General features: G+C 71.3%; 52 protein-coding genes (2 of these 52 running past the window's edge). 26 read left to right on the forward strand and 26 right to left on the reverse strand.

The features are described 5' to 3' along the window. Positions 1-1605, forward strand: partial view of a M20/M25/M40 family metallo-hydrolase gene (locus tag ACWEEU_RS21000; protein WP_451734173.1) — the 3' portion only. Its footprint begins 693 nt before the window's first position; 1605 of the gene's 2298 nt are visible here — the last part of the coding sequence; its start codon lies beyond the left edge, outside the window; the stop codon is at positions 1603-1605. A 142-nt stretch (positions 1606-1747) separates the two neighbouring features. Here the strand turns inward: ACWEEU_RS21000 and ACWEEU_RS21005 are convergent, their stop codons facing one another. Next, complete coding sequence (locus ACWEEU_RS21005) at positions 1748-2887, reverse strand: aminotransferase class I/II-fold pyridoxal phosphate-dependent enzyme (RefSeq protein ID WP_385747442.1); 1140 nt, start codon at positions 2885-2887, stop codon at positions 1748-1750. Positions 2888-3139: 252 nt separating this feature from the next. Between ACWEEU_RS21005 and vioC the strand changes: the two genes are divergently transcribed. After that, positions 3140-4168, forward strand: a complete 1029-nt coding sequence (gene vioC / locus ACWEEU_RS21010) for an arginine beta-hydroxylase, Fe(II)/alpha-ketoglutarate-dependent (protein ID WP_385747440.1) — start codon at positions 3140-3142, stop codon at positions 4166-4168. A gap of 10 nt (positions 4169-4178) precedes the next feature. On the opposite strand, the gene ACWEEU_RS21015 is transcribed toward vioC, so the two are convergent. The 5 genes from ACWEEU_RS21015 to amaB all read right to left on the reverse strand — a co-directional run bounded on the left by ACWEEU_RS21015 (position 4179) and on the right by amaB (position 10623). Next, positions 4179-5342 carry an aminotransferase gene (locus tag ACWEEU_RS21015; RefSeq protein ID WP_451734176.1) on the reverse strand — a complete coding sequence of 388 codons (1164 nt, stop codon included), beginning with the start codon at positions 5340-5342 and terminating at the stop codon, positions 4179-4181. A 103-nt stretch (positions 5343-5445) separates the two neighbouring features. After that, the gene (locus ACWEEU_RS21020) at positions 5446-6687 is read right to left on the reverse strand and encodes a winged helix-turn-helix domain-containing protein (protein ID WP_385747437.1); all 1242 of its coding nucleotides are present in this window, start codon (positions 6685-6687) and stop codon (positions 5446-5448) included. Continuing rightward, positions 6684-7391, reverse strand: coding sequence for a DNA-binding response regulator (locus ACWEEU_RS21025; protein WP_385747435.1), 708 nt, complete (start codon positions 7389-7391; stop codon positions 6684-6686). The genes ACWEEU_RS21020 and ACWEEU_RS21025 overlap by 4 nt, the downstream gene beginning before the upstream one ends. Before the next feature lie 310 nt (positions 7392-7701). Further along, the gene (gene lat, locus ACWEEU_RS21030; RefSeq protein WP_451734179.1) at positions 7702-9051 is read right to left on the reverse strand and encodes an L-lysine 6-transaminase; all 1350 of its coding nucleotides are present in this window, start codon (positions 9049-9051) and stop codon (positions 7702-7704) included. Positions 9052-9093: 42 nt separating this feature from the next. Then, a complete protein-coding gene (gene amaB / locus ACWEEU_RS21035; RefSeq protein WP_451734181.1) occupies positions 9094-10623 on the reverse strand; it encodes an L-piperidine-6-carboxylate dehydrogenase in 1530 nt (509 codons plus the stop codon). Between the two features lie 192 nt (positions 10624-10815). Between amaB and ACWEEU_RS21040 the strand changes: the two genes are divergently transcribed. Next, the gene (locus tag ACWEEU_RS21040; protein ID WP_385747428.1) at positions 10816-12078 is read left to right on the forward strand and encodes a cytochrome P450; all 1263 of its coding nucleotides are present in this window, start codon (positions 10816-10818) and stop codon (positions 12076-12078) included. A 61-nt stretch (positions 12079-12139) separates the two neighbouring features. Here ACWEEU_RS21040 and ACWEEU_RS21045 read toward each other — a convergent pair whose 3' ends face one another. Genes ACWEEU_RS21045 through vioD form a run of 5 tightly spaced genes read right to left on the reverse strand, consistent with a single transcriptional unit; the run spans position 12140 to position 23285 of the window. Further along, entirely contained in the window at positions 12140-12793 is a 654-nt protein-coding gene (locus tag ACWEEU_RS21045) for a 4'-phosphopantetheinyl transferase family protein (protein ID WP_451734183.1), read from the reverse strand. 2 nt (positions 12794-12795) lie between these two features. Then, on the reverse strand, positions 12796-13626 hold the full coding sequence (locus tag ACWEEU_RS21050) for a metallophosphoesterase family protein (protein WP_385747424.1): 831 nt from the start codon (positions 13624-13626) through the stop codon (positions 12796-12798). Beyond that, positions 13598-17461: an amino acid adenylation domain-containing protein gene (locus ACWEEU_RS21055; RefSeq protein ID WP_451734186.1), complete on the reverse strand. Its 3864-nt coding sequence runs from the start codon at positions 17459-17461 to the stop codon at positions 13598-13600. The genes ACWEEU_RS21050 and ACWEEU_RS21055 overlap by 29 nt, the downstream gene beginning before the upstream one ends. Continuing rightward, positions 17458-22152, reverse strand: a complete 4695-nt coding sequence (locus ACWEEU_RS21060; protein WP_451734188.1) for an amino acid adenylation domain-containing protein — start codon at positions 22150-22152, stop codon at positions 17458-17460. The genes ACWEEU_RS21055 and ACWEEU_RS21060 overlap by 4 nt, the downstream gene beginning before the upstream one ends. Beyond that, positions 22149-23285, reverse strand: coding sequence for a capreomycidine synthase (gene vioD / locus ACWEEU_RS21065; RefSeq protein WP_385747418.1), 1137 nt, complete (start codon positions 23283-23285; stop codon positions 22149-22151). The genes ACWEEU_RS21060 and vioD overlap by 4 nt, the downstream gene beginning before the upstream one ends. A gap of 215 nt (positions 23286-23500) precedes the next feature. On the opposite strand from vioD, the gene ACWEEU_RS21070 reads away from it, so the two are divergent. The 10 genes from ACWEEU_RS21070 to ACWEEU_RS21115 all read left to right on the forward strand — a co-directional run bounded on the left by ACWEEU_RS21070 (position 23501) and on the right by ACWEEU_RS21115 (position 33970). Next, a complete protein-coding gene (locus tag ACWEEU_RS21070) occupies positions 23501-24607 on the forward strand; it encodes a branched-chain amino acid aminotransferase (protein ID WP_385747416.1) in 1107 nt (368 codons plus the stop codon). Between the two features lie 216 nt (positions 24608-24823). Next, positions 24824-25042: an MbtH family protein gene (locus tag ACWEEU_RS21075; RefSeq protein WP_385747414.1), complete on the forward strand. Its 219-nt coding sequence runs from the start codon at positions 24824-24826 to the stop codon at positions 25040-25042. Positions 25043-25101: 59 nt separating this feature from the next. Next, the gene (locus tag ACWEEU_RS21080; protein ID WP_451734191.1) at positions 25102-26940 is read left to right on the forward strand and encodes an amino acid adenylation domain-containing protein; all 1839 of its coding nucleotides are present in this window, start codon (positions 25102-25104) and stop codon (positions 26938-26940) included. Next, positions 26924-28216 carry a cytochrome P450 gene (locus tag ACWEEU_RS21085; protein ID WP_385747410.1) on the forward strand — a complete coding sequence of 431 codons (1293 nt, stop codon included), beginning with the start codon at positions 26924-26926 and terminating at the stop codon, positions 28214-28216. Before ACWEEU_RS21080 ends, ACWEEU_RS21085 begins: the two co-directional genes overlap by 17 nt. A 31-nt stretch (positions 28217-28247) precedes the next feature. Beyond that, a complete protein-coding gene (locus ACWEEU_RS21090) occupies positions 28248-28997 on the forward strand; it encodes a thioesterase II family protein (RefSeq protein WP_385747408.1) in 750 nt (249 codons plus the stop codon). Then, positions 28994-29755: a thioesterase II family protein gene (locus ACWEEU_RS21095; protein ID WP_385747406.1), complete on the forward strand. Its 762-nt coding sequence runs from the start codon at positions 28994-28996 to the stop codon at positions 29753-29755. The genes ACWEEU_RS21090 and ACWEEU_RS21095 overlap by 4 nt, the downstream gene beginning before the upstream one ends. Positions 29756-29836: 81 nt before the next feature. After that, positions 29837-30778: a terpene synthase family protein gene (locus tag ACWEEU_RS21100; RefSeq protein WP_451734193.1), complete on the forward strand. Its 942-nt coding sequence runs from the start codon at positions 29837-29839 to the stop codon at positions 30776-30778. Further along, a complete protein-coding gene (locus tag ACWEEU_RS21105) occupies positions 30775-31716 on the forward strand; it encodes a terpene synthase family protein (protein WP_451734195.1) in 942 nt (313 codons plus the stop codon). Before ACWEEU_RS21100 ends, ACWEEU_RS21105 begins: the two co-directional genes overlap by 4 nt. After that, on the forward strand, positions 31713-32612 hold the full coding sequence (locus ACWEEU_RS21110) for an SAM-dependent methyltransferase (protein ID WP_451734197.1): 900 nt from the start codon (positions 31713-31715) through the stop codon (positions 32610-32612). The genes ACWEEU_RS21105 and ACWEEU_RS21110 overlap by 4 nt, the downstream gene beginning before the upstream one ends. Before the next feature lie 23 nt (positions 32613-32635). Beyond that, a complete protein-coding gene (locus ACWEEU_RS21115) occupies positions 32636-33970 on the forward strand; it encodes a cytochrome P450 (protein WP_385747398.1) in 1335 nt (444 codons plus the stop codon). A 114-nt stretch (positions 33971-34084) separates the two neighbouring features. Here the strand turns inward: ACWEEU_RS21115 and ACWEEU_RS21120 are convergent, their stop codons facing one another. Then, a complete protein-coding gene (locus tag ACWEEU_RS21120; protein WP_451734199.1) occupies positions 34085-35029 on the reverse strand; it encodes a GlxA family transcriptional regulator in 945 nt (314 codons plus the stop codon). Positions 35030-35117: 88 nt separating this feature from the next. Here ACWEEU_RS21120 and ACWEEU_RS21125 point away from each other — a divergent pair, with 88 nt between their 5' ends. Further along, entirely contained in the window at positions 35118-36056 is a 939-nt protein-coding gene (locus ACWEEU_RS21125; RefSeq protein WP_451734297.1) for an NADP-dependent oxidoreductase, read from the forward strand. Between the two features lie 88 nt (positions 36057-36144). On the opposite strand, the gene ACWEEU_RS21130 is transcribed toward ACWEEU_RS21125, so the two are convergent. The 3 genes from ACWEEU_RS21130 to ACWEEU_RS21140 all read right to left on the reverse strand — a co-directional run bounded on the left by ACWEEU_RS21130 (position 36145) and on the right by ACWEEU_RS21140 (position 38504). Beyond that, positions 36145-37110: an SDR family NAD(P)-dependent oxidoreductase gene (locus tag ACWEEU_RS21130; RefSeq protein WP_451734201.1), complete on the reverse strand. Its 966-nt coding sequence runs from the start codon at positions 37108-37110 to the stop codon at positions 36145-36147. A 106-nt stretch (positions 37111-37216) separates the two neighbouring features. Then, a complete protein-coding gene (locus tag ACWEEU_RS21135) occupies positions 37217-37711 on the reverse strand; it encodes a hypothetical protein (protein ID WP_451734203.1) in 495 nt (164 codons plus the stop codon). 148 nt (positions 37712-37859) lie between these two features. Continuing rightward, positions 37860-38504 (reverse strand): dihydrofolate reductase family protein, encoded by a 645-nt coding sequence (locus tag ACWEEU_RS21140; RefSeq protein WP_451734207.1) that lies wholly within the window; start codon positions 38502-38504, stop codon positions 37860-37862. 212 nt (positions 38505-38716) lie between these two features. On the opposite strand from ACWEEU_RS21140, the gene gvpO reads away from it, so the two are divergent. From gvpO to ACWEEU_RS21195, 11 genes are all read left to right on the forward strand, one after another. Further along, positions 38717-39028 (forward strand): gas vesicle protein GvpO, encoded by a 312-nt coding sequence (gene gvpO, locus ACWEEU_RS21145; protein WP_385751139.1) that lies wholly within the window; start codon positions 38717-38719, stop codon positions 39026-39028. A gap of 25 nt (positions 39029-39053) precedes the next feature. Continuing rightward, entirely contained in the window at positions 39054-39488 is a 435-nt protein-coding gene (locus tag ACWEEU_RS21150) for a gas vesicle structural protein GvpA (protein WP_385751141.1), read from the forward strand. A 3-nt stretch (positions 39489-39491) separates the two neighbouring features. After that, positions 39492-40202: a GvpL/GvpF family gas vesicle protein gene (locus tag ACWEEU_RS21155; RefSeq protein ID WP_385751144.1), complete on the forward strand. Its 711-nt coding sequence runs from the start codon at positions 39492-39494 to the stop codon at positions 40200-40202. A 40-nt stretch (positions 40203-40242) separates the two neighbouring features. Beyond that, complete coding sequence (locus tag ACWEEU_RS21160) at positions 40243-40488, forward strand: gas vesicle protein GvpG (protein ID WP_385751147.1); 246 nt, start codon at positions 40243-40245, stop codon at positions 40486-40488. A 114-nt stretch (positions 40489-40602) separates the two neighbouring features. Continuing rightward, positions 40603-41202, forward strand: a complete 600-nt coding sequence (locus ACWEEU_RS21165; protein ID WP_451734210.1) for a hypothetical protein — start codon at positions 40603-40605, stop codon at positions 41200-41202. Continuing rightward, a complete protein-coding gene (locus ACWEEU_RS21170) occupies positions 41195-42349 on the forward strand; it encodes an SRPBCC family protein (protein WP_385751152.1) in 1155 nt (384 codons plus the stop codon). Before ACWEEU_RS21165 ends, ACWEEU_RS21170 begins: the two co-directional genes overlap by 8 nt. Before the next feature lie 33 nt (positions 42350-42382). Continuing rightward, positions 42383-42823 carry a gas vesicle protein gene (locus ACWEEU_RS21175; protein ID WP_451734212.1) on the forward strand — a complete coding sequence of 147 codons (441 nt, stop codon included), beginning with the start codon at positions 42383-42385 and terminating at the stop codon, positions 42821-42823. Next, positions 42816-43703 carry a GvpL/GvpF family gas vesicle protein gene (locus ACWEEU_RS21180; protein WP_451734214.1) on the forward strand — a complete coding sequence of 296 codons (888 nt, stop codon included), beginning with the start codon at positions 42816-42818 and terminating at the stop codon, positions 43701-43703. Before ACWEEU_RS21175 ends, ACWEEU_RS21180 begins: the two co-directional genes overlap by 8 nt. Next, positions 43700-43939, forward strand: coding sequence for a gas vesicle protein (locus ACWEEU_RS21185; RefSeq protein WP_385751161.1), 240 nt, complete (start codon positions 43700-43702; stop codon positions 43937-43939). Before ACWEEU_RS21180 ends, ACWEEU_RS21185 begins: the two co-directional genes overlap by 4 nt. A gap of 48 nt (positions 43940-43987) precedes the next feature. After that, entirely contained in the window at positions 43988-44293 is a 306-nt protein-coding gene (locus ACWEEU_RS21190; protein WP_385751166.1) for a gas vesicle protein K, read from the forward strand. Positions 44294-44356: 63 nt separating this feature from the next. Further along, positions 44357-44788 carry a hypothetical protein gene (locus tag ACWEEU_RS21195; protein ID WP_451734216.1) on the forward strand — a complete coding sequence of 144 codons (432 nt, stop codon included), beginning with the start codon at positions 44357-44359 and terminating at the stop codon, positions 44786-44788. 319 nt (positions 44789-45107) lie between these two features. Here ACWEEU_RS21195 and ACWEEU_RS21200 read toward each other — a convergent pair whose 3' ends face one another. From ACWEEU_RS21200 to ACWEEU_RS21230, 7 genes are all read right to left on the reverse strand, one after another. Then, entirely contained in the window at positions 45108-46361 is a 1254-nt protein-coding gene (locus ACWEEU_RS21200; protein WP_385745946.1) for a cytochrome P450 family protein, read from the reverse strand. Between the two features lie 10 nt (positions 46362-46371). Beyond that, complete coding sequence (locus ACWEEU_RS21205) at positions 46372-47577, reverse strand: cytochrome P450 (protein ID WP_451734218.1); 1206 nt, start codon at positions 47575-47577, stop codon at positions 46372-46374. Further along, positions 47574-48194, reverse strand: coding sequence for a GTP-binding protein (locus tag ACWEEU_RS21210; RefSeq protein WP_385745950.1), 621 nt, complete (start codon positions 48192-48194; stop codon positions 47574-47576). Before ACWEEU_RS21210 ends, ACWEEU_RS21205 begins: the two co-directional genes overlap by 4 nt. Next, complete coding sequence (locus tag ACWEEU_RS21215; protein ID WP_199584087.1) at positions 48172-48525, reverse strand: DUF742 domain-containing protein; 354 nt, start codon at positions 48523-48525, stop codon at positions 48172-48174. Before ACWEEU_RS21215 ends, ACWEEU_RS21210 begins: the two co-directional genes overlap by 23 nt. After that, the gene (locus ACWEEU_RS21220; RefSeq protein WP_018547271.1) at positions 48522-48950 is read right to left on the reverse strand and encodes a roadblock/LC7 domain-containing protein; all 429 of its coding nucleotides are present in this window, start codon (positions 48948-48950) and stop codon (positions 48522-48524) included. The genes ACWEEU_RS21215 and ACWEEU_RS21220 overlap by 4 nt, the downstream gene beginning before the upstream one ends. 5 nt (positions 48951-48955) lie before the next feature. Next, on the reverse strand, positions 48956-50347 hold the full coding sequence (locus ACWEEU_RS21225) for an ATP-binding protein (protein WP_385745951.1): 1392 nt from the start codon (positions 50345-50347) through the stop codon (positions 48956-48958). Positions 50348-51065: 718 nt separating this feature from the next. Next, entirely contained in the window at positions 51066-51773 is a 708-nt protein-coding gene (locus ACWEEU_RS21230; RefSeq protein ID WP_385745953.1) for an SDR family NAD(P)-dependent oxidoreductase, read from the reverse strand. Positions 51774-51874: 101 nt separating this feature from the next. On the opposite strand from ACWEEU_RS21230, the gene ACWEEU_RS21235 reads away from it, so the two are divergent. Continuing rightward, positions 51875-52732, forward strand: a complete 858-nt coding sequence (locus ACWEEU_RS21235) for a helix-turn-helix transcriptional regulator (protein ID WP_451734221.1) — start codon at positions 51875-51877, stop codon at positions 52730-52732. Here ACWEEU_RS21235 and ACWEEU_RS21240 read toward each other — a convergent pair. The 4 genes from ACWEEU_RS21240 to scpA all read right to left on the reverse strand — a co-directional run. Further along, complete coding sequence (locus ACWEEU_RS21240) at positions 52711-53205, reverse strand: nucleotide triphosphate diphosphatase NUDT15 (RefSeq protein ID WP_451734223.1); 495 nt, start codon at positions 53203-53205, stop codon at positions 52711-52713. The genes ACWEEU_RS21235 and ACWEEU_RS21240 overlap by 22 nt on opposite strands. 75 nt (positions 53206-53280) lie before the next feature. Continuing rightward, positions 53281-53430 carry a hypothetical protein gene (locus tag ACWEEU_RS21245; RefSeq protein ID WP_451734225.1) on the reverse strand — a complete coding sequence of 50 codons (150 nt, stop codon included), beginning with the start codon at positions 53428-53430 and terminating at the stop codon, positions 53281-53283. Positions 53431-53464: 34 nt separating this feature from the next. Continuing rightward, a complete protein-coding gene (gene meaB / locus ACWEEU_RS21250; protein WP_451734227.1) occupies positions 53465-54472 on the reverse strand; it encodes a methylmalonyl Co-A mutase-associated GTPase MeaB in 1008 nt (335 codons plus the stop codon). A 5-nt stretch (positions 54473-54477) separates the two neighbouring features. Next, a protein-coding gene (scpA, locus tag ACWEEU_RS21255) for a methylmalonyl-CoA mutase (RefSeq protein ID WP_451734229.1) crosses the window boundary here: on the reverse strand, positions 54478-56364 show its 3' portion. It continues 288 nt past the right edge of the window; 1887 of the gene's 2175 nt are visible here — the last part of the coding sequence; its start codon lies beyond the right edge, outside the window; the stop codon is at positions 54478-54480.

Genomic DNA, 56364 nt, shown 5'->3' on the forward strand with positions numbered 1-56364 from the left:
TTCACCACGTCACTCGCCGACGAGGTGTACCGGCTGCTGCCGCACGACACGGACCTGACGGTCTTCGACGAGGCCGGTATGCGGGGTCTCAACTTCGCCTTCATGGGCGGCTCCCCGCACTACCACACCGACCACGACGACATCGCCCGGCTCGACCCCACGTCCGTCCAGGACATGGGCGACAGCGCGCTCGGCGCGGTCCGGCGACTGGGCGGCGAGGACCTCGCCGGGAGCGGTTCGGCCGCCACGTACTTCTCCCTGTTCGGCACGCTCGTGTCCTACCCGGCGTGGCTGGTCCTGCCGCTCGCCCTGCTGGCACTGCTGGCCGTAGCGCCGCTCATGTGGTTCGGCCGCCGTACGGGACTCGCCCCGCGCCGGGTCGGACGGGCCGCCGCCACGTTCCCGCTGACGCTGATCGGCGCGGCGGCACTCGGGGTGGCCGCCTGGTGGGCGGTGGCACAGTTCCGTCCGGACTTCGTGCTCACCGCCGGCAGCGTCTACCACCTGGGCCGCTACGCCGCGGGGGAGACGCTCCTGCTCCTGGTCCTGCTCGTCGCCTGGTACCGGTGGGCCCGCCGGGAGGCGTCACCGCTCGACGTCACGGTGGCCGTGCTCGGCTGGTTCGCGCTTCTCGCCCTGGTGTGTGCCGTACTGCTGCCCGGAGCCGCCTACCTCTTCACCTGGCCGGCCCTGATCGGCCTCGCCGCCGTCGCCGCGATCCTGCGGTACACGTCCGGGAGTTCTCCCTGGCGGACCGTGGCCGGGGCACCGGCCGCGGTACCGGCCGTGGCCCTCGTGCTGCCGGTGGTCCTCATGCTGCTGCCCACCCTGGGTCTGTCGGCCGTGGCCGTCCCGCTGGTCCTGGCGGCGTTCGTGGGGGGCGCGCTCCTGTGGGCGGTGGAACCGCTGCCGCGGCGCCGGGTGGCCACCGCGGTGATGCTGACGGCGGCGGTGGCGGGCGTGGCCACGCTCGGCGTGAGCGCCGCTCTCGACGGCTACAGCGCCGACGAGCCCAAGGCGGTCAGCCTCGGGTACGTGCTCGAGTCCGACACGGGCAAGGCGACGTGGGTCGGCCTCGGCGACACCTCCGAGCGCACGGTCGGCCCGTTCCTCGGCAAGCACCCCGTCCGTTACGACGACCGGGTTCCACCGCTGTCCGGCGTCGCGCTGCCGAACGGCGTGGCCAAGGCCGCCCGGCTGGACCTTCCGCGCGCCGAGGACATCTCGGTGACCGAGGCGGGCGGTGTGCGCACGATTCGGATGCGCGTCAAGGCGCCCGCGGACAGCTACAGCCTCGCCGTGTACGCCGACACCGGCGACCACGAGATCCTCGGCGCCTCCGTCGAGGGAAGACGGATCTCCGGGGGCCGCAACCACCCGCACGGCAAGTGGGGCTGGGGTGTCACCTACGCGGCGCCGCCGGCGGACGGACTCGACATCGTCGTCCGCGCGCGGGGCGCGGGCCCGCTGCCGCTGCGCGTGGTGGCCGGCGAGGTCGGCCTCCCCGACGGGGTCGGCGCACCCGCACTGGGCGCGGACCGGAGCTGGGCGGGCTGGCCGTCGGTCGCGGGTCAGACCTTCGTCGTACGGACCTTCAAGGGCTGAGGCGGCCACCCCCTGCCCGCGGCACGGACTCGCCCGTGCCCGGCAGGCGGTCCGCCTCGTTCCCGTCCGCGGGACCACACGACGCGTAAGGCGGCACCACCCCGCTCAAGGGCTGTGCCGCCTTACGCGTCGTGTGGTCCCGTCAGCGTGCCGACGGGGCGGGGGCGAGGTCCCGGTAGGCCTCGGCCATCGTCTGCACGGCCTTCCGGACCGTCTCGAACGGCCGGGCCAGCGAGACCCGGATGAAGCGCAGACCGCTGTCCGGGTCGGCCCAGTGGAAGGGCGAGCACGGCAGCACGTGGACGCCGCGTACGAGCATCTCCTTGTGCAGGACAGCCGAGTCGGGCCCCTCCTCGGGGAGTTCGATGCGCGCCACGCTGATCTGGGAGTCCGGGTCGGCCAGCCGCAGGCCGACCTGGCCGATCGTCTCCTTGACCGTGGCGCGGTTGCGCTCGACCAGGTCGCGCGCCCGCTCGTAGCCGCCGTCGACCCAGTCCCCGGCCAGCTCCGTGATGAGCTGCAGAACGACCGGGGACGCCGCGAGCAGCGACTCGGAGAAGGCGTACTCGATCGGCAGGTCGGTGCGCTCGCTGTAGGCGAGCATTCCGATCTTCAGCTCGTGCGTCGGCCACAGCTTGCCGGTGTCCTCGATGGTGATCCAGGCGCAGCCCGCGGCGTCGAGCACCGCGTAGGTGTCGTACTGCGCGTCGCGGACCTGGCCGCGGAAGCTGGCGTCGATGATGACCGTCTGGCCGTTCCGCGCGGCGTGCTCCGCCAGGGACCGGAGGTGCCCCTCGGGGGTGATCAGCCCGGTCGGGTTGTTGGGCAGCGTCACCACGATGGCGTCGACCGGGGCGCCCGGCCACTTCTCGGCGAGGAGGTCCTCCTCGGACATCGGGACGAGGTGCAGACCGCGGGTCCTCAGCAGGTCGGCGATGTTGTCGAACGTCGGGTGGAGCACCGCGACCGTCGCCCCCGCCGGCAGCGCGCGGGCGACGATGTCCGTGGCGAGCGTCGACGAGTAGCAGCTGAGGATCCGACCGGTGCCGACCGGCGCGGTGTGCTGGCCGACCGCGCTGAAGAACGCCTTGTGGGCCGCGAGTTCGATCTCGGAGAACGGCCGGCGGGTGGCCTCCACAAACATTTCGGGAATGCGGGCGACAATGTCGGACTGCTGTGGTGTGAGAACGAGCCGGGCGTGTCCGTCGGTGAGGTTGAGCCCACCGTCGACGTCCATCAGCGCGTCAACTTCCATTGTCGTCAGATTGACAATTTCGGTCATCCTCAGCCCTTCAATAGGTCCCCGGATGCCTTCTGCTCGCCGTATTGATGAACCGATTCGGGCGTCACGAAAGCGCGATTGGGCTCCGCAGGAACTGTCACGTTGCCGAAAATATAGAGAGGGTCGCGCCCTGTGTGCCTGTCCCCTCTAAGGGGGACCGCGAGGCTTTCCCCTCCGTGCCTAGACTCCGATCCGTTCACGTCGGACCGCGGGTGCACAGCACCGGCGGCGGGAAGGTGGAGGACGGAAGCCATGCATCACCTGGCGCTCACACCCGAGGACAACGCGGCGCTCACGCCGATGCTCGCCGGGCTGGCGGCGACGTACGACACGATCGAGAACCCCGAGCTCCTCCGCCGGGCTCCCGTGCTCGCGAAGGGGCTGCCCACCCACCTCTTGTCGTTTCTCGAGGAATTCCGCTTCGCGGAGCCGTCGGCGCTCTGCCGGATCTCCGGTCTGGACGTGGACGAGGCGGAGCTGGGCCCGACGCCGGAGCACTGGCGCGACAGCCAGTTCGACTCGCCGGCCTTCCGCCAGGAGATCTTCTTCCTGCTGTGCGCCACCGCCCTCGGCGACGTCTTCGGATGGGCGACGCAGCAGGACGGCCGCATCATGCACGACGTCCTGCCGATCAAGGGCCACGAGAACTACGAGATCGGCTCCAACAGCCTTCAGCACCTCTCGTGGCACACGGAGGACGCCTTCCATCCCTGCCGGGGCGACTACGTGGCGCTGATGTGCCTCAAGAACCCGGACGCGGTGGAGACGGTCGTGTCGACCGTGCCGGACATGGACTGGTCGAACGTCGACGTGGACGCCCTGTTCGAGGCGGAGTTCACCGTCATGCCCGACAACTCGCACCAGCCGCAGCAGGGACTGGCGTCCTCCGGTGACCCGCGCATCGACGCGCTTCGCGAGCGCAGCTTCCGGCTCATCCAGGAGTGGAACGACAACCCGCAGAAGCGGCCCCTGCTCTACGGGGACCGCGACGACCCGTACATGGCCCTCGATCCGTACCACATGGATCCCTCGGGATGGACGGACCGCAGCCGGCAGGCGTTCAAGCAGCTGTGCGAGGAGATCGAGAGGGCGATGAAGGACGTCGTGCTGCGCCCCGGCGACCTGGTCTTCATCGACAACTTCCGCTCGGTGCACGGCCGCAAGTCGTTCCAGGCCCGCTACGACGGGTCGGACCGCTGGCTGAAGAGGCTCAACATCACCCGTAACCTGCGGGGTTCGCGGGCCTGGCGTCCCGCGACCGACGACCGCGTCATCTACTGATCGCGACCCCTCACCCGCCGGCTGCCGCGAGGCGGTCGGCGAAGTCGTGCAGAGCGGCCTGTGTCACGTTGCTGACGCTGACCCGCAGTGTGCGCTGGTCCTCGGGGTGGAAGGCCGTGCCCGGCAGCACCAGGACATCCTGCTTCAGCAGGAGTTCGCGCACCACGTCCTCGGTCGGCCGGTCGGTGAACGGATGGCGCAGCCAGCCGAAGAAGCCGCCGGCGGAGAGCAGTTCGAACCCTCCCGGACGCCGCGCCATGACCCGGGCGAACGCGTTCCGCTTCGCGACGATCTCCGCTGCCCGCTCCCGGCGCCACTGGCCTGCCCCGGTGAGTCCGGCCCAGGCGGCCTCCTGGCCGATGCGCGGCGGGCAGATCGTGACGCAGTCGAGGAGCTTCATGATCTCCTCGTTCAGGGCGGGCGACGCCACGATCGCGCCGACCCGGTAACCGGGGATCGCGAGGTCCTTGGAGAAGCTGTGCAGACTGACGACCGTCTCCTGCCAGCCGGGGTCGGCGAACAGGGGGTGCGGGGGTTCGTCCGTGCCGCGGAACGAGCGGTACGTCTCGTCGAGGATCAGGGCGATCCCGTGCCGCTCGGCGACCCGCGCGAACGCGACGATCTCCTCCGGCGGGATCGTGACCCCGGTGGGGTTGCCGGGCGTGACCAGGGCGATGGCCCGGGTGCGCGGGGTGATGAGGGCCTCGGCCGCCGCGGCGCGCGGCACGAGGTCGGCCCCGGGTTCCAGGTGGACGGGGGTGATGCCGTCCAGCCCCAGCCACATGTCGTGGTTGAAGTAGTACGGCAACGGCAGGATGATCTCGTCGCCCGGCTCGGCCAGAGCCGAGGTCACCAGGCAGAAGGCCTGGTTGCAGCCGGCGGTGACGACGACGTTCTCCGCCCCGACACGGCCCCGGTAGTCGCGGGACAGCTCCTCGGCGAAGGCCGTCCGCAGCTTCGGCAGCCCCGCCAGATCGACGTAGTCGGCGCCGTGGGCGTCCCGGGCCACGGAGACGATGTGCTCCACGACCGACGGGGCCGGCGGGTAAGCGGGGGCCGCCTGCGCGAGGTCGAGCAGGGCGGCGCTCCCGTTCCCGTCGCGCTCGTCGAGCAGCGCGTAAGTCGCCCCGATGGGCGAGGGGGTTCGCAGCAGGGTCCTGGAGGTGAGTCGCACGCCGGTTCTCCTTCGAAGAGAGCTCGTCGCACCGAGCTTCCCCGGACCCGTCGGGCGCCGCCAACCCCCTCTTCAGGGGACGTGCCATCGAGGAGTGGGCGGGTCAGGACGACAGGAGCGCGGGCCGCCAGCCGTCCGGGAGCACCTCCCCGTACTCGATGTCGCTCACGCCGCGGAAGGCGGCGAGGTCCTCCAGCTGACCGACGACCGCCCGGCGCAGCGCGGCCGTCGGCTGGACGCCCGGCTCCAGGTGAATTCCCTCGACCAGCAGACTGTCCCGCTTGCGCTCCACGCGCGGGGAGATCCGGCCGACGAGCTGGTCGTCGTGGACGATCGGCAACAGGTAGTAGCCGTACTCCCGCTTGGCCTTGGGTATGTACATCTCGTTGCGGAAGTCGAAGTCCCACAGCCGCTGGGTGAGCCGGCGGTCGCTGACGAGGTTGTCGAAGGGGGAGAGCAGGGCGGTGCGCCCGTGCCAGTCGCCGGAGCGGATCGCGGTCAGCTCGTCCTCCGCCTCCGCGTGCACGTACCAGGTCTCGTTCGGTTTGCCGCCTTCGACGCGGACCGGGATGACGCGGCCCTGTTCGGTGAGGGCGCGCAGCACGCCGGGCAGGCCGTCGTACTGGCCGCGCAGGAAGTACTGCCTGATGTCGAGCGGGCGGGCTACCCCGAGGGCCCGGAGCGTGTGCTCGGTGGCCGTCGTGACCTTCTGCTCGGCCGACATCGGCCGCCGGTCGGCGTCGGGCGGCAGGCAGGCGTCGGGCAGACCCCACAGACGCAGGCCGCCCTCGCGGCCCTGCACCATCACCTTGCCCTGGAGCCAGAGGAAGGTGAGCATCCGCTCGACGTTGCGGCCGGCCGTCCAGCCGGAGGACGGCCAGTCCATGGCCGCGCAGTCGTCGAACGCCTCCGTGGGCAGGGGGGTGCCCTCGGCGAGGCGGGACAGGACGTGCTTGGCCAGCACCACGTTGGCGTCCAGCCAGACCTGGGTGAAGGACCGGTTGGGCGGCGGGTAGGCGTCCATCGTCGCGCGGTGCAGCGGGTAGTCCTCGGTGAGCACGATGGCCGCCGCGTGGGCCCAGTACTCGAAGAGCCAGCGGTCCTGCCACCAGATCGTGGACAGGTGCGGCGCCGCCTCGGGACCCAGCCGGCTCCAGACCACCAGTTCGTGGCTGGGCGCCACCACGTTCACGGGGTCGAGCTGGAGATAGCGCAGGGAGCGCAGGACGGTACGCAGTCCGTCCGGCGTCGGATCGGGCCGGGACGCGGTCAAGTGCTGTCTGGACAGGGCGAGTCGGCGCGCCTCGGCCTTGCTGAGCGTGAGAGTCGCCTTGGGCGGGGTCATCGTGCTGCGGCTCCTTGCTGGGCGAGCTGTCCGAGGGAACGTCCCAGTCCCAGGAGGTGCTCGCTGTTGTGTGTCCGGCCGGTGGTGTAGGCGCCCGTTTGCTGTCCGAGTAACGCGACCCGGGTGAGTTCCGCCTTGTTTCCGACACCCAGTTTGGCTCGAATGCGTTTGACGTACGTGTCGACGGTGTGCGGGCTGATTCCGAGCCGGGTCGCTATCTGTCCGTGGGTGAGTCCGCGGGATATCTGACGGAGTACTTGAGTTTCCCGGTCGGAGAGGTTGCCGTCCGGGGCGCTCATTCCCTCCTGGGCGGCGGGGCCGGTGCTTTCGAGCGAGGGCTGGGTGGGGCCGCACAGGCACGGGGTGGGTCTGGAACCGGCGGCGAGAGCCTGAATAGCTCGTATGATGCAGGCGACCGAACCGTTCTTGTGGATGACGCCGGAGGCACCCGCCCGCAGGTAGGGGGCGGAGTCGGCCTCGGACGCGTGATTCACGACGAGGACTGGTGCCTGGGCGGCGAGTTCGGTGATCTGTTGCAGGGAGGCAACGCACAGAGCTTCGGCGTCGAGGAGGACGACATCGGTCCGTCTGGGCGGGTTCGCCTGGGACGACCGTGCGGTCACGTCGATTCCGGAACCGTCAAGAACCTGGACGAGTCCGGCCAAGAAGATGGGAGACGCCGTAATTGCTTCGGTCCTGATCATAAATCCCCGTACTTTGAGCTATAAATGCTTGACAGTACTGTGGCATTCAGATATGGAGCAACGGCCGTATGTGATCGTGTCGTTGCAGCCGCCGCTTGATCCGGCCAGGCCTGCGCATCCCCCCAATCGAGTAAACCGCTTCCCCAGGGCCGTACATCCCGATTCGAAATCGAATGTTATCAGTCGCGTCTCGCTTGACCTGTAGCTGTTTCGAGGGACAAGTGGACATGCCAGCTACCAGATTGAGCCAATTTTCTGAGCGGGCTCAGCGGACTCGACCCGGCCGGGGAGCCGGCGGGGAACGGCGTTCTCACGCGCCGTCGGCGCAGTGCTTGAGCGCCCGGCCGAACGCGTCGAGGGCGAGGGACAACTCCTCCTCGCTGACCGACAGCGCGGGCCGCAGCCGCACGGTGCGTTCACCGCCGGGGAGCACGAGGACCCCTTCCTCCCGCAGGATGTCGACGAACGCGTCGCGGATCGCGGCCGACGGCAGGTCGAAGGAGCACATCAGCCCCCGTCCCCGGGCGTTGGAGAGCAGACCCGGGAACCGGTCGGCAAGCGAACGGAACCCCTCCAGCAGATGGGCGCCCAACGACACGGCTCGCTCGATCAGCCGGTCGCGTTCGATGACCTCGAGCAGACGGCGCGAGCGGACCATGTCGGTGAGACCGCCCGCCCAGGTCGAGCCGACACGGGCGCTGACGCGGAAGACGTTGTCCGGCACCAGGTCCACCCGCCGGCCGGCCATGACCCCGCCGACCTGAGCCTTCTTGCCGAAGGCCACCACGTCCGGCTCGATCCCCAGCTGCTGGTACGCCCACGGCGTTCCGGTCAGACCCACCCCGGTCTGCACCTCGTCGAGCACGAACAGCGCGTCGTGCGCGTGGCACAGCCGCTGCATCGCCTGGAGGAACTCGGGACGCAGATGCTTGTCGCCGCCCTCGCTCAGGATGGGCTCGGCGATGAAGCACGCGATGTCGTGCGGGTGCGCCGCGAAACTCGCCTCGGCCTGGGCGAGCGCCGCCCGCTCGGCGTCCTCGACCAGCCGGGTGTTGCGCTCGTCCAGCGGGAAACGGATCGCGGGCGTGTCGATGCGGGGCCAGTCGAAGACCGGAAAGCGTTCGGTCTTGACCGGTTCGGTGTTGGTCAGGGACAGGGTGTATCCGCTGCGGCCGTGGAAGGCGTACTTCAGGTGCAGCACCTGCGTGCCGAGCGACGCGGACCGGCCGGCCGCCTCGTTCCGTCGGCTCTTCCAGTCGAACGCGCACTTCAGCGCGTTCTCCACGGCCAGTGCTCCGCCTTCGACGAAGAACAGGTGCGGCAGTTCGGGGTCGCCCAGCACCCGGGCGAACGTAGTGACGAACTCCGCGAGTTCCGGGGTGTAGGCGTCCGCGTTCGACGGCTTGTTGGCGGCGACTTTCGCCAGCAGCCTGGCGAACTCGGCGTCCTCCACGACCTCCGGCGGATTGAAGCCCAGCGGACTGGACGCGTAGAAGGTGAAGAGATCGAGGTAGGAACGCCCGGTGAGCGCGTCGACCAGCCAGCTGCCGTGGCTGCGCGCCAGGTCGAGGACGAACGGGTATCCGTCGACGAGCATGTGGGCCGACAGGCTCGGGTGGACCTGGGCAGGGGTGATCGAGGCGGTGGTGGGGAGAGACATCTGCGGGTCCTCGCGTCGGGGGCGGGTGGGCGTCCTGACCGGTCAGGAGAAGCTGATGTTCTGGGCGAGGGCCACCTCACCCGAGTAGTTGACGACGCCGGTCGACCGGCGCATGTACGCGTGCCACGCGTCCGAGCCGCACGCCCGGCCGCCCCCGGTCTCCTTCTCGCCACCGAAGGCGCCGCCGATCTCCGCCCCCGACGTGCCCAGGTTCACGTTCACCAGTCCGGTGTCCGCGCCGACGGCGGACATGAAGATCTCGGCCTCCTGCTGGTCCCGCGTGAAGATGCTGGCGGACAGGCCCTGCGGGACGTCGTTCTGCAGGGCGATGGCCTCGTCGAGCGTGTCGTACGTCAGCACGTACAGCAGCGGCGCGAACGTCTCCTCCCGCACCACGGGGGAGTGCGCGTCGATCCGCACGACCGCGGGCCGTACGTACGCGGCTTCGGACTCGGGGGTCGTCTCGACCCGGTCGCCGCCGACCAGCAGTTTTCCGCCGTCTTCCGTGACCCGGGCGATCGCCTTCCGCATCGTCTCGAGCGGAGCCCGGGAGATCAGGGGGCCGACGAGCGTGTCCTTGTCGAACGGGTCGCCGACGGGAAGCCGCTCGAAGGCGGCGGTCAGCCGCGGCAGCAGCTCGTCCACGACGTCCCGGTGCACGATGAGCCGCCGCAGCGAGGTGCAGCGCTGCCCCGCGGTGCCGGCCGCGGCGAAGAGGACCGCGGGCAGGGCGAGTTCGAGGTCGGCGCTGGGGGCGATGATGGCCGCGTTGTTGCCGCCGAGTTCCAGCAGGGAGCGCCCGAAGCGCGCGGCCACCCGGGGGCCGACGGCCCGGCCCATCGGCACCGAGCCGGTGGCGCTGACCAGCGCCACCCGCGGATCGTCGACGAGCGTCTCGCCGGTCTCCCGTCCGCCGAGCAGCAGGTGGTGGATGCCGGCCGGGGCGCCCGACTCCTCGGCGGCCCGGGCCAGCAGCCGGTCGCAGGCCAGCGCGATCAGTGACGCCTGCTCGGACGGCTTCCACACGACGGTGTCCCCGCAGACCAGCGCGACCGTGGTGTTCCAGGACCAGACGGCGGCCGGGAAGTTGAACGCGGAGATGACGCCGACGACACCCAGCGGGTGCCAGGACTCGACCATCCGGTGCCCGGCCCGCTCGGACGCGATGACCCGCCCGTACAGCTGCCGGGAGAGGCCGACCGCGTAGTCCGCGATGTCGATCATCTCCTGGACCTCGCCGTACGCCTCGGCCCCGATCTTGCCGACCTCCAGGGTGATCAGCTCGGCCAGGTCCTCGTGGTGCTCGCGCACCAGATCGCCGAAGCGGCGCACGACGTCACCGCGGCGCGGAGCCGGCGTGGAACGCCAGGCGAGGAACGTTTCGTGGGCGGCGGTCACGGCCGCTTCCGCCTCCGCCGCGCCACTGCCCTTCAGCCCGAACAGGTCCTCTCCCGTGATCGGCGTCCGGGCGTACAGGTCGTCGCCCTCCGGCACCACCACACCGATGCGGTCCAGGCACGCGAGGGCACGCACACGCAGGTCGTCCGTGGAGGGCAGGGCAACGGTGGTCATGCAGGGCTCCTGACAAGGTGAGGCGGGCCGCGGTCGGCGGAGTTCCTGACGTTCGGCAGCCCCTAGCACACGTCGGCACGGACGGTCCCGGCAGCCCCCGGTTCGCGTGACAGGACAGCTCGCCGTTCGCGTCGTAAGTTCCTGGCGCAGGGCGCAGGGGGCCCTGTTCGCACCGGCGATGGAGTCGTATAGATGCACACCGACAGCTCGGCCAGGCAGGACAGCGTGATCGATGCGGTGGATCGGCCTGTCTATGACCCGTTCTCCTGGGAATTGCACGAGGACCCCTACCCGGTCTATGCCTGGATGCGGGAGAACGAGCCGGTCTACCGGAACGAGGAACGCGATTTCTGGGCGCTGTCCCGGCACGAGGACGTGCTCGCGGCGCTGCGCAGCCCCAAGCTGTTCTCCAACCGCAACGGCATCTCCCTGGAGACCGAACTGTGGGGACCCGAGGCGTACAAGACCAGCTTCTTCCTCGCCATGGACCCGCCGGAGCACGGCAGGCTGCGCACCCTGGTGTCCAGCGGCTTCACCGCCCGGCACGTCACCGGGCAGGAGGCCCGCATCCGCAGGATGGCGCGTGACCGGCTGCTGCCGCTGCTGGAGCAGGGCGAGTTCGACTTCGCGAGCGACTACGCGGCGGCCCTGCCCAACGACATCGTGTGCGACATGGTCGGCATCCCCGCCGCCGACTGGGACCTCATCCGCGCCGACACCGACATGCTGAACATGCGGGGCGACGGTGAGGAGGACCGCCCGGCGGGCTCCGTCCAGGCCGCCCTGCGCCTCGCCGCGTACTTCGTCGCGCACGTCACCGAGTTGCGGCGCAAGCCCGGCCACGACCTCACCTCGCACCTTCTGGACGTGCGGGTCAAGGACCGGCCGCTGAGCGACTCGGAGATCGTCGCCTTCCTCTTCCTGCTGATCACCGCGGGGAACGAGTCGACGGGCAAGGTCATCGGGAACGCCTGGTACCACGGCTGGCTGCACCCCGACGTGAAACGGGCCGGCCTGGAACACCGTCCCGACGACTGGACGATGGAGACCCTGCGCTACGACTCGGCCAGCCAGATGGTCGCCCGGACCGTCACCGAGGACACGGTGCTGCACGACGTCCTGCTGCCGGAAGGCAGCCGCGTCGCCATCCTGCCCGCCTCCGGCAACCGCGACCGACGGGTCTTCTCCGACCCCGACCGCTTCGATCTGGACCGGGACACCAGCCAGCTCATCAGCTTCGGACACGGTCCGCACTACTGCCTGGGCGCCGCCCTCGCCAAGCTGGAGATCAAGATCGCCCTGGAGGAGATCGGGGCGCGTATCGCCGACTACGACATCGACATGACGTACGCCCGGCGCGTGCACTCTCCGCACCAGCGCGGCTATGCCGTGCTGCCCACCTCGGTGACCCTGCGCGACAAGCCGCGCCCCCTGCCGGACGTGCCCGCCCTGTAGGGGTGGAGACGCCCCCGAGGGCCGACCACCCGCCGGCGGCCGGCCCGCTCGGTGCCCGTCGCTAAGACCCGTCCGTGACGGCGGTCAGCAGAATGCCGTCACGGACGGTGAAGCGACCGCGCAGGGTGGACCACCGGACACCGTCCACGACCGGGCCGGGGACCAGCAGCCGGGCGCTGAAGGCGAAGGCGTCGGGGTCGACGGTCAGCTCCGCCTCCGAGAAGTCCAGCCACTCACCGGTGAGCGGGAACCATGCCTTGTAGACGGACTCCTTGGCGCTGAACAGCAGCCGGTCCCAGGCGATCCCGCTATGCGCGGGCAGCGCGGACAGCATGGTGTGTTCGCTCGGCAGGCCGATCGTGCGGAGCACCCCCTCGGGCAGGGGCTCGTTCGGTTCGGCGTCCACCCCGAGCGCGGGCACGTCCCCGCGCAGCGCCACGGCGGCGCCGCGGTAGCCGGCGCAGTGCGTGATGCTGCCCACCACCCCGTCGGGCCAGAGCGGCTCGCCGCGCTCGCCCTTGGGGATCGGCGCGAGTCCCACTCCGAGGACCTGCAGCGCCTGCCGGGCGCAGTGCCGTCCCGTGATGAACTCGGCCCGCCGTTGGGGCACGGCCGAGGCGACGTGCACCATCTCCTGCGGGTGGTACGGGACACCGGGCGGGTCCCCCCTGAACTCTCTCACCGCGACCTTCGGCGGCAGGATGTCCGCGAGCACGTTCAGTCCTCCTGGAGGGGCAGCACCTGGCGGGCCCCCGGATAGTCGCCGCGGGCGGTCCACTCGCGCGGATAGCCGACCGAGACCTCCATGAACGGCACGCCGTCGTGCCACGTGGTCCGGCGAATGTGCAGGTGGCCGTAGACGACGGCCGCGACGTTGAAGCGGGTGTGCCAGTGCGCCGTCCGGTCGGTGCCGCACCACAGGGCGAACTGCGGATGGCGCAGGACCAGGGTCGGCTCCCGGACGAGCGGGAAGTGGTTGACGAGCACCAGCCGGCGGTCCGGGTCCAGTGCGGCCAGGCGGCGCTCGGTCAGTTCGACGCGCGCGTGGCACCAGGCGACGCGGTCGGGATAGGGGTCCGAGTGCAGCAGCGCCTCGTCGGTGCAGACCACACCGGACTCCCACGCCTCGTCCAGCGCCTGTTCCCTGGTGACGCCCGCGGGGCGGAAGCTGTAGTCGTACAGCAGGAACAGCGGCGCGACGGTCACCGGCCCGCCGGGGCCCTCCCAGACGGGGAAGGGATCCTCCGGCGTGTCGACGCCCAACTCCCGCGCTGTCTCGACCAGTTGTTTGTAGCGGACGTCCCCGCGCTGGGCGTCGCCCTCGCCCCGGGTGGTCCACAGCTCGTGGTTGCCGGGGGTCCAGATCACCCGCGCGAAGCGGTCGCGGAGCAGACCGAGCGCCCATGCCAGGTCGTCGATGCGCTCGGCCACGTCGCCCGCGACGATCAGCCAGTCGTCGGGCGAGGTGGGCCGCACGCGCCGGAGCAGGTCACGGTTCCTGCCGTGGGAGACGTGCAGATCACTGATCGCGAGGAGTCTGCCGCTCATGGTTCCCTTCCCCCAACGCCGCCGCGACGACCGTGGCGAGGATCTCCGGCTGCTGCTGCAGGAAGTAGTGGCCGCCTCCCGGAATGGTCGCCAGGTCGACGGAGGAGCCGAAGCGCTCCCACACCCGGTGCCTGCGCTCGTAGCGGGGAGTCTCCGGGTCGTCCGTGCCGATGACCACGGTGATCGGGGCCGCCAGCGGCTCGGTACGGCGGCGGCGCGGCCAGTGCTCGCCGAAATAGGCCTGCGCGGCATCCGCGTCGTGCCGGAACGCCCGCATGACGAAGGCGAGTTCGTCATCCCGGACCACTCCGCCGAATCCGCCGAGCGACTGCAGATAGCGCAGTTCCGCCTGGTCGGCTTCGGGTCCCTCGCGGCGGCGCCGCGCGAACCGGCTCCCGTAGTACGGGTACGACGCGCCGAGGAAGAGCCGTTCGACGTCGCGTCCGGCCGTCTCCAGGCGACGCACCACCTCGACGGCGAGCGCCACCCCGACGCAGTGCCCGTAGACGGAGACCGGCCCCGCCACGTTCTTCAGGACCTCGTCCGCGACGCTCTGCGCCACCTCCTCCAGAGGCCGCAGCTCCGGGTCGCCGCCGAGTTCATGACCGGGCAGTGCCACGGCCAGCAGGTCGATCGCGGGATCGAGACTGCCCGACAGGGGCTGGTAGCCGATGGCGCTGCCGCCGCCGAACGGCACGCACACCAGGGTGTGCGCGGCCGTTCGGTTCCGCGGGCGCGGGGTCACCCGCAGCAGCGGTCCGGGCTCGTCGGTCGCTTCGAGGGCCGCCGCGAGCTCGCGGACGCTGGGACAGGCGGCGAGCAGCCCCACGCTGGCGCCCTCGATCCGGCGTACCGCGCGGACGGCGGTGAAGGAGTCGCCGCCCAGGTCGAAGAAGCTCGCGGTGACGTTCACGGCGGGCAGGCCCAGCAGGTCCCGGAAGACCTCGGCGATGCTCTCCTCCCGCGCTGACGCGGGCGCCTCGACGGCAGCCGCCTCCGCGGCCGGCGCGGGATCGGGCAGCGCCTGCCGGTCCAGCTTTCCGTTGTGGGTGAGCGGCATCGCCGACAGGACGGTGACCGTGCTCGGAACCATGTAGCGGGGCAGAGCCGCCCGCAGGGCGTCGTGCAGGACGGCCGGGTCCGGGCTGTCACCCGTGACGTACGCGGCCAGGCGCGTCCCGTCCCGGACGGTCACCACCGCTTCGCGGACCGAAGGCTGGTCGAGCAGCACCTGCTCCGCTTCGCCCAGCTCGATCCGGTAGCCGTGGATCTTGACCTGGTGGTCCATCCGGCCGAGGAACTCCAGCGTTCCGTCCCGCAGCCGGCGGACCTTGTCGCCGGTGCGGTACAGCCGTCCGCCGGGGCCCGCCAGGTCGTGCGCGATGAACCGTTCGGCGGTCAGCGCCGGACGGTTCACATAGCCGCGTGCCAACTGCACGCCGCCGAGGAAGAGTTCGCCCGGAACCCCGGGCTGGGCGGGCATCAGGCGCTCGTCCAGTACGTACGTCCCGGTGTTCGCGACGGCGTCGCCGATCGGGACCACGCCGGCCGGCGCGGGGCGCGCGCAGTCCCACCAGGTGACGTCGACGGCCGCCTCGGTCGGTCCGTACAGATTGTGCAGCTCCACGTGCGGGAGAGCGCCGCGGAAGCGTTCCACCAGAGGGTGGGGGAGCGCCTCGCCGCTGCACATCACCCGGCGCAGGGCAGGGGCGTCGACGGGCTCGTCGAGGAAGAGCTGGAGCATCGAGGGCACGAAGTGGGCGACGGTGACACGCTGTTCGGTGAGGACGCGGGCCAGATAGGCGCTGTCCTGATGCCCGCCGGGCCGGGCGAGAACCATGGTGGCCCCGTTCATGAGCGGCCAGAACAGCTCCCACACCGACACGTCGAAGCTCAGCGGAGTCTTCTGCAGCACCCGGTCGTCGGCGCCGAGCGGGAACGTCTCCTGCATCCACAGCAGTCGGTTGACGATCGCGCGGTGGGTGACGACCACGCCCTTGGGACGGCCGGTGGAGCCGGAGGTGAACAGCACGTAGGCGGCGTCGTCGGGGCCGCCCGGACCGGTCGCGCGCGGCACCTCGGCCCGGTCCGCCGAGGTCAGGACCTGTTCCGCCCCGGCCCGTACGGCCCTCTCCACGTGGTCCGGCGAGGCGAAGGCCACCGTCATGCCCGCTTCGGCCGCCACGAAGGCCAGGCGCGCGGGCGGCAGCGAGGGCTCCAGGGGCAGATAGGCGGCGCCCGTGAGCAGGGTGCCGAGCACGCCCGTGACCATGTCCAGGCCGCGTTCGGCGCAGACCCCGACGAACCGGCCGGGGCCCGCCCCGGCCGCGGCGAGCGCGTCCGCCGCCCGGCGGGAGCGTTCGAGCAACTGCGCGTAGGTGAGGGTGCCGTCGTCGGCGTGGACGGCGACCGCGTCGGGGGTGGCCGCCGCTTGCCGCTCGATCAGCGCGGCGAGGGTCTGCTCCGCGTCCGGGTACCGCACGCCGGCCGGCGGAGCGCTCTGCGCGGGTCCGGCGGCGGCCGTCATGACGCCGTCGACCGTCCCGGCGTCGGTGAGGGCCTCCAGGACGCGGTAGAAGTACCCCATCATGTCGTCGACCGCGCCCGGCTCGAACCGTTCGCGGTGGAAGACGAGCCGGATCACCGAGGCGGGTGCCGGTGTCACGATCAGGGTCAGCGCCTCGCTGGTCTTCTCGAAGTCGTTGACCGAGCGGACCGAGAACTGTTCGGCCAGCTTCCCGTCGCCGATGGCGAGCGGGTAGTTGTCGAGGACGACGACGCTCTCGAACAGCGGCTCGTTCCCGGGCAGGTTCGCCCAGGACCGGATCTGCGCCAGGGGCGCGTACTCGTACCGCCTGGCCGTGGAGTGCGCGGTCTGGACCTCCCGCAGCCAGTCGCCGAGCCCGCCACCGTCGGGCACGGTGATCCGGATCGGCAGGGTGTTGATGAACGATCCGACCATCTCGTCGACGCCCCGCAGTTCGGCGGGGCGTCCCGAACTGGTGCAGCCGTAGGTGACCTCCGCGTCCCCGCTGAAGCGCCGGAGGACCAGCGCCCAGGCAGCCTGCAGCAAGGTGCTGAGGGTGACTCGGTTGCGGGCGGCGACCCTGCGCAGCCGCTCGTCGAGGGCGGCCGGCAGCTCCCTGCGGACCTCCTCGACGGCGCCGGGACCGCGTCGCGGGTCGAGCCGCAGCAGTGGGCCGAGGCGACCGCTGCCGGCCGAACCCGCGAGGGCACCGGTCCACCAGTCCTGGGCCGCCCGCATGTCCTGGGACTGCAGCCAGGCGATGTAGTCCCGGTACGGGGCGGGCGCGGGCGGTGCCGGAACTCCCGCGAGCAGGGACTGGTACCGCCGGATGAAGTCGCCGAGGACGATCGGCACCGACCAGCCGTCGAGCAGCAGCATGTGGTGGGTCCAGACGAACCCGTGGCGTCCCTCGCCGAGCCGGATCAGGTGCAGCCGCTGAAGCGGCGGCCGCTCCGGGTCGAAGCCCACGGCCCGGTCCTCGGCGAGCAGTCGCTCGAACCTCTCCCGCTGCTCGTCGGCGTCAGCGGCCGACCAGTCGTGCCGCGTCAGCGCGCCGGGCGGTTTGCGGTGCACCACCTGGAGCGGCTTGTCGAGGCCTTCCCAGTGGAAGGAGGTCCGCAGCGCGGGATGCGCGACCACGACCTGCTGCCAGGCCAGCTCCAGCAGGTCGGCGTCGAGCGCGCCCGTGATCTCGAAGCTGCGCTGTGCGACGTAGGTGTCCGCGTCGCCGCCGTACAGGGTGTGCAGCAACATGCCCTGCTGCAGCGGCGACAGTTCGTAGACGTCCGTGACGTCGGCCTGGCTCACGGGGTCTCCTGGCCGCTCTGGAGACGGCTGAGCAGCCCGTCGAGCTGCGATCGGTCCACGCGGGCGAGCGGGAAGTCCGACGGGACGTGCGTGATGTCCCCGTCGGCCGTCAGAGCCCGCAGCTCCGCCAGGAACCGCTCCGAGAGTCGCTCCACGGTCTGCTGGTGGTGCAGCCTGGTGCTGTACTCCCAGGTGACGGTCAGCCGGCCGCCGCTGACCGAGGCGCGGACCGCGAGCGGGTACGGGCGCCGGCCCAGCGGACTCGTCGCGGGTCCGGCGGGTCCGAGCGCGGTGAAACCGTCCGTGGCCGGTGACGGCTCGTGGAGCTGGCCGGTGTACTCGAAGAGCAGCTGCGCCGGGGAGTCCGGCACCGGGTCGTTGCCCTGGCGCAGCAGCTCCCAGCCGAGCCCGCCCTCGGGGACGGCCCGCAGGGCTTCCTTGACCGACTTCAACGTGGTCTCGGGCGTGCCGTCGGGTTCGCTGACGAGACCGACCGGGTGGACGGTGTCCAGCCAGCCGACGGTGCGCGCCAGGTCGATGTCCCCGAAGATCCGGTCACGGGTGTGCCGCCGCAGGTCGACCAGGGTGCGCGGGGAGCCCGTCCAGTCGCCGAGGGTGCGGCTGAGGGCCGCCAGCAGAAGCTCGTCGATGCGGCAGTTGTGCGCCGCCGGGACGGCGTGCAGCAGCTCGGTCGTCTCCTCGGCTCCCAGTCGCGCGACGACCTCGCGCGCGTCGGCGGCGGTGTCGGCGTCCGGGAGCTCCGCCGTGTCGAAGGGCACCGTGCCGGACGCGTTGCCGACCAGGTCGGTCCAGTACGACCGCTGCGACCGCACCGGCTGGGTACCGGCGTACGAGGCGAGGCGGCGCGCCCAGGACTGCCAGGACGTCGTCTTGGCCGGCAGTGCGACGGTCTGGCCCGCCCCCAGCGCGAGCAGCGCGGTCCGCAGGTCCTCGACGAGGATGCGCAGGGAGGTGGGGTCGGCGACCAGGTGGTGGGCGATCACCGCCAGCTGGTCGGGGCGTCCCTCGCCGAGCCGGAAGAACTCGAACCGGACCAGCGGTCCCACGGTGGGCTTGAGACCCGCCGCCGCTTCGGCGGTCAGCTCCGTGATCCGGCGATCCTGTTCCTCGCGGTCCAGGCCGGACAGGTCGTGCGCCGTGAACGGCGTGCGCGAGTCGGGCAGGGCGATCCGGACGCGCGTCTGGACGCCGTTGAGCTGGAAGCGCTGGCGCAGGCCGTCGTGGTGGACGAGGAGCTGGACGACCGCCTGGCGCAGCATGTCCTGCGGGTAGGACTCACGCAGTTCGAGCAGCGTGGAGACGTTCCAGTGATGCGGGTCGGCGATGTCGGAGCCACAGAACCAGCGCTGCCGGGCGGTGAGCGGCGACGGTCCGCTGACGACGCCCTGCTCGGCGTCGATGACCGGGGCCGCCGTGGTCACCGCGGCGAGCATGGCGACCGTGGGGTGCTCGAAGAGGTCGAGCGGGGAGATCCGGATGCCGATGTCCTGCGCCTGCGCGACGACCTGAATGGCCAGGATCGAGTCGCCCCCCAGCTCGAAGAAGTTGTCGTGCACGCTGATGCTCTCGGTGCCGATGACACCGGCGACGATCTCGGCGAGCTGCTGCTCGACAGGGTTCTGCGGAGCGACGAAGTCCGCCGCCTCGGCGGGGCGTTCGTCGGTGGGGGCGGGCAGTTTCGCGTGGTCGACCTTGCCGTTCGGGGTCAGCGGCAGGGCCGGCAGCTCCACGAACGTCGCGGGCACCATGTACGGCGGCAGTTCCTTCTCCAGGAACTCGCGCAGGACGCTCGCCGCGGGCGCGGGTGAGGTGCGCGGCACGATGTAGGCCACGAGTCGCTTGTCCCCGGGCTCCGGCTCGTGCACGACGACCACCGACTCAGCGATCTCGGGGTGCAGGCTGAGGTTCGCCTCGATCTCCGCGGGCTCGACCCGGAAACCGCGGATCTTGACCTGCGTGTCGGCGCGGGACACGAACTCCAGGTTTCCGTCGGGCCGTTGGCGCACCAGGTCGCCGGTGCGGTACAGGCGGGCGCCCGGGTGCGCCGGGTCCGGGTCGGCGACGAACCGCGCGGCGGTCAGACCGGGGCGGCCGTAGTAGCCGCGGGCCAGGCTGATGCCGCCGATGTACAGGTCGCCGATGCTGCCGACGGGAACGGGGCGCAGCCGGTGGTCCAGGATGCGCAGATCGGCCGAGGGCAGAGGGGTGCCGATCGGCAGGTTGGGCCAGTCGCGGCTCTGGTCGACCGGGTCGACGCGGAAGAAGGTCGAGCTGACCGTCGTCTCCGTCAGGCCGTACACGTGCATCAGCGGCACGCCGAGCGGCTCCCACATCGTGATGCGGTCGGGCAGCACCCGCTCGCCGCCGATGATCACCAGGCGGAGCCACTCCGGGAGTTCGCGGTTCTCGCGCCGCAGCGACCGGGTCCACTCGTGCCAGTACGCGGTGGGCAGTTCCATCACCGTGACGCGCTCGCGCTCGGCGAGCTCCGCGAGGTCGGCGCCGCCGCCGAGCAGCCGCTCGGCCGGGATGACCACCGCGCCGCCGGCCAGCCAGACGGGGAACAGCTCCTCCACGAGGACGTCGAAGCTGGGCGACGCGAACTGCAGGAACCGGTCCCCGCTGCCGAGCCCGAAACGGTCCACGACGTCACGGGCGAAGGTCGCCAGGGAGCGGTGCTCGATCTGGGCGCCCTTGGGACGGCCGGTCGAACCCGACGTGTACACCATGTACGCCGTCGAGGCGGGGTCGGGCAGCGTGGGCAGATCGTGTGCGGGCCGGTCCAGGGGCGCGTCCACGAGGACGACTTCGCCCGACCACGCCTCGCCCGCGGCCGTCGGCGCGCCGTCCGCCTCCTTCTCGACGATCAGTACCCGCACGTCGGCGTCGGCCAGCATGAACGTCAGTCGCTCCGCCGGGTAGGACGGGTCGAGGGGGACGTAGTAGCCGCCGGCCTTGAGCACCGCGAGGATCGCCACGGCCATGCGGGGCGAGCGGTCGAGCAGGATGCCGACGGGCACCTCGCTTCCCACACCGCGTTCGCGCAGTTCGTGCGCGAGCCGGTTGGCGCTGCGGTTCAGCTCCGCGTAGCTGAGGGCGGTTCCGCCGTGGACGACCGCCGTGGTGTGCGGGGCGAGGGCCGCGCGCCGCTGGAAGAGCTCGACGAAGCCCGGGCCGTGGTCCGTCACCGCGGCGGGGACCGGGGCCGTCGCCGCGGCGACCGGGCTGACGATGAACTCGACGTCGCCGACCGTCGTCTCGGGCGCCGTCACCAGCTGACGCAGCACGTTGACGAACTGTGAGGCCAGCAACTCCACCGTCTCGGTGTCGAACAGCTCGGTGGAGTACTGCCATTGCAGGGAGACGGTGTCGCCGCGCGGCATCGCGAACAGGGTCAGGTCGATGGAGACCGGTCCGATGTCCATCGGCTCCGGCGCGATGGTGAGGTCCGGCACCTCCAGGGTGCTGGCCGGGGCGGTCAGGACGTTGATCATCACCTGGATCAGCGGGGTCTGCGACGCCTCCCGGCCGATGCCCAGCTGTTCGAGGAGCCGCTCGAAGGGCAGGTCCTGGTGGTCGTAGCCGGCGGTGGTGGTGTCCCGGGCGGCGTGCACCAGATCGCGCAGCGTCTGGTCCTGGGCGAGCCTCATCCGCAGGGGCAGCAGGTTGGCGAAGCAGCCGATGAGCTCCTCGGTCTCCACCCGGTTGCGCCCGGAGATGGCCGAGCCGATCACCAGGTCGTCCTGGTTCGAGTACCGGTGGAGCAGCACGGAGAAGGTGGCGAGCAGCACCATGAACAGCGAGGCGTTCTCCCGCTCGCTGAACACCTTGAGGTCGCTGCTCAGCTCGGGCGTGAGGTCGATGTGGTACTGGGCGCCCTCGAAGGTCGGCCGGGCGGGGTAGGGCCGGTCGATGGGCAGGGAGAGGCGGGTCGGCACGCCCTCCAGCGCCTGCTTCCAGTAGGCGAGTTCGGCGCTGATCCGCTCGTCGGTGAACTCCCGCGCCTGCGCGGCGGCGAAGTCACCGAACTGGATCTCCAGTTGCGGGAGCGCGCCCGTGCCGCCACCGCGGTAGGAGCCGTACAGGGCCACGAACTCCCGTACGAGGATGGCCATCGACCACGCGTCGGAGGCCGCGTGGTCGGTCGTGAACAGTGCCACATGGGTGTCCGGGGCCAGCCGCAGCAGCTGGATGCGCAGGCGCTGGGGGTCCTCCGGGGCGAAGGGGCGCACCAGCTCGGCGTCCGCGCGCCGCCGCACCTCGGCGGGCTGCTCCTCGGCCGGCAGGTCGGACAGGTCGACGAGCGGGGTCGGCACGGGAGTGACCGGCTGGACCACCTGCACGGGGGTGCGGCCGTTCATCTCGACCGTGGACCGCAGCGCCTCGTGACGGTCGACGATCTCCGTCAGCACTCGGCTCAGCAGGGAGAGGTCGAGGTCGCCGACGAGCCGCAGCGCTCCGCCGATGTTGTTGGAGCCGCGGATCCGGCCGGTGGTCCACTCGCGCAGCTGGGCGAAGGACAGCGGGGTCGGCGTGTCGCGGTCGCGCGGCGTGATCCGGTCGACCGCGGCGGGCCCGCGCGCGGCCGCCATTTCCGCGAGCCGCCGCTCCAGCAGCTCCCGCTTGTCCGGGGAGAGGGCGGCGATACGGGATTGCAGGTCGTCAGTCATCGGGCAGCCACCGTTCGGGAGTCTTCGCGCAGCACCTGTTCGAGGGAGGAGAGTCCTGCTGTCAGCTCGGCGGTGGTGCCGCCGAAGCCGAGCCGGGCGTAGGAGCGGAAGTCCTCGCCGAAGCACATGCCCGGAACGAGCAGCACCCGGTGCTCCTCCGCGAGCCGTCGGCACGAGCGCTCCACGTCGGGGAGGCGGGGGAACTCGACGAAGGTCGTCACGCTGCCGTCCGGCGGGGTGAGCCGCACCAGTTCGGGCAGGCCCGTCGCCCAGTCCCGCACCAGCTTGAGGTTGGCGTTCGCGTGCTCGCGCTGGAACGCCACGATCCGGTCAGCGTTGCGGATCGCCTTCTCCGCGAAGAACTCCAGGACGGGGGAGACGTACAGCGCGATGTAGTCACGCAGTACCGCCATCTCCTCGTGCAGTTCGCGCGGTGCCAGACACCAGCCCACCCGCATACCGGCCAGCCCGTAGCTCTTGGAGAGGGTGCCGAAGGAGATGACCTTGTCGTAGCGGTCGTGCGGCAGACGCAGGGGGTCCCCGGTGTACGTCATCTCGCCGAACGCGTTGTCCCAGACCAGCCACGCGCCCGACGCGGCCGCGATGGCGATGAGCTCGTCCTGCTCCTCGGCGGTGATCGACACCCCGGTCGGGTTGTGCGGGAAGTTCACCACGATCATCCGGGGTCCGGACGCGGCGAGTTCACGCAAGCGCTCCATGTCGGGGCGGAAACCGCGGTCGGCGCGGAGCGGCCAGCGGGTGATCCGGCACCCCTTCGACGCGGCTATGTCGTACAGCTGCTGGTAGGCAGGGTCGACGACGATCACCTCGTCGCCCGCTTCGAGCAACGTGTGCATGACGATGTAGATCGCCTCGCTGGACCCGTGCGTGACCATCACCGGATCGACGTCGCCGCCGGTCCAGCGGTCCGCGAGCGCGGCCCGCAGTCCCGGCCCGCCGTACGCCTCGCTGTCGTGCAGCACCAGCGAGTCCAGCTCGGACAGCTCGAAGCCGCAGAGCGTGCGCAGTTCCGCCATGGACAGGTCGCGCACCCCGCTGCTGCCGATGTCGTGATCGACTTTGTGGTAGTAGTCGCGCATCCAGGCTTCCAGCTTCGCAACGGCGATGCCCATACGTAATTCCACTCTGTTCGCGGCCACTTCGAACGGGAACTGCGGAGCCGAAAGTCGACAGATTCCCCAGTCTCGGCCAGCCTCGTTCACCGGCTCGGCGCCCGCATGTCGTCCTTTCATGTGACACCGCCGCGCGGAGTCGCTGCGGGTAGTTTCTGGTCCACATCAGGGCCTTCACGCCGCCCGAGTTCAACGAGGAAGCAGGTGGTCGACCGGTGGACTTCGAGATACACACCAGTGACCGACCGACGCCGGCCCGGGAGCGCGAGTCGGTCCTCGGATCACCCGGGTTCGGCCGGGTCTTCACCGACCACATGGTGACCGTGCGCTTCGACGAGGAGCGCGGCTGGTACGACGGGCGGCTCGAAGCGTACGCCCCCATCAGTCTCGACCCCTCCGCCTCCGTGTTCCACTACGGCCAGGAGTGCTTCGAGGGCATGAAGGCGTACCGGCAGGACGGCGGCGGCATCGCGCTGTTCCGGCCCTCGGTCAACGCGCGCCGGTTCAACCGCTCCGCGGAACGCCTCGCCATGCCCGCCCTCCCCGAGGAAACCTTCCTGCGGGCTCTGGAGCTGCTGGTCACCCACGACGCCGCCTGGGTCCCCTCCGGCGAGGGCGAGAGCCTCTACCTGCGCCCCCTGATGATCGCCACCCAGCACGAGCTGGGCTTCACGCTTCCCTCGCGGAGCTATCTGTTCGTGGTGTTCGCCTCGCCGGCCACCGCCTACTTCGGCGCCGGCGAACGGCTCCGGCCGCTGACGGTGTGGCTGTCGGAGGAGTACACCCGGGCCGCGCCCGGCGGCACCGGCGCCGCCAAGGTCGGCGGCAACTACGCCGCGGCCTTCGCCGCCCAGCGCCAGGGCGTGGCGGAGGGCTGCGACCAGGTGGTGTGGCTGGACGCGGCCGAGCACACCTGGGTCGAGGAGATGGGCGGCATGAACATCTTCTTCGTCCTGCGCGAGGAGGACGGCAGCAGGCCGCGGATCGTCACACCTCCGCTGACCGACACGCTGCTGCCCGGCGTGACCCGCGACTCCCTGCTCCGACTCGCCCCCGAACTCGGCCTCGACACCGAGGAACGGCCCATGTCGGTGCCGCAGTGGCAGGAGTTGTGCGCGTCCGGGAGGATGACCGAGGCATTCGCCTGCGGGACGGCGGCCGTCATCGCCCCGATCGGCCGGGTCAAGGGAGCGGGCGGCAAGGGGTGGACCATCGGGGACGGCGAGCCGGGCCCCGTCACCCGACGGCTGCGCGAGGAGCTGCTCGGCATCCAGTACGGGCGGCTGCCCGACCCGCACGCCTGGGTGCACAAGGTGGGCTGAGTCCGTGTCCCGCCCCCGGATGTCGTCCTTTCATGTGACACCACGCGGGAGTTCCACGCGGATAGCGTCGGCTCGACGTCCCACGACAAAACGGCCACCCCTTCTCGCAGTTCGTCGATATCTCCCGGCAGCGCCGGCGCTCCCCTCGAAAAACACGGTGCGGTATTCCCGTCCGGGCCGCACCCATTCCAGCTGCCCATTCAAGGAGCCCATGCAATGAATCCCTTCGACGATTCCAACGGGACCTTCGCCGTCCTCGTCAATGCCGAGGAACAGCACTCGCTCTGGCCGGTCAAGCTGGACGTCCCGGCCGGCTGGACGGCCGTCCACGAGGGCACCCGGCAGTCCTGCCTGGACTACATCGACGAGAACTGGACCGACCTCCGCCCGCTCAGCGCGCGCCAGGACCCCGCGGCGGTCTCCGCCTCCCGTTGAGCCCGCCCGGCATCGGTGACGCAGAGCCGAGCAGAGAAGAACAAGGTAGGGAATCAGTGATGGGCAGCCTTCAGTCAGCTCGCTCGCCGCGCTGTGTGCACGACATGGTCGCGGAGCAGGCCGCGCGGACCCCCGAGGCGACCGCGATCAGCCACGGCGACCGCAGCCTCAGCTACCGGCGACTCGACGCCGACGCCGACGCCGTGGCGCGGCGGCTGCGCGCGGCCGGGGTCGGCGGCGGCAGCGTCGTCGCCGTCATGCTCGACCGGTCGATCGACCTCATGGTCGTACTGACCGCGATCCTCAAGGCGGGCGGCGCCTACCTGTACCTCGACCCGGCCGAGCCGGCCGAGCAGCGCGCGCGCATCCTCGACGACGCGCGCGCCCGCTTCGCCGTCGTCGACTCCGGCACCGCGCCGCTGGCCCACGGCATCGAGCACGTGCTGTCCATCGACGACCCCGCCGAGCCCGCCGCCGACCCCGGCCTGCTGCCCGCCGCCGAGATCGGACCGGACAGCCCCGCCTACGTCTGCTACACCTCGGGCTCCACCGGGATGCCCAAGGGTGTCGTGGTCTCGCACCGCGCGATCTTCCGGCTCATCGACACCCCCGACTGGATCGACGTACGCCCCGACGACGTCTTCCTCCAGATCACCCGCGTCGGCTTCGACGTGTCGACCTTCGAGATCTGGACCTCGCTGGCCAAGGGGTGCCGCCTCGCCCTCGCCCCGTCCGGCCGGGCCGACCTGGACGAGATCGTCAAGACCATCCGCGACGAGGGCGTCACCATTCTGTGGCTGACCTCGGGTCTCTTCCACAAGATGGTCGCCCACCACCTGGACGGCCTGGGCACCGTACGGCATCTCCTCGCGGGCGGCGACGTCCTCTCCCCGGACCACGTCCGCCGGGTCCTCGCCGCGTACCCGGACCTGACGTTCACCAACGGCTACGGCCCGACCGAGAACACCACGTACACCACCTGCTGGACCACGCGCACCAGCAGCAACGAGGAACGCGTCCCGATCGGCACCCCCATCCACGGCACCACCGCCGCCATCCTCGACGACGCGATGCGCCCCGTACCGCCCGGCGAATGGGGGGAACTGTGGGTCGGCGGCGACGGCGTGGCCACCGGATACCTCAACAAGCCGGGCGCCACCGCCGAGAAGTTCGTCGCCGACATCTTCGGCGACGAACCCGGCCGCCGCATGTACCGCACCGGCGACATCGTCCGCGAACTGCCCGACGGCAACCTGGACTTCCTGTGCCGCGCCGACCGCCAGGTCAAGATCCGCGGCTACCGGGTCGAGCCCAGCACGGTCGAGACGGAGCTCCTCAAGGACCCCCGGGTCGAGGAGGCGGCCGCGCTCACGCACACCGACGGAGCCGGTGACACCCGGCTGATCGCGTACGTTGCCGCGGGCGAGCTGTCCGAGGAGGAGTCCGCGGCGCTCGGCGTGCACCTCCGCGAGAAGCTCGCCGCCGTCCTGCCCGCCCACCTGGTCCCCTGGGTGATCCTCGCCCTGCCGGAGATCCCGCTCAACGCCAACGGCAAGGTGGACCGCGGCGCCCTGCCGTCGGCCAGGATCCCGCGCAACGTGTGGAACGAGTACGTCGAACCGGCCGACGGGCTGGAGCGCCGCCTGGCCGAGATCTGGAGCGAGGCACTCGACGTCGAGCCGATCGGCTCCACCGACAACTTCTTCGAGCTCGGCGGGCACTCGCTGATGGCCGCCGAACTGCTCGCCGCACTGCAACGCGAATTCAACGTCGATCTGCCCGCCCGGACGCTGTACCTGCGCCCGACGATCGCCGACCTCGCCGAAGGACTGCGGCAGAGCGAGGGGGTGGGCTCACCCGAGTCAACACAGGAGGCCGAGCATGCTGCCGCTGGATGAATCAGCCGCCGGGGCTGTCACCCCGGTCGGCGGGTGCCCCGTCGTACCCGCCCAGCCGGCGCCCGGCTGCCCGGTCGGAAAGGCCGCCATGGGCCTGGCCGACCCCATGCTCTACAGCCACGGCGACTTCCATCCGCTCTGGGCCGAGCTGCGCGAGAAGGACCACCTCACCTGGCAGCAGGTCGACGAGGCGAACGGCTTCTGGTCGGTGGCCAATTACCACGACGCCGACCAGGTGCTGCGCGACTCCCACACCTTCACCTCCGAGCGCGGCACCCTGCTGAACATCCTCGGGGTGGAGGACCCGGCGGGCGGCCGGCAGATCGCCGCCACCGACCCTCCCCGGCACACGATCATGCGCGCCCGGCTGCAGAAGGCCATGGCCATCAAGGCCATCGAGCGCCAGGACCAGATGATCCGTGACCTCGTGCTGGAGGTCCTGCGCCCTCTTGAGGACGGCGGTCCGTTCGACTTCGCCGAGGCGATGCTGGCCCTGCCGGTCGCCGTCGGCGGCACGTCCATGGGCCTGCCTCGGGAGGACTGGCCCCGGCTGGCCAAGCTGCTCAACTCCTCCATAGCCGCCGACGACCCCGAGTACCGGCTGGAGGGCGGCACCCAGGCCACCCTCGACAACGCGCACCGCCAGCTGTTCGCCTACTTCCAGGACATCTACGGCGAGCGCCGCCGCAATCTGGGCGACGATCTCATCAGCGTCCTGATCACGACCGAGGTGGACGGCCGGCGCATGACGCCCGGCGAGGTCATGTCCAACTGCTACAGCGTGCTCCTCGGCGCCGTGGTCACCACGCCGCACTCACCGAACTACATGATGGCCGAGCACGTGGAGGACGGGCTGCTCGAAACCTGGGCCTCCGACCTCAGCGTGACGTCCACCGCCGTGGAGGAGGCCCTGCGCGTGGCGTCCCCGGTCAGCCACTTCATGCGCTACGCCGTCAACGACACCGTGATCCGCGGCACCCGGATCAAGGCGGGCGACGCGGTGGTGGTCTGGCTCGGGTCCGCCAACCGGGACCGCGAGGTGTTCGCCGACCCCGACACCTTCGATCTGCGGCGTCGGCCGAACAAGCACGTGGCGTTCGGCATCGGCCCGCACTACTGCGTCGGCCACACCGTGGCCCGGGTCACCTTGAGGATCCTCTTCACCGAACTCCTCAGCAGGTTCACCGACTTCGCGTACGCGGGGGAGAAGTCCAGGCTCCGGTCGAACTTCATCTCCGGGTACAAGCACCTGCCGATCACCGCCCGTCTGCGCTGACCACCGCGCCTTGCGACCTGGAGACCTGCCGATGAACCACCGCCCCTCCGGCCGGAACCCGTGGCTGCCCCACAGGCCGTCGGCCGACGCCGTAGCGCGGGTGTTCCTCATCCCCTATTCGGGATGCGGTGCCAGCATGTACCGCCAGTGGCCCCGTCACCGCGACGGGGTGGACTTCGTCCCGGTCGAGCTCCCGGGCCACGAGACGCGGTTCGCCGAGCCCAACTTCACCACCTACCAGGAACTCGCCCAGGCCATGATCCCCGGCCTGGAGGACCACCTGGACGTGCCGTTCGCCTTCTTCGGCCACTGCGGGTCCGCGCTCGCCGCCTACGAGGTCTCCGCCGAGCTGGCCCGCACGGGCAGGCCCGCCGCGTCACAGCTCTACGTGTCCTCCGAGGTCGCCCCCCAGGACGGACCCGCCGGCCGCTTCCTGTCGATGGACGACACGGAACTGACGGCCGAACTCGAAGGGCTGATGCGCAGGCTCGGCGGCAACCCCAGCCCGGACATCCTCTCCTTCTACCTGGAGATCCTGCGCGCCGACGTCGACACCAACAAGCGGTACATCGTGCCCGACCCGTTCCGGCTGCCCGGTCCGATCACCGCCATCGGCTGGACCGAGGACGACGAGATCCCCTACGCCGACATGACGGGCTGGAAGAAGTGCGGCGAGACCACCGCCGTCCTGCTCGAAGGCCACCACCACAAGTTCATGGAGGCACCCGACAGCCTCCTCGACCTGATGACCGCCAACCTGCTGACGGCGGCCGGACGATGACCGGCACCGCGACGCCGGGGGCGAACATCGACCGCCGCTGGTTCAAGCGGTTCGGCCGCACCGGCCCTGCCGAGACCCGCCTGTTCTGCTTCCACTTCGCGGGCGGCAACACCTCGCTGTTCCGCCGGTGGCCACAGGAACTGCCCTGGTACATCGAGCCGGTGGCGGTGCAACTCCCCGGCCGGGCCGACCGGTTCACCGAGACGCCCTACGAGCGCATGACTCCCCTCGTCGACGATCTGATCGCGGTCATGGAGCCGCACCTCGACAGGCCGTTCGCCCTCTACGGCGTCAGCATGGGAGCCAGGGTCTCCTGGGCGCTGGCCCACGCCCTGCGCGAACGCCGACTGCCGGGACCGAGAGCGCTGTTCGTGGCGGCCAGCGTGGCACCCGCGTGCGACAACGGCCAGTGGGAGTGGGACGGACGGGAGGACGGCCTCGTCGGGTACGTGCGCGACATGGGGGGCACGCCCGTCGAAGTCCTGGAGCAGCCCGAACTGCTCGCCGGGCTGCTGCCGACACTGCGAGCCGACCTGACGGTGCTCAGTACGCACGACTTCCACCCCGAGACGCCCCTGGACATCCCGGTCCACGCGTTCGCGGGCACCGAGGACCCCGAAGCACATCCCGAACGGATGACGGACTGGTCCCGTGAGACACGGGACCAGTTCAGTCTGACGCCGATCCCGGGCGGCCACTTCTTCGACGAGGAAGGCCAGCAGCAGGTCATCCGCGTGATCGTGGACCAGCTCACGTAAGCCCCGAACACGCCCGGGGCAAGGGCGACAGGGCCGCCCGGCGCAGCATCGGTGCGGCGAAGTCCGGCTGATAGGGGACTCATGACAACCGTCCGCCAACTCGAGATGCCGTGCCCGGGCCGGGACCCCAACCCCGCCGGGCGCACGGCTGCCGGGGAGTTGCGGTCCTGGGCCGACCGGTTCGGTCTCCTCCAGGACGCGAACCGTGGGGAGATCCTGAGGAGGGCGAACCCGGCGCACGTCGCCGCTCGGCTGTATCCCGACGCGCCACCCCGGCCCCTGACGCTCGCGACGCAGTGGCTCGCCGTGAACTTCCTCGTCGACGACCTGCTCGACGCCGAGGACGACTGCGGCCGCTGCGAGGCACTGGTGGACCACGTCGTCGCCGCCTTCGACGGTGCGCCGACCACCGGGGACCCCCTGATGCCCGCGATCACCGACCTGTGGCGTCGCACCACGGTGGGGCGCTCCGCGCAATGGTGCCGGACGTTCCGGGACGACTGCGCCCTGTGGCTGTGGACCTACGCCCGCGAAGCCATCGACCGGGTGGGCGGCCGGGTCCCGGGAATCGACGAGTACCGCCGCCACCGGCGTCTGTCCTCGGGAATGTTCATGTTCGCCGACCTGGTGGAGCCGGCCTCCGGCGTCGACCTGCCCTCCAGGGTCCGGCGGCTCGATGCCGTCCACACCCTGCGGGCCCGCACGTCCGAATACATGGGTCTGGTCAACGACCTCTACTCGATCGACAAGGAACTGGCGACGGGGCAGGTCCACAACGCCGTCCGCGTGGTCATGCACCGCACGGGCGTCGACATCGCCCAGGCCGTCGACGCGGTGGGGGAGATGGCGTCCGCGAGCCTGCGGGCGTTCGAGGAAGCCGCCGGCTCGGCAGGCACCTCGGAGGACGTCAGGCGGTGCGTACAGGGATACCGCCTGCTCATGCGGGGCGCGGTCGACTGCTGCGCGGAGCTGGACCGCTATGTGACTCCCGCCGTCGGACCTCAGGAAGGAACCCCGGCGTGATCACCTATCCCGAGCACTTCATGCCGTTCCCGCCGATCCCGCTCAATCCCGCTCGCGACACCTGCGAGGCACCGGTGTGGGAGTGGATCGACGCGTTCGGACTGGCCGACGACGAGGACGTGCGCCGTCTGCTGCGCCGCGCCGACCCCGCGCTGACCACGGCGCGCTACTTCCCGACGGCGGCACCCGAACTGCTCGTCTATCTGGCCCAGTTGATGGCCTGGATCTTCGTCAACGACGACCAGTTCGACGACGGCCGCCTCGGACGGGACCCGGTCCGGGGCCGCTCGGCCCTCGACGGCCGCCTCGGTGTCCTCGACGGCGCCCCGGCCTCGGGCGCGATGGAACGGTCGCTGGCGGAGCTGTGGGGGCGCCTGCCGCAGGACCGCTCTCCCGCCTGGTACACGACCTTCCGCCAGGACCTGAGCGCGTTCCTGCTCACCTACGGCGTTGAGTTCGACGAGCGGAGCAGGGGGCGGATACCCACCCTCGACAGCTATCTCGCACACCGCCGCGACACGGCAGGAACGCGCTGGTGCGCCGACCTGACGGAGGTCGCCGTCGGCGTCGATCTCCCCGAGGACGTTCGACTCCTGCCTGCCTACCGGGCGCTCAAGGACGCCGCCGCCGAGCACTGCGGACTGTTCAACGACATCTACTCGGTCGGCAAGGAGCTGGCCTCCGAACAGATCCACAACGCGGTGCGCGTGGTGATGCACCACGAGGGCACTTCCCTGGGCGACGCGCTGAGCGCGGTGAACGACCTGGCGACCGACCGCGTGACCGCCTTCGAGAGCGCGGCGCTGGCCCTGCCCCGCTCCACCGAGACCGAACGGTGGATCACGGGCGTACGCCACCTGGTCAGAGGCAACTTCGACTGGCACTTCGAGTCCGAACGCTATCGCGGCGATCTCAACACCATCGGAGGAATGACGTGACAACCACCAACGCAGGCTTCGACGTCATCACCGGCCTCGCGGACGACCCGTACCAGTCCCGGGTCGAAGCCGTCTACCGAGACGATCCGGCGATGTGGCGCACCGCGATCGGTGGGGAACTGTGGTTCCAGTTCGGCCTCTACGACGGCGACGAGAACGCGTCGCTCGACCAGGCGGGGGAGCGCTACTTCGCCCGGCAGCTCGACCTCGCCGGGCTGCCGGAGGGCGCCCCGGTCGGACGGATCCTCGACGTCGGCTTCGGCTGGGGCACCACCCTGCTGCACATGGCCAGGCGCTTCCCCGACTGCCCCCGCATCGACGGGGTCAACATCAGCGGCCCGCAGGTGCACTACACGGCCGACCGCCTGATGCGAGCCGGTGTCGCCGACCGGATGCGGCTCTACCAGTGCAACGCCCAGGACCTGGAGCAGATACCCGACCGCGAGGCACCGTACGACCTGGTGGTGCTCCGCGGCAGCATCGGTCATCTGACACCGTCCACGCTCGAAGCCGCGATGAAGGCGATCTCGGTGCGCACGGCGGACAACGCCGTGGTGGTGATCTCCGAAACCCTCTACAACATCCCGCTCGGCGATTACCGGTCGATGATCCCCGACGAGGTGGACCGGCTGGCCTGCGGGCACCGCAAGACCCTCGCCCAGCTGATCGAGGTGCTGGAGCGGAACTCCTTCGCCGTACGCGACCTGCAGGAACTGCCGTCCGGCCCCGAGGCCATCCGCTGGCTCAACGAGATCAAGGCCAATATCGACCGCGACGACGCACTGCCCGGACACCGCCCCTTCGCCGAGATGCGGGACGTCGCCGTCAACCTGTCGGCCGCGCTGCGCGCGGGCAAGGCGTCCATCTACAGCGTCGTCGCACGACGCCTCCCCTGACCGTTCCACCGAAGGAGTCCAGCATGACTACCGCGACCTTCACCAGCGGAACGGCACCGGGCGCTCTTCCCCTCGTGGGCCACGGCCTGCGACTGCGGGGGCAACTCTTCGAGTTCCTTGAATCGCTGCCCCACCACGGCGACGTCGTCGAGATCAAACTCGGCACCCAGCCGGCCTACGTGGTCTGTCACCCGGATCTCGTCCGGCAGGTGCTGATCGACGACCGCACCTTCGAAAAGGGCGGGCCTCAGATCGAGAAGCTGCGCGAGCTGATCGGCTGGGGGCTCGCCACGTCGCCGCACGACTCCCACCGCCGACAACGGCGACTGGTGCAGCCCGCCTTCCACAAGGAGCGGATGGCGACCTACGCCGACATCATCGGTGAGGAGATCGAGGCCACCTCCAACTCCTGGACCGACGGCCTCACCACCGATGTGCAGCGCGACATGTACCGGTTCTCGGTCCGCACCACCGTGCGGACGCTGTTCGCGGCCGACATGAGCGTCGAACGCGTCGACGAGCTGCGACGGTGCATCGATACGGCGTTCGAAGGCGTGTACAAACGGGTGCTCGCGCCGCTCGGCCTGAAGGAAAAGCTCCCGCTGCCCTCCAACCGCCGCTACACGACGGCGCTCGCGACCATCGTCTCCATGCTGGACGAGGTCATCGAGCAGAACCTGGCGGCGCCGGAGGACAGCGGTGACATGCTCAGCGGTCTCACCGCCGCCCGGCACAACGGCGACAAGCTGTCGGCCCAGGAACTGCGCGACAGCGGGCTCACCGTGCTCATCGGCGGCTCCGACACCACGTCGTCGCTGCTGACCTGGACACTGCACCTGCTGGGGCAGCACCCCGACATCGCACGACGGGTGCAGGAAGAGTCCGACGAGATCCTCGCGGGGCGTACCGCGACCTGGGACGACATGGCCAGGCTCCCCTACATGAACCGCGTGGTGATGGAGTCGCTGCGGCTGTATCCGCCGGTTCCGCTCCTCACCCGCGAGACCACCCGGGACACCGAACTCGGCGGCCGTCGCATCCCGGCCGGCGCCACCGTCATCTACAGCGCCTACCTGATGCACCGCCGACCCGAACTCTTCGACGACCCCGAGCGCTTCGACCCCGACCGCTGGGCGGAGGGCGCGGCGACGCCGTGCCGGGGCGCGTACGTCCCCTTCGGCCTCGGTGCCCGGCAGTGCGTCGGCAACGACTTCGCCACCATGCGAGGCGTCCTCGCGCTCTCCACCTTCTTCGGCCGCTGGCACTTCAAGCCCGCGCCCAACGCCCCGGTTCGCCTCGCCCCCACCAGTACGGTCATCCATCCGGTGCGTCTGATGATGGAACTGCGGGCGCGGTGACCGGTCGCCCGCGGCGACGGCCCGGCCGGCCGGCGAGTCTCCCCATCGGGGAGATCCGCGGCGCGGCCGGGCCGCGGGCGGGGCCGCACGGGCGGGGCGAGGGCGTCATCGCCCCTACGCCGCCCCCCGGAACGTGCGCCGATACGCCCCCGGCGTCACGCCGATCGTCGCGTGGAGGTGCTCCCGCAGGGACGTGCCCGTGGCGAAGCCGACCTGGGTGGCGATGTCGTCCACCGGGAGGTCGGTGGTTTCCAGGAGGTGCCGCGCGCGGTCGAGGCGGCGGTGGATCAGCCAGCGGCCGGGGCTGGTGCCGACTTCCTCGGTGAAGCGGCGGGCGAAGGTGCGCACGCTCATGCGGGCGTGGGTGGCCAGTCGGGCGAGCGACAGCGGTTCGTGGAGGTGTTCCACGGCCCACTGGCGAGTGGCCGACGTGCCGCTGGCGGGCTCCTCGGGCACCGGGCGTCGGATGTACTGTGCCTGGCCGCCGTCCCGCCACGGCGGGACGACGCACGCGCGGGCCACCTCGTTGGCCACGGCGGCGCCGTGGTCCTTCCGGACGATGTGCAGGCAGACGTCGACGCCGGAGGCCGCGCCCGCCGAGGTGAGGATGTCGTCGTCGTCCACGAAGAGGACGTCCGGGTCGAGGGCCACCCGCGGGTACCAGGAGCGGAAGGTGTCCGCGAGGGCCCAGTGGGTGGTGGCCGGGCGGCCGTCGAGCCGGCCGGCGGCGGCCAGGACGAAGGCGCCGGTGCAGATGGAGACGATCCGGGCGCCGGACGGTATGGCCGCGAGCGCCTCACCGGTCTTCCGGGACAGCTCGCGGGTGAGACGGCCGATGTCGAACGGGGGCAGGACCACCGTGTCGGCCGTGGCCAGCGCCTCGGGTCCGTGGCCGACCGTGACCGAGAAGTCGGAGTTGGTGGCGACGGGAGCGCCGTCGGCCGAGCAGGTCAGCACCTCGTAGCGGCCGCCCGCCGAACCGAAGACCCGGTTGGGGATGCCCAGCTCGAAGGGGTACACCCCGTCGAGGGCGAGGACGACGACACGGTGAGCGGTCATTGGCACGATCCCGTTGAAAGATGGCTTTCATGCCATGGTACGCGCGGGCGGCTCCGGCGAACCTGGACGTATGACGAATCACGCCACCATGCGCGCCATCAGCCAGGACGAGTACGGCAGCCCCGAGGTCCTCAAGGAGACCGAGCTGCCCCGCCCCGAGCCTGGGCCGAGCGAGATCCTGGTCTCCGTCCGTGCCGCCGGTCTCAACCCGACCGACTGGAAGCACCGCGCCCACCGCGTCTTCCTCGACCGGCTCCCCCTCGTCCTCGGCTGGGACGTCTCCGGTGTCGTGGAGGCGGTCGGCTACGGCGTCACCCTCTTCAAGCCCGGTGACGAGGTCTTCGGGATGCTGCCCTACCCGCACGGCGTCGGCTCCCATGCCGAGTACGTCACCGGACCCGCCCGCGCCTTCACGCACAAGCCCGCCTCGATCGACCACGTCCAGGCGGGGGCGCTCCCGCTGGCCGCGCTCACGGCGTGGCAGGCGCTCGTGGACACCGCGCGCGTCCAGCCCGGTCAGCGGGTGTTGGTGCACGCGGCCGCCGGCGGGGTCGGGCATCTCGCCGTACAGATCGCCAAGTCCCTCGGGGCGCACGTGATCGGCACGGCGAGTGCGCCGAAGCACGAGTTTCTCCGGTCACTTGGCGCGGACGAGGTGATCGACTACCGGTCCGTCGACTTCCGCGACGCCGTGCGGGACGTGGACGTGGTGCTGGACCCCCTCTCCGGCGACACCCGCGGACGTTCGCTCGACGTACTGCGCCCCGGTGGCGTGCTCGTCTCGCTGCTGCCCGGTACCGATCCGGAAGAGGGGGCGAAGGCCGAGGCGCGTGGGGTGCGGGTGGAGACGCTGCTCGTGGAGGCCGACCAGGCGGGGATGAAGGCGGTCGCCGAACTGGCGGCTGCCGGCGCGCTGCGGGCCCACATCGAGGAGGTGTTTCCGCTGGCGGAGGCGGCGAAGGCGCACGCGCTGGGGGAGACGGACCGTACGACCGGCAAGATCGTGCTGGTGGTTGACGCGTCCTGACGGGCTGACGGATTCCAGCGGTGACGCTCCGGCTCGCGTCGGCGGTGGCGAATCCCACCGCCGACGCGAGCCGGAGTCGTGCCGGGGACTACTTCCCGAACGCGTTCACGCCCGTCAGTTCCGCCGACAGCTCCCACAGCCGTGCCGCCTGCCCGGGGTCGGTGGCCCAGGGCTTCACGCCGGCCCAGGTGCCGTCCTCGGGGGCGGGTTCGGCGATGTCGCAGTCCTCGAGGTAGAGGCCGCCGAGGGTGTCGAGCTGGGGGGAGGTGGCGGCCCAGACCTGGGTGGCGGCGCCCTGCTCGGGGGTCTTGAAGCCGGAGGGGTTCAGGGGGTTGCCCTGTTCGTCGATCCAGCCGCGTTCGACCATCTCCTCCTTGGCGAGGTGGCGCTGGAGCGGGGTCATGATGCCGCCCGGGTGGAGGGAGAAGGCGCGGACGCCCACGTCGCGGCCGAGCTTGTCGAGGTGGAGGGCGAAGAGGGCGTTCGCCGTCTTCGCCTGGCCGTACGCCTGCCACTTGTCGTAGCCCTCGGTCCACTGGACGTCGTCCCAGCGGATGGGCGAGAGGTGGTGGCCGCGGGAGGAGACGGAGACCACCCGGGCGCCGCCCTCCGCGAGCGCCGGCCACAGGCGGTTGACCAGGGCGTAGTGGCCGAGGTGGTTGGTGGCGAACTGGGTCTCCCAGCCGGGGCCCACCCGGGTCTCCGGGCACGCCATGATCCCGGCGTTGTCGATCAGGATGTCGACGGTGCGGCCGGAGGCCAGGAACCGCTCGGCGAACCCCCGTACGCTCTCCAGGTCGCCGAGGTCCAGCTCGTCCACCTCGACGCCGTCGAGGTCCGCCAGTGCCTCTCGGGCCACGTCGGGACGGCGCGCCGGTACGACGACGTGCGCGCCCGCCTTCGTGAGCGCGCGGGTCGTCTCCAGGCCGAGGCCCGAGTAGCCACCGGTGACGATCGCGAGCTTCCCGGTGAGGTCGATGCCGTGCAGGACCTCGTCGGCGGTGGTGTCGGCGCCGAAGCCTGAACCGATCTTGTGCTGTGCAGGAGTGCTCATGCCCGGAACGCTACGAATTGGAGTGCGCTCGAAGTCAAGCGGGACACCCGGGATTCAGGACACCGGCCGCCTGAACCCGGCCCTCACGCCCTCCCCTCGCGCCCCCTCACCCCGGCAATGCCAGCACCGCCACCACCACCGTCCCCACCACCAGCCACGCCACATAGTCCCCGATGTGCCCCGAGTGCAGTCGGCGCAGCGGGGTCGTCCAGGTGTGCAGGCGGGACGAGACGGGGTGGGCCACCGCCCACGCCGCCAGGGCGACGGCGAGGGCCGAGGAGAGCAGGTCCAGGAGGACGCCGGGCGGGGTCCACTCCGGCGGCGGGGACGAGGCGGAACCCAGCATCTCGTCCACCGCGCGGCCCACCGCCTCCGCCACCGACGGGAACACCCCGACGGCCAGGGAACCCGCCAGGAGCGCGATCGGTACCGTCAGCATGGTGTCGGGGAGGCGGCGCAGCAGGCCGCCCGTCTCCGGCTCCTCGTGCTCGCCCGTCGTCTCCGGTTCCTCGTTCCGCTCGGTCTGCTCGCCGCGCAGCGCGCCCACACCGTCGTCGGCCCGCCGCCCGGCGCGCCGTCCAGCGCGCCGGGCGTTCGCCACGCGGTACCCGGACGCATCGCCATGAAACCACCGCGCCGGGAACGATCACCGGAGCCACGGCGGGGGTCGCGCGACACGGGCGGCCGCCGGCCGGGGCGGCGCGTGCCGCCGCCGGAACACCGTGCGCCGCTGCCGCCGGAACCGCGCGCTACTTCCGCCAGAACAGGTGGTGCGTCACGCCGCTCGGGCTCGGCACGACGTCCATGTGGAAGCGGTCGAGGAGTTCGTCGGGGGAGTCCCACAGGCGCAGTCCGTGGCCGAGCTTGAAGGGCGAGACCGTCACGTGGAGCGTGTCGACCAGGTCGGCGTCGAGGAACTGGCGGATGGTCGAGACGCCGCCGCCGAGCCGGACGTCCTTGCCCTGCGCGGCCTCCCGGGCCTGCGCGAGGACCGTCGCCGGGTCGCCCGAGACGAAGTGGAACGTGGTGTCCGAGAGCGTCAGCGGGGGACGCTCGTGGTGGGTCAGCACGAAGACGGGGGTGTGGAACGGGGGTTCGTCGCCCCACCAGCCTCGCCACTCGTCGCCCTGCCACGGACCGCGCACGGGGCCGAACTTGTTGCGGCCCATGATCTCGGCGCCGATGTTCCGCGGGTAGTCCCGGGTGAGGTAGTCGTCCAGTCCCCGGCTGCCGCCGGGCTCGGTCCGCATGGGCCAGCTCGCCGTCGCCCCGGCCCAGGCGAACAGCCGCCCGGGATCGACATGACCGAACGGCCGTTCAAGCGTCTGGTCCTCCCCGGCGCCGATCCCGTCGCTCGAGACGTTGAAGTTCTGGACCCTCAGCAGTTGAGTCATGTGTTTCCTCCGAAGCGGAAGCCGGTGCCGGCGCGGTGCCGACGGGGCTTGGACCGTGTGGAACGACGAAAGTCATCGGGTGGGTACGGGGTCCGTCCGCGCACACCCGGGCAGACGCGAGGCATACGTGAGAGTCGCACGGGCACGCGAAGCAGAAGTCGTAGAGGACGGATGAAGACCGTCTTCAAGAAAGCTTCCGGCGGGCGGAGTTCATGAGCAGCAGCAGCGACGACGAAAGCCAGAAGGACGGCAAGGACGCGGAGGAGCGGCTGGACCTGCCGACGGTCGTCAGCCGGGCGGGCAGTCAGCTCTCCGCCTTGCTGCAACGCGAGGCGGGCGCCGTTTCGGCGGTGCGGGCCACCGATGACGGGTGGTCCGCGGAAGTCGAAGTGGTCGAGCTGGAAAAGGTGCCGGACACGATGAGCGTCATGGCGTCCTACCGCATCGAGCTCGACCACCGCGGCCGCCTCCTCGGGTACGAACGGCTGCGCCGTTACGCCAGGGGCCAGATCGACCGACGTTGAACGGACCGACGGAAAGGAGCTCACCATGGCACTCGTCCAACAGAGCAGTACCACCTCCGGGGGCAGCGGATCGGGAAATCTCTACGACGTCCTCGAACTCATCCTCGACCGAGGGCTCGTGATCGACGCGTTCGTGCGCGTCTCGCTGGTCGGCATCGAGATCCTCAAGATCGACGTACGGGTCGTCGTCGCCAGCGTGGACACCTACCTCCGCTTCGCGGAGGCGTGCAACCGCCTCGACCTGGAGTCGGGCCGCAAGGCGCCGAGCCAGCTGACCGATCTCGTGGGCGACATGACCGAGAGCGGGGCGAAGGGGAAGTCGAAAGGAGCGCTGACCGGAGCGGTCGAGGCGTTCACCGACTCCCTCCAGGGCAAGCACGACGAGCCCGAGGAGGAGCCGCGCAAGCGCACGGCCCGCAAGTCGACGTCCAGCCGCCAGTCGTCCCGCCGCGAGGAGTGAGAAGTGCCCACCTACGTCTACGGCATCACCGGTGCCGACCATCCCCTGCACCTCGACGACGTACGGGGTGTCGGCGAACCCCCGGCCGAGCTGCGGACGGTACGGACCGACACGCTCACCGCGGTGGTCAGCGACGCGCCCGAGGGGCTGCGCGCCAAGCGCCGTGACGTCCGTGCCCATCAGAGCGTCCTGGAGGCGCTGATGGCCGACGGCGCGACGCTCCCCATGCGCTTCGGACTCCTCGCGCCGGACGACGACCAGGTCGCGGCGGCGCTGGACGCGGAGAGCGACGGCTACCGCGACCGTCTGGCCCAGCTCGACGGCCAGGTCGAGTACCACCTGCGGGTCGTCCGCGACGAGGACGACCTGCTGCGCGAGATCGTCAACACCTCCGACCGGGTGCGGGAGCTGCGTCAGCGCACGCTGGCCGACCCCGACGCGCACGACGAGCGGATCGCCCTCGGCGAGACGGTCTCCCACGAGGTGGAGGCCCGCCGGGCCGCCGAGGCGCGGACGCTCTCCGACGCACTGGCGCCCACCGCGACCAGCGTGTCCCCGGGCGAGGCCGGCACCGACATCCTCAGTGTGTCGTTCCTCGTCGAGGACGCGAAGACGGACACGTTCGTCCAGGCCGTGCAGCGCGAGGCCGAACGGCTCGGTGACGCCTACACGTTCACCCTCACCGGCCCGCTGCCGCCGTACAGCTTCGTCTGACCCGGCCACGCGAACGGCCACCGCCGGAAGGGAGTCGGCCATGGGCCTGATCACCGGCATCCTCACCCTCCCGCTCGCCCCCGTCCGGGGCACGGCGTGGGTCATCGACCAGGTGCTGACGGCCGCGGAACGCGAGTACTACGACCCCGGGCCGGTACGGCGACAACTTGCGGAGCTGGAACACGCGTTGACCGAGGGGCGGATCTCCGAGGAGGAGTACGACCGCCTGGAGGACGAGCTGCTCGACCGGCTGGACGAGATCGAACGTTACCGGCAAGGGAGTTGAGCAACACAGGGTTCGAGCCGCACCGGGGTTCAGGGAGCGAGCGGCAAGGAGGCCGAGCCGGTCCATGACGAACCGCGACGAGAGAAGAACGGAAGAAACCGGGGTGCACACACCATGACGAAGAACGCCAAGATAGCCGTCGCTCTCGTGGGCGGATACGTCCTCGGGCGCACGAAGAAGGCCAAACTGGCCCTCGGGCTGGGCATGTTCCTGGCCGGCAAGAAACTCGACCTCGACCCCCGGCGGGTCGGCAAGCTCATCGCCAACTCGCCCGCGCTCGGCGGACTCAACGACCAGGTGCGCTCGCAGCTCGTCGACGCCACGCGCACGGCGGCCACCGAGGCGCTCACCCAGCGGGCGGCCGGGCTCGCCTCGTCGCTCGCGCGGCGCACCGAGGCGTTGCAGGACCCGACGGGCGCCACCGACGCGGTGCGGGACGACGACGGCGAGGCCGCGGACGACGCGGAGGACTCCGCCGAGTCCGCCGACTCCGGCGACGAGGGACCGGCCCGGCGCACGTCGTCCGGCGGCAGCGGCCGCGCCCCCGCCAAGCGGGCCCGCTCCTCCGCCGAAGGCGGTGCGCGCCGTACCGCGGGAACCGCCCGCAAGCGCACCGGCGCCGCGAAGTCCGCCGCCGGCAAGGCGAGCGGCGCGCGCGGTGCCAAGAAGCGGACCACCTCCACGCGCAAGAGCGGCGGTGACAGCGATGCCTGACTCCACCGTCGGCAAGATCCGTGAGGACGTGCTGTCGAACCCCGCCACCGACCGCCTCAAGGAAGAGCTGCGCAACTACCTGGTCGCGCGTGCCGAGCACACCGTGACCGGACTCGGCCGGCGGCTCGGCGAGGGCGTTTCCAAGCTGGCGGAGCCCGGCGGTGCCTCCGGCCCGCTCAAGAGCCTGGCCAAGGGCGGGCAGGCGCTGTCCGAGGGCAGGTCCCCGGCACAGGCCGCGGTGAGCGCGGGCGTCTCCCACCTCAAGGAGAGCGTCAAGGACAAGGTCAAGGGCCTGTTCGGCAAGGGACGCAAGGCGGGCGGCGGCAAATCCAAGAGCGTCACCATCGTCGAGGACATCGACGTGGGCGTGCCGGTGCGCGAGGCGTACGACCAGTGGACCCAGTTCCAGGAGTTCAGCACCTTCGCCAAGGGCGTGGTGAGCGTCGAGAAGGCGGACGACACCAGCAGCAACTGGAAGGTCAAGGTCGCCAAGTCCACCCGGAGCTGGAAGGCCAACGTCACCGAGCAGGTCCCCGACGAGCGGATCACCTGGACGACCGAGGGCGCCAAGGGCACCGTCAAGGGCGTCGTCACCTTCCACGCCGTCACCGACGACCTCACCAAGGTGCTGCTGGTCCTGGAGTACTTCCCCAAGGGCCTGTTCGAGAAGACGGGCAACATCTGGCGCGCCCAGGGCCGCCGCGCCCGCCTCGACCTCAAGCTCTACCGCAAGTTCCTCATGATGCGCGGCGAGGCGACCGACGGCTGGCGCGGTGAGATCCGCGACGGCGAGGTCGTGGTCCCGCACGAGGAGGCGGTCGAGCGCGAAGAGGCGGAGGAGTCGCAGCAGTTGGAGGGCTCCGAGGACTCGGACGCGCCGGAGGACGACGACTCCTACGCCGCCGAGGACGAGGCGTCCGAGGACGCCCCCGGGGACGAGTCGTACGACGAGGACGAACCCGAGGGCTACGACGACGAGTTGGCGGACGAGGAGCCGTACGACGAGGAGGAGCCCGAGGAGTACGAGGACGAGGCCGAGCTGTCCGACGAGGAGGCCGAGGCCGCCGACGAGGAACCCGAGCCCTCCGACGACGAGCCCGCCTCCCGCGGCTCCCGGCGCCGGCGCACCGCCGACGCGCGGGCGTGAGCAAGGACCGTCCGACAGACAAGGGTTGACGACGTGACCGAATCACTCAGCGGCCGCCTGCCCGCTCCCACGCGCTCCGCGTCCCCTTACGGGGGACAGGGATCGTCCGCGAACCTCGCCGACATCCTGGAGCGAGTCCTCGACAAGGGCGTCGTGATCGCGGGTGACATCCAGATCAATCTGCTCGACATCGAGCTGCTCACCATCAAACTCCGCCTGCTGGTGGCCTCGGTCGACAAGGCCAAGGAGATGGGCATCGACTGGTGGGAGCACGACCCCTCCCTGTCCTCGCGTGCGCCCTCCCGCGCCCCGGCCGCCCAGCTCACCGAGGAGAACGAGCGGTTGCGCGCCGAGATCGCCCGGCTGCGCGCGGCGTCCGGTCCGGCGCTCACCTCCGAGGCGGAGGCCGCTCCCGAGGCGGAGCCCGAGGCGGAGCCCGAGGCGGAGCCCGGGGGGAGGTCCGGCCATGAGTGACACGGAACTGCGGTACGTCTACGCCGTCGGGCGGGACGAGGAGGCGCTGGACCGGGTGACGGGCCTGGTCACCGGAGTGGACGGCCACTCCCTCCACACCGTGCGTGGCGGCGGGCTCACCGCCCTGGTGTCCGGCGTCCCGGCCGACCGGTTCGAAGAGGCCACTCTCACCGCCCAGCTGGAGGACCTGGACCGCCTCGAACGCCTCGCCCGCGCGCACCACGCCGTCGTGGACGCCGCCTTCGCCGGGACGACGGTCCTGCCGATGCGGCTCGCCACGGTGTACCGCGACGAGGCACGGGTCGCGGCGATGCTGGAGGAACGGCGGGTGCCGTTCGGCGAGCTGCTGGACCTGCTCGACGGTCACGTGGAACTCGGCGTGAAGGTGTACGCCGTGGCGCGGGCCGCCGCGCCGGCACCGGCGTCCCCGGAATCCGAGGCGGCCGGCACCTCGCCGGGGCGCGCCTATCTGCGGCGCCGCCGTGCCCAGCGGGACACCGTACGGAACGCGTACCGCGTCGCGGCCGACCTGGCGGAGGTCGCGGCGCGGGAGGCGGGGGCACTGGCGGCGGCCCGCGTGTCGCACCGGCCCCAGCAGGGCGAGTGGTCCGAGGGGCGGGGCGAGAACGTGGCGAACGAGGCGTACCTCGTGCCGGTGGGCGCGGTGGAGGAGTTCCGCGCGCGGCTCGGTTCGCTCACCCGGCCGGGGGTCGGGGTCGAGGTGACCGGGCCGTGGGCGCCGTACTCGTTCGCGACGGGGGCGGGGGAGGCGGCTGATGCAGGTGAGGCGGCTGAGGCCGGGGGTGCCGGACACGCTCAGGTGCCCCCGTCGGCCGCCGAGGCCCAGCGGCAGGCCCCCGCCGGGGGGAGGTCCGCATGAGCGTGCGTACCGTCGGCGTCCACGACCCCGAGCCCCTCTCGGGGCCGCCCGTCGCCCTCATCGACCTGCTGGACCGCCTGCTGACCGGCGGTGCCGTCCTCACCGGCGATCTGGTGCTGTGCATCGCCGACGTGGATCTGGTCCACATCAATCTCCGCGCGGTCATCCGGTCGATCACCTCGGACGAACCGGCACCCCAGGAGGCTTTTCCCTCCCCGCGCGGTCAGGAGTTCTGAACCATGCCCGAAACCTCCGTGGACGCCCTCGCCGACCGTCTGCTGAACATGACCGGCGCCACCTCCACCGGAAATGCGCACCAGCGATGGAAGACGGACCCCGACACGGTGGAGCGGGATCTCGTCAAACTGGTCCTCACCATCGTGGAACTGCTGCGCCAGCTCATGGAGCGCACCGCGATCCACCGCGTCGACCAGGGAGATCTCAGCGAGGAACAGGAGGAACGCATCGGTGTCACGTTGATGATCCTCCAGGAACGGATGGAGGAACTGTGTGAACGGTACGGCCTCACCATGGACGATCTGAATATGGATCTCGGTCCGCTGGGATCACTGCTTCCGAGGGAATTCTGAGTCATTTCCGACGCCGCGCCGAAAGCCTGTTTGAGTTACCGACCCGAGGACAGAAGGAGCATCATGACCACCGAGAACAAGAACACCCGGAATTCGACCGCCAACGGCGCCAAGAAGGCCGCCGCTTCTCGGACGGCCACCGCGCGGGACACCGCCCGCGAGGCGAAGGAGACGGCGCTGGACGCCAAGGAGACGGCGCGCGAGGCGACGGACTCCACGGCCTCCGGTGTCCAGTCGGCCGGTCAGGCCGCCCAGCGCGTGAGCCGCGCGGCGGCCGTCGGCCTCCGGAGCGGCCAGCAGGCCGTCACGGCCAACGCCGCCAAGGTCGCCGCGGCCGCCGGGTCGGCGTGGACGGTCGTCAAGCACCGCAAGGCGATCGCCGCCGGAACCGCGGCGGCCGTGGCGGGCGTCGCCGGTGCCGCCTTCGCGATAGGCCGCTCCACGGCCAAGCCCCAGGTGGGCCCCCTGACCCGGCTCACCGGCGGCCGCATCTGAGCCCCCGCGCCGGGCCGCACCCCAGAGCCCATCACCAGGCCGGTCCCGCCGTTCGAACGGCGGGACCGGCCTGGTCATGCCGCACGCCCTGCGGCCCGTCGACGGCGGCGAGCGGCGGAGCCGGGTGGAGAGACGTGTCCCGGCCCGGCTGGATGCGGCTCCCACCCGCCCGGGCGCGAGCGGGACGAGAGCATGACCGCACCGGCCCACTGGGCGGGCGCCGTCCACCTGGGGCGCTGATTCGAACCCGGGGACGGACGGTGAACCGCCCCGGACCGCCGCACGCCCCCTCGCGCGCCGGACCGGGTCGCCGTATCGGTCAGCCGGCGGCAGGCCGCAGCCGGACCGGCAGGCTCTGGTGACCGTTGCTGATCATGGAGTGGACCGGCTTCAACTCGTCGGCGGGAACGGCCGGTTCCATGTCCGGGAAGCGCTCGAAGAGCTGCCGCAGCGCGGTGGCGATCTCCATGCGGGCCAGCGGTGCCCCGATGCAGAAGTGGACGCCGTGTCCGAAGGCGAGGTGCTCCTTGGAGAGGCGGGTCACGTCGAACTGGTCGGCGGTCGGACCGTGCCAGTCCGGGTGGCGGTTGGCCGCGGCGTAGGAGGCGAGGATCGCGTCGCCCTCGGCGATGACCCGGCCGTCGGGCAGCGTGACGTCCCTGACGGCGTAGCGCAGCGGAAGGTGCTTGACCGAGGGCTCGAACCGCAGCGTCTCCTCGACCACGTCCTCCCACGTCGCGCGCCCGGCCCGCAGGTGTTCGAGCTGCTCGGGGTCGGCCAGCAGCGCGGTGACGGCCTGGTCGATGGCGTTGACCGTGGTCTCGTACCCCGCGCTGATCACCAGCAGGAGAGTGTCGCGCAGCTCCTCGTCCGTCATGCCCTTGCCGTCGCCCTCCTCGTCGCGGGTGGCGACCAGCAGGGAGGTCATGTCGTCGCCGGGCTCGGCGCGCTTGGCCGCGATCAGCTCGTCCAGCGCCGCGTAGAGGCCGGCCGTGTTCTTCATGGCCTCCTCGGTCGTCAGCGTGGTGTCGAAGACACCGTCCACCGTGGTGCGGAACACGGCGGTCTGGTCCACGGGCACGCCCATGAGCCGGCCGATCACCGTGATCGGCAACGGGTACGCCAACTGCTCGCGCAGGTCTGTCACTTCGTCGGCGGGACGGGCGTCGAGAGCGTCCAGGAGATCCTTCACCGTCTCCTCGACCACCGGTTTGAGCACGGCGATGCGGCGGGCGCTGAAGGCGGGCGCGACCAGGCGGCGCAGCCTGCGGTGGTCGCCGCCGTACGCGGTGAACATGTTGCTGACCGCGACCCAGAGCACGAGCGGCCAGGAGGTCAGCGCGTCCTGGAAGCCGGGCCAGTGGGCGCGGGCGTCCTTGGACACGTCAGGGCTGGTCAGGAGCTGCTTGAGGAAGTCGGGGTCGGTCACGGACCACGCGGTGACGCCGAGGATGTCCACCTGGGTGGCCGCACCCCGGGCGCGCAGCGCCTTCAGCTCGGCGTGGTGGTCGGCGCCGGTGGGGTCCAGGACGAGGACGGACTGCTCGGTCGCGGATATCGACTGTTCGGGCACGCGGGCTCCTTCAGCGATGGACGGGGAACAGGACGGGGAGGGCTTCCAGGGCGCGGTGGAACGGGCCGGGGCGCCACCGCAGTTCGGACGCCGGGACGGCGAGGTCCATCTCCGGGATGGCGTCGAGGAGATGACTCAGCGCGGTCTCCGCGATCAGGTACGCGTGCGAGCGCGCCGGACAGGTGTGGGGGCCGATGCTCCACGCGAGGTGGGCACGGTTGCCGCTGACGCTCGACGCGGGCATCCCGAGGGTGAGTTCGGGGTCGTTGTTGCAGGCGGACAGCGAGATCACCACCGGCTGGTGGGCCGGGAGCAGACAGCCGTCGATGTCCGTGGGGTACGGCGGATAGCTGATGCAGTAGTTCGCCATCGGCGGGTCGCTGTAGAGGACGGCGTCCAGCGCGTCGCGCAACGTCGACTGTCCGGCGTGCAGTTCGGCGGAGAAGTCCTCGTCGGTGAGGATCTTCAACTGGGTGTTGGCGATGAGGTTGGTCAGCGGCTCGATGCCCGCGCCGTAGAGCGTGACGAGCTGGTGGGCCATCTCCTCGTCGTCCAGGGCGGCTTCGTGCGCGATGAGACGGGAGGTCACGTCGTCGCCGGGGCGTTCGCGGCGCAGTCCCACCAACTCCCCGATCGCCTGGGCGAGAAGCGCGTTGCCGTGGTCGGCGTCCTTCGCCTCGAAGATCTTCGCCATGCCGTCCGCGATGCGCGCCCCGATGTCGTCCGGGCAGCCCAGCAGCGCGCTCAGCACCCGGAAACTGATCGGCCACGCGTACTGGGTGAGCAGGTCGGCCCGCCCGGTGTCGCCGAACCCGGCGATCGCCTCCTCCGCGATCTTCTCGACCAGTGTGCGGAGTTGGTGCTGGTCCACCGCGTCCAGGCTCGCGGTGTTGGCGCCCCGGTAGCGGGCGTGCTCGGTGCCGCCGCTGCGCAGCGCGTTGGGCCGCCACTCCATCATCGGCAGCACCGGACACGTGCGCGGCACCGCCTTCTGCCACACCCGGGGGTCGGCGGGGAAGCGCAGCGGGTCGTTGAGGATGCGGCGCGCGGCGTCGTAGCCGATCACCAGGGTGGCGGGGATGCCGGGGGAGAGTTCCACGGGCACCAGCGCGCCGTACGTGGTGCGCATCCGCTCGTAGGCGGTGTGCGGGTCGGCCGCGAACTCCGGTGTGTACAACGGGATGCGGGCCGGGGCTTCGAGATCGGCGGAGGTCATCGCAGGGGCTCCAGGGACGCTGCGGGCCTGAGCCCGACCAGGTGTTCCGTGAGGGTGATCAGGGCGCGCAGGGAGGAGACGCGGTCCCGGGCGTCGCAGCTCGTCAGCGGGGTGCCGGGGTCGAGCGCGAGGGCCTCGCGCAGCTCCGACTCGGCGTAGACGGGGGCGTCCGGGAAGGTGTTGATGGCGACCGCGTACGGCGTGCCCCGGTCCTCAAGGAGGCCGAGGGCACCGTGGCTCGCGTCGAGGTCGCGGGTGTCGGCCAGCACGAGACAGCCGAGCGCGCCCTCGGAGAGGTCCTCCCACAGCGGCTTGAAGCGGACCTGCCCGGGCAGCCCGAACAGGTACAACGCCAGTGCGCCGTCGACCAGATGGATGCGGCCGAAGTCCATGCCGACGGTGGTGGTGGTCTTGTCCGGGGTGCCGCGCATGTCGTCGATGCCGACGCTGACCTCGGTGATGGGTTCCTCCATGCGCAGCGGCCGCACCTCGGACACACTGCCGATGAAGGTTGTCTTGCCCACCCCGAACCCGCCGGCTATCACGATCTTGGCCGACTGCGTCACCGTGTGGGGCACGTAAGTGACAGGCGGGTCAGAGGAGTTGTCGAAGTCCATGGAGCACCCTTACGAGAATGTCGTCCTGCGGCTGATCGGAGTCGGCGGCGACCGGGCTGGTCAGTCGGCCGGTGTCCATGAGGCGGGAGACGAGAATGCGGACGGTGGAGGGCGGCAGTTGCAGCGCGGCGGCGATGTCGGCCACGGCCAGGCCGCCGCACCCGGGTGAGAACAGGCTCATCACCCGGCGTTCGTCCGTGGCGAGTTCACCGGCGGAGCCGGTCGCGGCGATGACCACGCTCTCCCAGCGCACGTCGTCCCGTGGACGGATCTGGCCGCCGGTACGGACGTAGGGCCGGACCATGTCCGGGTCGCGCCGCGGCCCGCTCATGCCCCGAGACTCCCGTCACGCTGGGGAACCGGCGTGCGTTCGCCGGTGGAGAGCTGCGTGCCCAACTGCACCGCCAGGCGAACCATGTGGTCGGTGATGAGACCGACGTCCGCCAGCGGTCCGGTCGTACAGACCATCAGCGTGGTGTTCTGCCCGGCGGCCGTCGTCAGGCAGAAGTTGTTCGCGCACTCCACGAGATGCTGGCGCACTCCGCCACCGCCGGTGAACTCGTCCCACGCCTTGGCGGAGGCCCGCAGCGAGGCGGTCAGGGCGGCCAGCTTCTCGCCGCCCTCCTGGTCGATGGTGTGCGTACGGGCCTTGAGCAGGCCGTCGCCGCTCACCAGCACCGCGTACCGGACCCCCTCGACCGAGCCGAGCTGTTCGTCCAGCAGCCAGCCCAGGGAGTTGGCGTGAGTCTCCGACATGGTGTTCAACGTCCTTCTTCAGTGCGGGGGGTGCTGGTGCTGTGGTGGTCCCGGCCGCGCCGGGTGCCCGCCATCCAGGAGGCGGCGACGCCGGGGCTGCCCGGCTGGACCGACGGGGCGGCGGGCTTGGCGGCGGAGGCGGCCTGCGTGCCCGGCCCGGCGGAAGCGGAGCCGCTGGCTGCGGTGCGCGGGGCGCGCCTGCGGACGGTGAGGCCGCTCGCCGTCGTGGTGGACGGCTCCGGCCGGGTCCGCTCCGGCGCGCTCTGCGTCTGCTGCGCCGGGAGGACGGCCCTGGTGCGGGCGGCGCGGGCCTGCGCAGACCTGACCGACTCGGGGCTGGTCAGCAGGTTCTGCGGGAGCACGATGACGGCACGGGTGCCGCCGTAGATGTTCGGCGTGGTGATGTCGACGCGGAAGCCGTAGTCCTTGGCCAGCGCGGCGGCCACCCGGAGCCCGGTCTGCGGGTAGGCGCCGAGCGCGGTGATGTCGTCGCGCTGCTCGCCGGAGAGCACCTTGCGGGCCCACAGCACCCGCTCGTCGTCCATGCGCAGTCCGGCGTCGTCCACGATCAGGAAGGCCGCGTTGTGGCCGTGGTCGAGGGTGACGTGCACGCGTGCGGCGGGCGGCGAGTAGCGCAGGGCGTTGCTGAGCAGCACCGCGAGGGTGTGGATCACGGCCTCGACGGCCCGGCTCTCGACCGCGAGGGTCTCCATCTCCGGGTGCTGGACGCGCTCGTACCCCTCGACGCGGCCCATGGCGGCGCGCACGATGTCGGTGAGGGTGGTCGCCCGCCAGCGGGCGGAGAGCTTGTCCCCGGCGAGGACGGAGAAGCCGGAGGCGATGAGCAGCATCTGCTGGGAGAGATGGTCGATCTCGTTGAGCGTGGCGTACGCCTCGTCGGAGATGTGCACCTTGCGCACCCCGGCGCTGACCGACCGGCTCAGGTTCTTCGCCCGCTGCACCAGACTGGAGGCGAAGGCGCGCACCGTGGCGCGGGCGACGTCGACCGACTCCCGCCGGGCATCGGCGACTCGGGCGTCCGCCGCCTTCTGGATCCCGGCGGCCCGCTGCTCGGACCGCTCCTCCGCACGCCGCTCCGCGAGCGCCACGGCGTTGCGGGTCTCCTCGCTCAGTGCGGTCAGCGCGTGGGCGAGCGGGGTGCCGGCGAGCTGCGGCGGCAGGACCGGCGCGGTGACCGGCTCGGTCGTGGGGGAGGCGACCGAGGCCGTGACCCTCCCGACGTACTGCTCGGCGGCGCGCAGCTGCTGGGAGAGGGTCTCGGCGCGTTCCTGCAGTCGCTCGGCGCGTCGCCGTCGGCGCGCGGCGACCCGCGCGTAGTACGTCACCGCGGCGGCGCCGACCGCCACGAGCGCCAGGAACAGGATCAGTTCGGTCATCGGGCCGTCCTCGCGACGATGGTGCGGGGGGAGTCGGTGGCCGGCCGGACGCGGTGGCGGGACGGGGTGCCCGCGTCGTCCGTCGACGGCGTCGCCGTGGCCCGTAACCCGGCCGTCGGTCCGTGCGCCTCCGGTGGCGCCGACGAGGCGCGAGCGGTACGGGCTGCCCGTAAGAGACGCATGACTGAACTCCTGCTGGGGATCGGCCGGGTCGCGCTGCGGGGCGCGCGTGTGCGACGGACCGGAGCGTGTGGTGGCGGCGTCGAGCGAACCGGGATGTCCAGCGGGGCCGTTCCCTGCGGAGCCCACTCACGTGGCCCGCGCCCACGCGTCGCGTCCGGGGCGGATCGTCGGTGCGGGCGGTGGTCGGGCCGTGAGTCGCGCGCTGGAGCAAGACGTTGGTCCTGGGGCGCCCCTCCCGGTCCGCCGCGGGGTGCTGCCGCGCATCGCCGGCAGCTCATTGACGATGGTGAGAATACGGTCCGTAACGTAGTCCTCGCAACGCCGAACGAAAGTACGGATATGCGTGATCTCGCGTACCGAGTGCGGTACTTGGACCAGACGCCGCCAGGCCGAATACCGCACCCCCGGCGCTCCCGCGCGGCCCTGCGAGGGGCCCGGAGGGGGTGCCGGGGGCTGAGGCGATCCGGTGAAGATTTCGACACGTCTGTGAACGCGGGAACCGTCGGCGGCTCCTCGGATCACCCGTTCGCGCGGCTCACCACGGCAGCACCCCCGCCGCGTTCCGGAACGTCCCCGTCGGTCCGTCCGGGCCCACGCAGGCCAGACGGACGACGACCTCGGCGCCCTCCTCGACGCTCTGGGTGCCGGTGTGGTGGTTGAGGTCGGTGGCGGTGAAACCGGGATCGGCGGCGTTGATCCGGATGCCGTCGAACGCCTTGGCGTACTGCACGGTGAGCATGTTCAGGGCGGCCTTGGAGGCCGGGTAGGCCAGGCTCGGGTAGAAGTGCTCGAAGGCCGCGGGGTCGGCCAGGGCCGGGGTGTGGGCGAGGCCGCTGCTGACGTTGACCACCACCGGGTGGTCCGAGCGCAGCAGCAGGGGCAGGAAGGCGTGCAGGGTGCGCACGGCGCCGAAGACGTTCGTCTCGAAGACGGTCCGCACGTCGTCGGCGGTGGTCTCGGCGGCCAGGACGAAGCCGCCGTCGGGGTGGCGCGGCTCGATCCCGGCGTTGTTGACCAGCACGTCCAGGCCGCCCTCCGCCTCGATGGTCTTCACCGCGGCGGCCACGGACGCGTCGTCGGTGACGTCGAGCGGGACGAAACGGGCGCCCAGCTCCTCGGCGGCGCGCCGCCCCCGCTCGGGGTCGCGGGCGCCGACGTAGACGGTGTGCCCGGCGGCGAGCAGACGGCGGGCGGTCTCGCGGCCGATGCCCTTGTTGGCTCCGGTGATCAGTGTTCTCGTCATGACTCCAGCCTGCGCCGGACGCCCGCCACCAGCCAGAAGACCGCTTTTCCTGGGACTGGCGGTACCAGGCACGCACCGCCGCGCGGCGGCACACTGGGGGCATGACGACCACGGACCTGGGCGACGCGATCCGCCGCTGGCGGGACCGGCTGGCCCCCGGTGACGTGGGACTGCCCGCCGGTGGCCGCAGACGGGCGGCCGGGCTGCGCCGCGAGGAGCTGGCGCAGCTCGCGGGGATCTCCGTCGACTACGTGACCCGGCTGGAGCAGGGCCGCGCGAGCAACCCCTCCTCGCAGGTCGTGCAGGCGCTCACGCGCGCGCTGCGGCTCTCGGGGGAGGAACGGGACCACCTCCACCGCCTCGCCGGACTCGCACCGCCCGGACCGAGGACGGTGCCCGTCTTCATCCCGCCCAGCGTGCACCGCCTGCTCGACCGGCTGGCCCACACCCCGGTCGCCGTCCACGACGCCACCTGGACCCTGCTCGCCGCCAACCCGCCCTACGCCGCGCTGATGGGTGACTCCACACGCTGGCGCGGCCGCGAACTCAACGGCGTCTGGCGCCACTTCCTCGGGCCCGGCGCACCCGTCACCTACACCCCCGAGGCCCGCGCCGCCTTCGAGTCCGCCCTCGTCGCCGACCTCCGCGCGGCCGCCGCCCGCTACCCCGCCGACCGTGACCTGCGTGACCTGGTGGCCGAACTGCGCGACGGCAGCCCGGAGTTCGCGCGCCTGTGGGATTCGGGCACGGTCGGCGTCCACGAGGCCGCCCGCAAGACCATCGACCATCCGGCCGTCGGACCGGTGACCCTCGACTGCGACATCCTCTCGGTAGCGGGCAGCGACCTGCGGATCATGGTCTACACGGCGGAACCCGGCACGGAGGACGCCGAACGGCTGGCGCTGCTCATGGTGTGGGGCACGCAGCGGGTGGAGACTCAGCCCGGCGCCACCGGATAGCGGTACACCGGCGGCAGACACGGCAGCAGCCCCGGCCACACCGTGTCGATCACATGCGCGCTCGGGGTGAACAGCGGCTCGGGCAGCACGGGCAGGTCGGCGGGGTCGTGCCACTGCCAGCGGTCGATCAACGCCGGTTCCCTGACCTCCGGTTCGCCGGTGAAGGCGTGCACACGGACGGCGGCGGTCAGCCGGGGGAACCCGTGGAGGGAGTCCATCAGCAGGGCCAGCGTCCGGGTCGTGCCCGGGTCGGCCCGCAGACCCGTCTCCTCGGCCAGCTCCCGTACGCCCGCCGCCGTGAAGTCCTCACCCGGGTCGTTCTTGCCGCCCGGCAGCTCCCACACCTCACGCTTCCTGGACCAGCCCAGCAGCACCCGGCCGGCCGCGTCGGTCACGACGACACCCGCGCCGGTGAGCGCGTGCGGCGAGGGACGTCCCTTGTCGGCGTAGGGGACCCGCTCGGTCTCTGTCACGTTCTCATCGCTCCTTCTGCCACGCCCGGACCCCCAGTCTGCCTGTCGCACCCAGGTCCGGTTCCGGGGTCACCCTCACCGGCGTGGCGCCGGCGGCAGGGTGACGGGGCGGACGGCACCGAGGCTGCCGTCGAGGTCGGCGACCTCGTCGCCGGGCGCGAGGCGGATCCCGTCGACCACCTGGTCGTCGGCGTCGAGGACATGGTGCCGGGGACGGCCGTCCATGTCCCGACGAGTGCCGAGCCGCCCGGGAGCAGCCTCAGGTCCGCTCAGGCCCCCGCCGCATCCCGTCCTCGAACGCCCGCAGAATCCGCTCCGCCGCCAGCGTCGCCGTCAACGTCCCCTCCCGTACCCGCTGTTCCAGCTCCGGCGCGGTCTCCCGGACCGCCGGGTCCGAACGCAGACGGCCCAGGAGTTCGTCGCGGACCATGGTCCAGGTCCAGCCGACCTGCTGGTCGCGCCGCTTGGCGCCGAGCCGGCCCGTGGAGTCGAGCAGGGTGCGGTGCTGTTCCAGGCGCTCCCACACCGTGTCGAGCCCGGCGCCCTCGCGCGCGCTGCAGTGCAGCACCGGCGGAGTCCAGAACGCGTCCTTGCCGTGCATCAGCCGCAGCGCGCCCGCGAGTTCACGTGCGGCCGTCTTCGCGTCCCGCTCGTGCGGGCCGTCCGCCTTGTTGACGGCGATGACGTCCGCGAGCTCCAGGACGCCCTTCTTGATGCCCTGGAGCTGGTCGCCGGTGCGGGCGAGGGTGAGGAGCAGGAAGGAGTCGACCATGTCGGCGACCGCGGTCTCCGACTGGCCGACGCCGACGGTCTCGACCAGGATCACGTCGTAGCCCGCCGCCTCCATGACGATCATGGACTCCCGCGTCGCCTTGGCCACCCCGCCGAGCGTGCCCGCGCTGGGGGAGGGGCGGACGAAGGCGCCAGGGTCGACGGCCAGCCGTTCCATGCGGGTCTTGTCGCCCAGGATCGAGCCGCCGGTGCGCGTCGAGGACGGGTCCACGGCGAGCACCGCCACCCGGTGCCCCAGCGAGGTCAGCATGGTGCCGAACGCGTCGATGAACGTGGACTTGCCCACGCCCGGCACCCCGCTCACCCCGATCCGCCGCGCCCGCCCGCTGTGCGGCAGCAGTTGGGTCAGCAACTCCTGTGCCAGCGACCGGTGTTGCGATCGGGTGGACTCCACGAGCGTGATGGCGCGGGCCACCACGGCCCGCTTCCCGTCGAGCACACCCTTCACATAGGCGTCGAGATCCATCGCGGCCATCGGGGCTACAGGGCGTGGCCGAGGTCGGCGGCGAGCCGACGCACCAGGTCGTGCGCCGCGTCCGGGATGACCGTGCCCGGCGGGAACACCGCCGTCGCGCCCATCTCCAGCAGCGTCGGCACGTCCTGCGGCGGGATCACCCCGCCCACCACGATCATGATGTCCTCCCGGCCCTCCTCGGCCAGCTTCTCCTTCAGCGCCGGGACCAGCGTGAGGTGCCCCGCGGCCAGCGAGGACACCCCGACCACGTGCACGTCCGCCTCGACCGCCTGCCGGGCGACCTCCTCCGGCGTCTGGAACAGCGGGCCGACGTCCACGTCGAATCCCAGGTCGGCGAAGGCGGTCGCGATCACCTTCTGGCCCCGGTCGTGCCCGTCCTGGCCCATCTTGGCGACCAGGATGCGCGGCCGACGGCCCTCGGCCTCCTCGAAGGCGTCCACCAGGGCACGGGTGCGGTCCACGGAGGGCGACTCCCCTGCTTCGTTGCGGTACACGCCGGAGATCGTACGGATCTGCCCCGCGTGCCGGCCGTACACCTTCTCCAGGGCGTCCGAGATCTCGCCCACCGTCGCCTTCGCGCGCGCCGCGTTCACGGCCAGCTCCAGCAGGTTGCCCTCGCCGTCCGCCGCCCGGGTCAGCGCGTCGAGCGCGGCCCGGCACGCGACGTCGTCCCGCTCCGCGCGCAGCCGCCGCAGCTTCTCGATCTGCTGCGCGCGCACCGAGGAGTTGTCGACCTTGAGGACCTCGATCTGCTCGTCGGAGTCCACCCGGTACTTGTTCACGCCGATCACCGGCTGACGCCCCGAGTCGATCCGCGCCTGGGTGCGCGCCGCCGCCTCCTCCACGCGCAGCTTCGGGATGCCCGCGTCGATGGCCTGCGCCATGCCGCCCGCCGCCTCGACCTCCTGGATGTGCTGCCACGCCTTGCGCGCGAGGTCGTACGTCAGCCGCTCCACGTACGCGCTGCCGCCCCACGGGTCGATGACCCGCGTGGTGCCGGACTCCTGCTGGATCAGCAACTGCGTGTTGCGCGCGATCCGCGCCGAGAAGTCGGTCGGCAACGCCAGTGCCTCGTCGAGGGCGTTGGTGTGCAGCGACTGGGTGTGACCCTGGGTCGCCGCCATCGCCTCGACACACGTCCGCGTGACGTTGTTGAACACGTCCTGCGCGGTCAGCGACCAGCCCGACGTCTGCGAATGGGTGCGCAGCGAAAGGGACTTGGCGTTCTGCGGATCGAACTGCCCGACCAGCTTGGCCCAAAGGAGCCGGGCCGCGCGCAGCTTGGCGATCTCCATGAAGAAGTTCATGCCGATCGCCCAGAAGAACGAAAGCCGGGGCGCGAACGCGTCCACGTCCAGGCCCGCTTCACGCCCGGCGCGGAGGTACTCCACGCCGTCCGCGAGGGTGTACGCCAGCTCCAGGTCGGCCGTCGCACCGGCCTCCTGGATGTGATAGCCGGAGATGGAGATGGAGTTGTAGCGCGGCATCCGCTGCGAGGTGTACGCGAAGATGTCGGAGATGATCCGCATCGACGGCTTCGGCGGATAGATGTAGGTGTTGCGGACCATGAACTCCTTGAGGATGTCGTTCTGGATGGTCCCGGCCAGCTTCTCGGGCGGTACGCCCTGTTCCTCCGCCGCCACGATGTAGAGCGCCAGCACCGGCAGCACGGCGCCGTTCATCGTCATCGACACGGTCATCCGGTCCAGCGGAATCCCGTCGAACAGCTGCCGCATGTCCAGGATCGAGTCGATGGCCACGCCCGCCATGCCGACGTCACCGGTCACGCGCGGGTGGTCGCTGTCGTAACCCCGGTGCGTGGGCAGGTCGAAGGCGACCGACAGACCCTTCTGCCCGGCCGCGAGGTTGCGCCGGTAGAACGCGTTGGACTC

The sequence above is a fragment of the Streptomyces sp. NPDC005004 genome, assembly GCF_053600675.1.

Coding starts and splice junctions, on each gene's coding strand:
- ACWEEU_RS21130 (WP_451734201.1), bottom strand. CDS start 37,110: ATGAGCACTCCTGCACAGCACAAGATCGGTTCAGGCTTCGGCGCCGAC.
- ACWEEU_RS21230 (WP_385745953.1), bottom strand. CDS start 51,773: ATGACGAGAACACTGATCACCGGAGCCAACAAGGGCATCGGCCGCGAG.
- ACWEEU_RS21210 (WP_385745950.1), bottom strand. CDS start 48,194: ATGGACTTCGACAACTCCTCTGACCCGCCTGTCACTTACGTGCCCCAC.
- ACWEEU_RS21205 (WP_451734218.1), bottom strand. CDS start 47,577: ATGACCTCCGCCGATCTCGAAGCCCCGGCCCGCATCCCGTTGTACACA.
- ACWEEU_RS21060 (WP_451734188.1), bottom strand. CDS start 22,152: ATGACTGACGACCTGCAATCCCGTATCGCCGCCCTCTCCCCGGACAAG.
- lat (WP_451734179.1), bottom strand. CDS start 9,051: ATGTCTCTCCCCACCACCGCCTCGATCACCCCTGCCCAGGTCCACCCG.
- ACWEEU_RS21095 (WP_385747406.1), top strand. CDS start 28,994: ATGACCGGCACCGCGACGCCGGGGGCGAACATCGACCGCCGCTGGTTC.
- ACWEEU_RS21150 (WP_385751141.1), top strand. CDS start 39,054: ATGGCACTCGTCCAACAGAGCAGTACCACCTCCGGGGGCAGCGGATCG.
- ACWEEU_RS21215 (WP_199584087.1), bottom strand. CDS start 48,525: ATGAGCGGGCCGCGGCGCGACCCGGACATGGTCCGGCCCTACGTCCGT.
- ACWEEU_RS21080 (WP_451734191.1), top strand. CDS start 25,102: ATGGGCAGCCTTCAGTCAGCTCGCTCGCCGCGCTGTGTGCACGACATG.
- ACWEEU_RS21020 (WP_385747437.1), bottom strand. CDS start 6,687: ATGACCCCGCCCAAGGCGACTCTCACGCTCAGCAAGGCCGAGGCGCGC.
- ACWEEU_RS21115 (WP_385747398.1), top strand. CDS start 32,636: ATGACTACCGCGACCTTCACCAGCGGAACGGCACCGGGCGCTCTTCCC.
- meaB (WP_451734227.1), bottom strand. CDS start 54,472: ATGGCCGCGATGGATCTCGACGCCTATGTGAAGGGTGTGCTCGACGGG.
- ACWEEU_RS21005 (WP_385747442.1), bottom strand. CDS start 2,887: ATGACCGAAATTGTCAATCTGACGACAATGGAAGTTGACGCGCTGATG.
- ACWEEU_RS21025 (WP_385747435.1), bottom strand. CDS start 7,391: ATGATCAGGACCGAAGCAATTACGGCGTCTCCCATCTTCTTGGCCGGA.
- ACWEEU_RS21140 (WP_451734207.1), bottom strand. CDS start 38,504: ATGACTCAACTGCTGAGGGTCCAGAACTTCAACGTCTCGAGCGACGGG.
- ACWEEU_RS21220 (WP_018547271.1), bottom strand. CDS start 48,950: ATGTCGGAGACTCACGCCAACTCCCTGGGCTGGCTGCTGGACGAACAG.
- ACWEEU_RS21190 (WP_385751166.1), top strand. CDS start 43,988: ATGACCGGCGCCACCTCCACCGGAAATGCGCACCAGCGATGGAAGACG.
- ACWEEU_RS21245 (WP_451734225.1), bottom strand. CDS start 53,430: ATGGACGGCCGTCCCCGGCACCATGTCCTCGACGCCGACGACCAGGTG.
- ACWEEU_RS21050 (WP_385747424.1), bottom strand. CDS start 13,626: ATGAGCGGCAGACTCCTCGCGATCAGTGATCTGCACGTCTCCCACGGC.
- ACWEEU_RS21185 (WP_385751161.1), top strand. CDS start 43,700: ATGAGCGTGCGTACCGTCGGCGTCCACGACCCCGAGCCCCTCTCGGGG.
- vioC (WP_385747440.1), top strand. CDS start 3,140: ATGCATCACCTGGCGCTCACACCCGAGGACAACGCGGCGCTCACGCCG.
- ACWEEU_RS21160 (WP_385751147.1), top strand. CDS start 40,243: ATGGGCCTGATCACCGGCATCCTCACCCTCCCGCTCGCCCCCGTCCGG.
- ACWEEU_RS21225 (WP_385745951.1), bottom strand. CDS start 50,347: ATGACCGAACTGATCCTGTTCCTGGCGCTCGTGGCGGTCGGCGCCGCC.
- ACWEEU_RS21075 (WP_385747414.1), top strand. CDS start 24,824: ATGAATCCCTTCGACGATTCCAACGGGACCTTCGCCGTCCTCGTCAAT.
- ACWEEU_RS21040 (WP_385747428.1), top strand. CDS start 10,816: ATGCACACCGACAGCTCGGCCAGGCAGGACAGCGTGATCGATGCGGTG.
- ACWEEU_RS21120 (WP_451734199.1), bottom strand. CDS start 35,029: ATGACCGCTCACCGTGTCGTCGTCCTCGCCCTCGACGGGGTGTACCCC.
- ACWEEU_RS21100 (WP_451734193.1), top strand. CDS start 29,837: ATGACAACCGTCCGCCAACTCGAGATGCCGTGCCCGGGCCGGGACCCC.
- ACWEEU_RS21165 (WP_451734210.1), top strand. CDS start 40,603: ATGACGAAGAACGCCAAGATAGCCGTCGCTCTCGTGGGCGGATACGTC.
- ACWEEU_RS21180 (WP_451734214.1), top strand. CDS start 42,816: ATGAGTGACACGGAACTGCGGTACGTCTACGCCGTCGGGCGGGACGAG.
- ACWEEU_RS21125 (WP_451734297.1), top strand. CDS start 35,118: ATGCGCGCCATCAGCCAGGACGAGTACGGCAGCCCCGAGGTCCTCAAG.
- vioD (WP_385747418.1), bottom strand. CDS start 23,285: ATGGGCATCGCCGTTGCGAAGCTGGAAGCCTGGATGCGCGACTACTAC.
- ACWEEU_RS21170 (WP_385751152.1), top strand. CDS start 41,195: ATGCCTGACTCCACCGTCGGCAAGATCCGTGAGGACGTGCTGTCGAAC.
- amaB (WP_451734181.1), bottom strand. CDS start 10,623: ATGACCACCGTTGCCCTGCCCTCCACGGACGACCTGCGTGTGCGTGCC.
- ACWEEU_RS21090 (WP_385747408.1), top strand. CDS start 28,248: ATGAACCACCGCCCCTCCGGCCGGAACCCGTGGCTGCCCCACAGGCCG.
- ACWEEU_RS21195 (WP_451734216.1), top strand. CDS start 44,357: ATGACCACCGAGAACAAGAACACCCGGAATTCGACCGCCAACGGCGCC.
- gvpO (WP_385751139.1), top strand. CDS start 38,717: ATGAGCAGCAGCAGCGACGACGAAAGCCAGAAGGACGGCAAGGACGCG.
- ACWEEU_RS21085 (WP_385747410.1), top strand. CDS start 26,924: ATGCTGCCGCTGGATGAATCAGCCGCCGGGGCTGTCACCCCGGTCGGC.
- ACWEEU_RS21235 (WP_451734221.1), top strand. CDS start 51,875: ATGACGACCACGGACCTGGGCGACGCGATCCGCCGCTGGCGGGACCGG.